Source organism: Allosalinactinospora lopnorensis, from assembly GCF_000981225.1.
Lineage (GTDB): Bacteria > Actinomycetota > Actinomycetes > Streptosporangiales > Streptosporangiaceae > Allosalinactinospora > Allosalinactinospora lopnorensis.
The window spans coordinates 1-57,671 of the sequence record NZ_LAJC01000015.1; the positions used below are offsets into that span (position 1 = coordinate 1).

General features: G+C 70.0%; 46 protein-coding genes, 7 pseudogenes and 1 riboswitch (1 of these 54 running past the window's edge). Of the genes and pseudogenes, 19 read left to right on the forward strand and 34 right to left on the reverse strand.

Features of this window, described 5'->3' with window-relative positions:
* The 6 genes and pseudogenes from VS93_RS07665 to VS93_RS07695 form a co-directional block, all read right to left on the reverse strand.
* Positions 1–975 (reverse strand): glycosyltransferase family 4 protein (locus VS93_RS07665; protein ID WP_046469305.1); only part of this gene is annotated, 975 nt, incomplete at its 3' end.
* A 15-nt stretch (positions 976–990) separates the two neighbouring features.
* On the reverse strand, positions 991–1,941 hold the full coding sequence (locus VS93_RS07670) for a phosphatidylinositol mannoside acyltransferase (RefSeq protein ID WP_082126696.1): 951 nt from the start codon (positions 1,939–1,941) through the stop codon (positions 991–993).
* Positions 1,942–2,054: 113 nt separating this feature from the next.
* Positions 2,055–2,687 (reverse strand): phosphatidylinositol phosphate synthase, encoded by a 633-nt coding sequence (pgsA, locus tag VS93_RS07675; RefSeq protein WP_046469306.1) that lies wholly within the window; start codon positions 2,685–2,687, stop codon positions 2,055–2,057.
* A gap of 130 nt (positions 2,688–2,817) precedes the next feature.
* Positions 2,818–3,336 carry a thiol-disulfide oxidoreductase DCC family protein gene (locus tag VS93_RS07680; protein WP_236700401.1) on the reverse strand — a complete coding sequence of 173 codons (519 nt, stop codon included), beginning with the start codon at positions 3,334–3,336 and terminating at the stop codon, positions 2,818–2,820.
* Positions 3,336–3,887, reverse strand: a complete 552-nt coding sequence (locus tag VS93_RS07685) for an HIT family protein (RefSeq protein ID WP_046469307.1) — start codon at positions 3,885–3,887, stop codon at positions 3,336–3,338. The genes VS93_RS07680 and VS93_RS07685 overlap by 1 nt, the downstream gene beginning before the upstream one ends.
* A 262-nt stretch (positions 3,888–4,149) precedes the next feature.
* A pseudogene (locus VS93_RS07695) lies at positions 4,150–5,804 on the reverse strand (DUF885 domain-containing protein).
* A 224-nt stretch (positions 5,805–6,028) separates the two neighbouring features.
* Here VS93_RS07695 and VS93_RS07700 point away from each other — a divergent pair.
* Positions 6,029–6,697: a cyclase family protein gene (locus tag VS93_RS07700; protein WP_046469309.1), complete on the forward strand. Its 669-nt coding sequence runs from the start codon at positions 6,029–6,031 to the stop codon at positions 6,695–6,697.
* Between the two features lie 130 nt (positions 6,698–6,827).
* Here the strand turns inward: VS93_RS07700 and VS93_RS07705 are convergent, their stop codons facing one another.
* The 6 genes from VS93_RS07705 to VS93_RS07730 form a co-directional block, all read right to left on the reverse strand.
* Positions 6,828–7,421, reverse strand: coding sequence for a GTP-binding protein (locus tag VS93_RS07705; RefSeq protein ID WP_046469358.1), 594 nt, complete (start codon positions 7,419–7,421; stop codon positions 6,828–6,830).
* A 34-nt stretch (positions 7,422–7,455) separates the two neighbouring features.
* Entirely contained in the window at positions 7,456–7,887 is a 432-nt protein-coding gene (locus tag VS93_RS31190; protein ID WP_394298801.1) for a DUF742 domain-containing protein, read from the reverse strand.
* 95 nt (positions 7,888–7,982) lie between these two features.
* Positions 7,983–8,384: a roadblock/LC7 domain-containing protein gene (locus tag VS93_RS07715; protein ID WP_046469311.1), complete on the reverse strand. Its 402-nt coding sequence runs from the start codon at positions 8,382–8,384 to the stop codon at positions 7,983–7,985.
* Between the two features lie 233 nt (positions 8,385–8,617).
* Positions 8,618–11,698, reverse strand: a complete 3,081-nt coding sequence (locus VS93_RS07720; protein WP_236700403.1) for a sensor histidine kinase — start codon at positions 11,696–11,698, stop codon at positions 8,618–8,620.
* A 685-nt stretch (positions 11,699–12,383) separates the two neighbouring features.
* Positions 12,384–13,061, reverse strand: coding sequence for a hypothetical protein (locus VS93_RS07725; RefSeq protein ID WP_046469313.1), 678 nt, complete (start codon positions 13,059–13,061; stop codon positions 12,384–12,386).
* A gap of 240 nt (positions 13,062–13,301) precedes the next feature.
* The gene (locus tag VS93_RS07730) at positions 13,302–13,538 is read right to left on the reverse strand and encodes a hypothetical protein (RefSeq protein ID WP_046469314.1); all 237 of its coding nucleotides are present in this window, start codon (positions 13,536–13,538) and stop codon (positions 13,302–13,304) included.
* A gap of 696 nt (positions 13,539–14,234) precedes the next feature.
* On the opposite strand from VS93_RS07730, the gene VS93_RS07735 reads away from it, so the two are divergent.
* The gene (locus VS93_RS07735; protein ID WP_046469315.1) at positions 14,235–15,275 is read left to right on the forward strand and encodes a coiled-coil domain-containing protein; all 1,041 of its coding nucleotides are present in this window, start codon (positions 14,235–14,237) and stop codon (positions 15,273–15,275) included.
* 53 nt (positions 15,276–15,328) lie between these two features.
* On the opposite strand, the gene VS93_RS07740 is transcribed toward VS93_RS07735, so the two are convergent.
* Positions 15,329–15,520 carry a hypothetical protein gene (locus VS93_RS07740; RefSeq protein ID WP_046469316.1) on the reverse strand — a complete coding sequence of 64 codons (192 nt, stop codon included), beginning with the start codon at positions 15,518–15,520 and terminating at the stop codon, positions 15,329–15,331.
* A 584-nt stretch (positions 15,521–16,104) separates the two neighbouring features.
* Here VS93_RS07740 and VS93_RS07745 point away from each other — a divergent pair.
* Both VS93_RS07745 and VS93_RS07750 read left to right on the forward strand, forming a co-directional pair.
* Positions 16,105–17,184: a hypothetical protein gene (locus VS93_RS07745; RefSeq protein WP_046469317.1), complete on the forward strand. Its 1,080-nt coding sequence runs from the start codon at positions 16,105–16,107 to the stop codon at positions 17,182–17,184.
* Between the two features lie 183 nt (positions 17,185–17,367).
* Positions 17,368–18,312 carry a carbohydrate kinase family protein gene (locus VS93_RS07750; protein ID WP_046469318.1) on the forward strand — a complete coding sequence of 315 codons (945 nt, stop codon included), beginning with the start codon at positions 17,368–17,370 and terminating at the stop codon, positions 18,310–18,312.
* A 54-nt stretch (positions 18,313–18,366) separates the two neighbouring features.
* On the opposite strand, the gene VS93_RS07755 is transcribed toward VS93_RS07750, so the two are convergent.
* Positions 18,367–18,789: a hypothetical protein gene (locus tag VS93_RS07755; RefSeq protein WP_046469319.1), complete on the reverse strand. Its 423-nt coding sequence runs from the start codon at positions 18,787–18,789 to the stop codon at positions 18,367–18,369.
* Positions 18,790–19,076: 287 nt separating this feature from the next.
* The gene (gene metE / locus VS93_RS07760) at positions 19,077–21,353 is read right to left on the reverse strand and encodes a 5-methyltetrahydropteroyltriglutamate--homocysteine S-methyltransferase (RefSeq protein WP_046469320.1); all 2,277 of its coding nucleotides are present in this window, start codon (positions 21,351–21,353) and stop codon (positions 19,077–19,079) included.
* 169 nt (positions 21,354–21,522) lie between these two features.
* Positions 21,523–21,748, reverse strand: a riboswitch (cobalamin riboswitch).
* Between the two features lie 729 nt (positions 21,749–22,477).
* Here metE and VS93_RS07765 point away from each other — a divergent pair.
* Both VS93_RS07765 and VS93_RS07770 read left to right on the forward strand, forming a co-directional pair.
* Complete coding sequence (locus VS93_RS07765) at positions 22,478–23,632, forward strand: polysaccharide deacetylase family protein (protein ID WP_236700404.1); 1,155 nt, start codon at positions 22,478–22,480, stop codon at positions 23,630–23,632.
* Positions 23,633–24,176: 544 nt separating this feature from the next.
* On the forward strand, positions 24,177–24,785 hold the full coding sequence (locus VS93_RS07770) for a DUF6461 domain-containing protein (RefSeq protein WP_046469321.1): 609 nt from the start codon (positions 24,177–24,179) through the stop codon (positions 24,783–24,785).
* Between the two features lie 37 nt (positions 24,786–24,822).
* On the opposite strand, the pseudogene VS93_RS07775 reads toward VS93_RS07770, so the two are convergent.
* From VS93_RS07775 to VS93_RS07825, 11 genes and pseudogenes are all read right to left on the reverse strand, one after another.
* Positions 24,823–25,982, reverse strand: a pseudogene (locus tag VS93_RS07775) (quinone-dependent dihydroorotate dehydrogenase).
* A 2-nt stretch (positions 25,983–25,984) separates the two neighbouring features.
* Positions 25,985–26,904, reverse strand: a pseudogene (locus VS93_RS07780) (proteasome assembly chaperone family protein).
* Between the two features lie 220 nt (positions 26,905–27,124).
* Positions 27,125–28,894, reverse strand: a complete 1,770-nt coding sequence (locus VS93_RS07785) for an ABC-ATPase domain-containing protein (RefSeq protein ID WP_046469322.1) — start codon at positions 28,892–28,894, stop codon at positions 27,125–27,127.
* Between the two features lie 276 nt (positions 28,895–29,170).
* Positions 29,171–30,829, reverse strand: coding sequence for a sodium/solute symporter (locus VS93_RS07790; RefSeq protein WP_046469323.1), 1,659 nt, complete (start codon positions 30,827–30,829; stop codon positions 29,171–29,173).
* On the reverse strand, positions 30,826–31,212 hold the full coding sequence (locus VS93_RS07795) for a hypothetical protein (RefSeq protein WP_046469324.1): 387 nt from the start codon (positions 31,210–31,212) through the stop codon (positions 30,826–30,828). The genes VS93_RS07790 and VS93_RS07795 overlap by 4 nt, the downstream gene beginning before the upstream one ends.
* Positions 31,209–31,970 carry a LytR/AlgR family response regulator transcription factor gene (locus VS93_RS07800; protein ID WP_046469325.1) on the reverse strand — a complete coding sequence of 254 codons (762 nt, stop codon included), beginning with the start codon at positions 31,968–31,970 and terminating at the stop codon, positions 31,209–31,211. Before VS93_RS07800 ends, VS93_RS07795 begins: the two co-directional genes overlap by 4 nt.
* A 185-nt stretch (positions 31,971–32,155) precedes the next feature.
* On the reverse strand, positions 32,156–33,163 hold the full coding sequence (locus VS93_RS07805; protein WP_046469326.1) for a sensor histidine kinase: 1,008 nt from the start codon (positions 33,161–33,163) through the stop codon (positions 32,156–32,158).
* A 308-nt stretch (positions 33,164–33,471) separates the two neighbouring features.
* Positions 33,472–35,171, reverse strand: a pseudogene (locus VS93_RS07810) (solute symporter family protein).
* Complete coding sequence (locus VS93_RS07815; RefSeq protein ID WP_046469327.1) at positions 35,168–35,593, reverse strand: DUF485 domain-containing protein; 426 nt, start codon at positions 35,591–35,593, stop codon at positions 35,168–35,170. Before VS93_RS07815 ends, VS93_RS07810 begins: the two are co-directional and overlap by 4 nt.
* A 523-nt stretch (positions 35,594–36,116) precedes the next feature.
* A complete protein-coding gene (acs, locus tag VS93_RS07820) occupies positions 36,117–38,048 on the reverse strand; it encodes an acetate--CoA ligase (protein WP_236700405.1) in 1,932 nt (643 codons plus the stop codon).
* A gap of 206 nt (positions 38,049–38,254) precedes the next feature.
* A complete protein-coding gene (locus VS93_RS07825; RefSeq protein WP_046469328.1) occupies positions 38,255–38,713 on the reverse strand; it encodes a DUF1348 family protein in 459 nt (152 codons plus the stop codon).
* 453 nt (positions 38,714–39,166) lie between these two features.
* On the opposite strand from VS93_RS07825, the gene VS93_RS32855 reads away from it, so the two are divergent.
* Both VS93_RS32855 and VS93_RS07830 read left to right on the forward strand, forming a co-directional pair.
* Positions 39,167–39,607 carry an acyltransferase family protein gene (locus VS93_RS32855; RefSeq protein ID WP_338022689.1) on the forward strand — a complete coding sequence of 147 codons (441 nt, stop codon included), beginning with the start codon at positions 39,167–39,169 and terminating at the stop codon, positions 39,605–39,607.
* 33 nt (positions 39,608–39,640) lie between these two features.
* Positions 39,641–41,290, forward strand: coding sequence for an acyltransferase family protein (locus VS93_RS07830; protein ID WP_338022690.1), 1,650 nt, complete (start codon positions 39,641–39,643; stop codon positions 41,288–41,290).
* A gap of 73 nt (positions 41,291–41,363) precedes the next feature.
* Here the strand turns inward: VS93_RS07830 and VS93_RS27765 are convergent.
* A pseudogene (locus VS93_RS27765) lies at positions 41,364–41,833 on the reverse strand (Lrp/AsnC family transcriptional regulator).
* A 133-nt stretch (positions 41,834–41,966) separates the two neighbouring features.
* Here VS93_RS27765 and VS93_RS07835 point away from each other — a divergent pair.
* The 4 genes from VS93_RS07835 (at position 41,967) to VS93_RS31200 (ending at position 45,689) form a co-directional block, all read left to right on the forward strand.
* The gene (locus VS93_RS07835; protein ID WP_046469329.1) at positions 41,967–43,112 is read left to right on the forward strand and encodes a thiamine pyrophosphate-dependent enzyme; all 1,146 of its coding nucleotides are present in this window, start codon (positions 41,967–41,969) and stop codon (positions 43,110–43,112) included.
* Positions 43,113–43,187: 75 nt separating this feature from the next.
* Positions 43,188–44,300 (forward strand): alpha-ketoacid dehydrogenase subunit beta, encoded by a 1,113-nt coding sequence (locus VS93_RS07840; protein ID WP_082126700.1) that lies wholly within the window; start codon positions 43,188–43,190, stop codon positions 44,298–44,300.
* Positions 44,279–44,674, forward strand: a complete 396-nt coding sequence (locus tag VS93_RS31195; RefSeq protein ID WP_236700406.1) for a biotin/lipoyl-containing protein — start codon at positions 44,279–44,281, stop codon at positions 44,672–44,674. Before VS93_RS07840 ends, VS93_RS31195 begins: the two co-directional genes overlap by 22 nt.
* 142 nt (positions 44,675–44,816) lie before the next feature.
* Entirely contained in the window at positions 44,817–45,689 is an 873-nt protein-coding gene (locus VS93_RS31200; protein WP_236700407.1) for a dihydrolipoamide acetyltransferase family protein, read from the forward strand.
* A gap of 42 nt (positions 45,690–45,731) precedes the next feature.
* Here VS93_RS31200 and VS93_RS30295 read toward each other — a convergent pair whose 3' ends face one another.
* The 3 genes from VS93_RS30295 to VS93_RS07860 all read right to left on the reverse strand — a co-directional run bounded on the left by VS93_RS30295 (position 45,732) and on the right by VS93_RS07860 (position 49,315).
* On the reverse strand, positions 45,732–46,505 hold the full coding sequence (locus VS93_RS30295) for a hypothetical protein (protein WP_052745586.1): 774 nt from the start codon (positions 46,503–46,505) through the stop codon (positions 45,732–45,734).
* 587 nt (positions 46,506–47,092) lie between these two features.
* Positions 47,093–48,334: a kynureninase gene (gene kynU, locus VS93_RS07855; RefSeq protein WP_046469330.1), complete on the reverse strand. Its 1,242-nt coding sequence runs from the start codon at positions 48,332–48,334 to the stop codon at positions 47,093–47,095.
* A gap of 87 nt (positions 48,335–48,421) precedes the next feature.
* A complete protein-coding gene (locus VS93_RS07860) occupies positions 48,422–49,315 on the reverse strand; it encodes a tryptophan 2,3-dioxygenase (RefSeq protein ID WP_082126701.1) in 894 nt (297 codons plus the stop codon).
* Between the two features lie 183 nt (positions 49,316–49,498).
* Here VS93_RS07860 and VS93_RS07865 point away from each other — a divergent pair, with 183 nt between their 5' ends.
* The 3 genes and pseudogenes from VS93_RS07865 to VS93_RS33290 form a co-directional block, all read left to right on the forward strand.
* Positions 49,499–49,939 (forward strand): Lrp/AsnC family transcriptional regulator, encoded by a 441-nt coding sequence (locus tag VS93_RS07865; protein WP_046469362.1) that lies wholly within the window; start codon positions 49,499–49,501, stop codon positions 49,937–49,939.
* 169 nt (positions 49,940–50,108) lie between these two features.
* A complete protein-coding gene (locus VS93_RS07870) occupies positions 50,109–51,431 on the forward strand; it encodes an MFS transporter (RefSeq protein ID WP_046469331.1) in 1,323 nt (440 codons plus the stop codon).
* Positions 51,431–51,688 (forward strand): annotated as a pseudogene (locus VS93_RS33290) (DUF4031 domain-containing protein); the annotation flags it as partial. The gene VS93_RS07870 and the pseudogene VS93_RS33290, both read left to right, overlap by 1 nt.
* Before the next feature lie 60 nt (positions 51,689–51,748).
* Here VS93_RS33290 and VS93_RS07875 read toward each other — a convergent pair.
* On the reverse strand, positions 51,749–52,411 hold the full coding sequence (locus tag VS93_RS07875) for an HD domain-containing protein (RefSeq protein WP_046469332.1): 663 nt from the start codon (positions 52,409–52,411) through the stop codon (positions 51,749–51,751).
* Positions 52,408–53,202: a PhzF family phenazine biosynthesis protein gene (locus VS93_RS07880; RefSeq protein ID WP_082126703.1), complete on the reverse strand. Its 795-nt coding sequence runs from the start codon at positions 53,200–53,202 to the stop codon at positions 52,408–52,410. The genes VS93_RS07875 and VS93_RS07880 overlap by 4 nt, the downstream gene beginning before the upstream one ends.
* Positions 53,203–53,455: 253 nt before the next feature.
* Here VS93_RS07880 and VS93_RS07885 point away from each other — a divergent pair, with 253 nt between their 5' ends.
* Positions 53,456–53,866, forward strand: a complete 411-nt coding sequence (locus VS93_RS07885; protein ID WP_046469333.1) for a VOC family protein — start codon at positions 53,456–53,458, stop codon at positions 53,864–53,866.
* Positions 53,867–53,940: 74 nt separating this feature from the next.
* Here the strand turns inward: VS93_RS07885 and VS93_RS07890 are convergent, their stop codons facing one another.
* Positions 53,941–54,711: a DeoR/GlpR family DNA-binding transcription regulator gene (locus tag VS93_RS07890; protein ID WP_046469334.1), complete on the reverse strand. Its 771-nt coding sequence runs from the start codon at positions 54,709–54,711 to the stop codon at positions 53,941–53,943.
* Positions 54,712–55,020: 309 nt separating this feature from the next.
* Between VS93_RS07890 and VS93_RS26745 the strand changes: the two genes are divergently transcribed.
* From VS93_RS26745 to VS93_RS07900, 3 genes are all read left to right on the forward strand, one after another.
* Complete coding sequence (locus tag VS93_RS26745) at positions 55,021–55,467, forward strand: glycerophosphodiester phosphodiesterase (protein ID WP_052745588.1); 447 nt, start codon at positions 55,021–55,023, stop codon at positions 55,465–55,467.
* Positions 55,452–55,784 carry a glycerophosphodiester phosphodiesterase gene (locus VS93_RS29700; RefSeq protein WP_052745589.1) on the forward strand — a complete coding sequence of 111 codons (333 nt, stop codon included), beginning with the start codon at positions 55,452–55,454 and terminating at the stop codon, positions 55,782–55,784. Before VS93_RS26745 ends, VS93_RS29700 begins: the two co-directional genes overlap by 16 nt.
* A 202-nt stretch (positions 55,785–55,986) precedes the next feature.
* Complete coding sequence (locus VS93_RS07900; protein ID WP_046469364.1) at positions 55,987–56,610, forward strand: TetR/AcrR family transcriptional regulator; 624 nt, start codon at positions 55,987–55,989, stop codon at positions 56,608–56,610.
* A gap of 32 nt (positions 56,611–56,642) precedes the next feature.
* Here VS93_RS07900 and VS93_RS33295 read toward each other — a convergent pair.
* A pseudogene (locus VS93_RS33295) lies at positions 56,643–57,671 on the reverse strand (NAD(P)(+) transhydrogenase (Re/Si-specific) subunit beta); it runs 386 nt beyond the window's last position.

Sequence of the window (57,671 nt, forward strand, 5' to 3'; positions counted from 1 at the left end):
CGGCCGCGCCGCGGGCCAGCGCACCCGCCTCGCCCGCAGGAAGAGTTCCCCCGCCGCACCGTCGCGCAGCACACGCCGGAACGCGGGGATGTCGCTCGCCAGAATGGCGGCACCGGCGGACATGGCCTCGGCCAGCACGATCCCGAAGCTCTCCCCACCGAGGTTGGGGGCGCAGAAGACGTCGACTGAATGGTAGGCCCGGACCTTGTCCGCCTCGCCGACCTTGCCGAGTATGACCATACGGTCGCGCAGGTCGGCCGGAACCTGCTCGCGCGCTTCCTCCGCATCGCCGGGGCCGGCGACGAGCAGCCGCAGCCCGGGCCGTTCCCGTCCCAGCCGGTTGAACGCCTCCAGGAGCACACCGAGCCCCTTGCGCGGCTCGTCCAGGCGCCCCAGGAACCCGATCGCGCCGCCGTCGCCCGGCCACCCGGCCAGCGGCGCGGCCTCCTCGAAGCGGGAGACCGCCACGCCGTTGGGGATGAGGACGGCGTCCCCTCCGAGGTGCTCCACGAGCGTCTTGCGGGCCGCCTCCGACACCGCGATCCGGCCGCTGATCTTCTCCAGGGCGGTGCGCAGAACGGCGGCGGAGACCGCCATGGCCCGCGACCTCGGGTTGGAGGTGTGGAAGGTGGCGACGATGGGGCCGTCGGCCACCCAGCAGGCGAGCAGCGACAGGCTGGGAGCGGCGGGTTCGTGCACGTGCAGCAGGTCGAACTCCCCTTCGCGGATCCAGCGCCGCACCCGCCCCGCGGCGCGGAACCCGAACGCCAGCCGCGCGACCGACCCGTTGTACGGCACCGGGACGGCTCCGCCGGCCGAGACGACGTGCGGCGGCGGCTCGGTCTCGGAGTCGCACGGGGCCAGCACCGACACCTCGTGGCCGAGTTCCATGAGCGCTTCGGCGAGGTCTCCGACGTGCTGCTGGACGCCTCCGGGAACCTCCCAGGTGTAGGGGCAGACGAGACCGACACGCATCCTTCACCGCCTCCCTCAGGTGCCGCGATCGCGTGGCGGGGAAGCCGGCGCGACAGAGGGCACCTCCACGGTATCCGCGGAAGGGGCGAGATCCGCGCTGAACACGCGCTGCAGCATGTGCCAGTCCTCGGGGTGCTCGGTGATCGCGCCCTCGAACACCCGCGCCAGATCCTGGGTCATGGCGCGCACCTTGGCCGCGCGGTCGCCATCGCCGGGCACCGGGATCTCCTCGTGCACCCGGATTCGCCACTCGCGCCCCTCGTACCAGAGGGAGACCGGCATCAGCGCGGCGCCGGTCCGTTCGGCCAGCGCGGCGGGACCTACCGGCAGGCGTGCGGGTTCCCCGAAGAAGGTGACCTCGACGCCCCCGACGGTGAGGTCGCGGTCGGCCAGCAGGCAGACGAGCCGCCCCTCGCGCAGCCGCCGGGCCAGCCTGCCCGCGTTGCTGCCGGCGCCGCCGGTGAGCGGGAGAACCTCCATCCCGAGTCCGGAGCGGAACGCCATGAACCGGTTGAACACGCTCTCCGGCCGCACCCGCTGGGCGACCGTGGTGAGCGGGGTGCCGCGCAACGTGATCCAGGCGCCCGCGTGGTCCCAGTTGCCCATGTGCGGCAGCGCCGCGACCACGCCCCGGCCCGCGCGGACCTGCGCCTCCAGCACCTCGATGCCCGTGCTGCGGGTGCGTTCGGTGATGGCCCGGCCCATCACGGGCAGCCGGAACATCTCGTAGAAGTACCGGAGATAGGAGCGCATCCCGGCGCGGGAGAGCGCCCGCAGTTCGTCCTCGGCTGCGTCCGGGCCGACGACCCGGCGCAGGTTGGCTTCGAGCTGCCGGACACCGCCGACACGCCGCCGCCAGGCGTAGTCCGCGATGAGCCGGAACACGCTCCGGCCGAGCCGCTCGGGGACCACCCGGATCAGCGTCCACCCCAGCGCGTAGGCCACCGCCGCCGCCCGCTCGCCCATCGTGCTCCCGTTGTCCTCTCCGGATCCGTCCCGCACCCCGCCCGCTACCCGCTCGGACGCGGTGCGTACCGGTGTGTCGCCCCCGCCCCCTGTGTTCGCTCCTCCGGTCGGCTCTACGGCGCGCCGGTGTCCCCGACCCGCCGGCGCGGGACGGTCAGCCGGTTATGCGTCTCGATCAGGCGCTGCACGATCGTCACGGCGCTGATCACAGCGAGCAGCCACAGGCCGCCCGCGAGGATGTAGGGGACACCCAGTCCGTCGAGAGCGGTGGCGACGAGGACCAGGATCAGCCGTTCGGTGCGCTCGGCGAAACCGACGTCGCAGTTGGCGCCCAGCCCTTCCGCGCGGGCCTTGATGTAGGAGACGCCGAACCCGCTGACCAAGCAGAACAGGGTGAGCCCGGCGAGCAGCCGGTCGTCGCCGTCGCCCATGAACCACAGCAGCAGCCCGGAGAGGATCGCCGCGTCCGACAGGCGGTCCAGCGTGGAATCGAGGAAGGCCCCCCAACTGCTGTCGCTCCCTGTGGCGCGGGCGACGGCTCCGTCCAGCATGTCGAACAGGGCGAAGACGGTGACGACCACCGTCCCGATGTAGAGCTCACCGCGCGGGTAGAAGAACAGGGCGCTGGCCACCACACCGGTGGTGCCGATGAGCGTGACCATATTCGGGCTGAGCCCGATACGGTGCAGCCACCGCCCCACGGGCTGCATCAGGCGGGCGATCGTCGGGCGCAGGAATCTCAGCATGGCTTCTTATGATCGTAGGACGGACAGGGCATAGGGCGTACGAAACGCCGCTTCTCCGCGCACCCGTTCGTGCGGCGGGCCGGGTGGCCGGCGTGGCCGCTGCCGCGCAGGGCGGCGTTCACGCCCGGACTCACGTCGCCGGGCCGGTCCGGCACGCGGGGACGCCGCCCGGCATCCGGTGCCGGTTCCTGGAGACCCACCGGTAGACCGCCGCACCGATCGCCCGTGCGGCGGGCAGCCGGAGCAGCCAGCCCATTGGCCACGCCCAGCGGTGCGGGCCGGCGAGCAGCAGGACCGCCACGGCATCGGCCCCGCCCCAAATCCGCCTGCCGTCGGGATGCAGCAGCAGGACCTCCTCCTCGGCCCGGGCCCGGGTCTCGTCGGTGAGGCCGCTGTTCTGCCACGGCAGAATCGCGATATCGGGAGCGAGGTAGCGCTTGGCGAGTTCGGCGGAACTGGTGCAGAAGGCGCAGTCGCCGTCGTAGATCAGTACCGGCACCTTCCAGCGGACGTCTCCGCGGCGCTCACCGCCGCCGGCTTGCCGGTCGTACCGGCCACTCGAACCGTTCCAGCCGGAACGCCCGTCGACGTCCACCGCCCCGTCGGCACGTCCAGGTCTCTCCATCACTCCGGCACCCCCTTTGGTCATCAGCTCTCCGGCCAGTGCTCGGCGAGCAGCTCGCGCGTCTGCTGCAGCATCTGCGGCAGGATCTTGGTGCGGCCGACCACGGGCATGAAGTTGGTGTCGCCTCCCCAGCGGGGAACGATGTGCTGGTGCAGGTGCGAGGCGATGCCCGCACCGGCCACCGATCCCAGGTTCATACCCACGTTGAACCCCTGGGGAGTGGCCGCCCCGCGCAACGCTGTTATGCCGTCCCGGGTGAGGGAGGAGAGTTCGGCGGCCTCGGCGTCCTCCAGCTCGGTGAAGTCGGCCACGTGCCTGTACGGGCAGACCAGCAGGTGGCCGCTGTTGTAAGGGTAGAGGTTGAGCACGGCGAACGCCGCCTTCCCCCGGGCCACGACCAGCCCCTCGTCGTCCGGGAGAGCGGGGACACGGCAGAACGGGCACCCGTCCTCGGGCGCGGAACCGCTGGGCTTGTTCTCCCCCTTGATGTAGGCCATACGGTGCGGAGTCCACAGGCGCTGGAAGCCATCGGCGTCCCCCGCTCCCTCCTGGGGTTCGCGTCCTGCGCCGCTCATCGACCACTCACCTCGTTGTCGTGCTCGTTCACCCTCTGGCTCCGTTGTCCACCGACGCCACAGTGCTTCCCTTCCCCCGCGCCTTTCCCGGCTCGCTTCCTCCCCTACCGAACCCAGCATAGAAGTCCACCTCCTCCCGCATGACCCGGTACCGCAGGAGTTCCGCACCGTCCCCGCCCGCCTCGCCGCAGCCGGAACCGTCGAAAGCGCCTTCCACAGCCTTTCCGCGGCTGCGCCGTTCACACCGGCCAGGGCCCGCCGCTCACAGGCCCAAAAGGGTGCGCAGGTGGCGCGGTGAGGGCGCCCCATGGGCGAGCAGCTCGTCGTGGACCTCCCGGATCGCCGCTCGGGGCCGCCCCCGTGACAGGTCGCGCACCAGCTCCGCGATCTCCCACTGTCCCGCGTAGTAGGTGGAGAGCTGGCCGCTGGTAAGCCTGGCGCGGCGCCACTTTCCCACCACCTCACCCTCCTCTTGGTGTCCCCGTTCGGTCAGCAGGGTCTGGGCCTCGCTTTCGGTCATGTCGTGGGTGTGCGTGCGCACGTCCAGAATCGCGTTGAGGATCGTCCGCAACCGCATCTTCAGCTGCACCAGCCGCAGCGCGAGAGTGTCTTGGATGCCGTCTTCGGTCCATCCGTGCAGGGCCAGGGCCTCCTCGGTGTAGACGGCCCAGCCCTCGACGAAGGTCCCACTCCACAGTGCGTGCCGGATCCGGGTACCGCCCGTGTACCTCGCAGCGTGCGCGCACTGCAGAGCGTGCCCGGGCAGCGCCTCGTGGACCATGAGGTTGCGCAGCATGGTGCCGTGGTACTCGCGGTAGAACGACGCCCGGCGTTCGGCACTCCACTCCTCGGGAGGCGGGGCGACCGCGATAAGCGTGGGCTCCCCCGCACGCGGGCCGAGCGGGCCGGGCGGATCGCAATAGGCGACGCTCACACCGCGCCGCGCCTCCGGCATGGAGATGATCCGGATCGGTTCCTCAGGAACGGTGACGAAATCGAGTTCCGCCACCCGGCCGTGCAGATGGGCGAGGGCCTCCTCACAGAGCGGCCGTATCGTGTCGGCCGTCGTCGCCGTCTCGGCGGCGAGCCGGTCCAGCACGTCGCGCACCTGCCCCGGGTAAGAGGGCTTGCCGTCGTACTCGGCGGCCACCTCGGCGATCTCCTCCTCGGTTCCGAGAAGATCGCTCTCGGCCCGTGTAAGCAGCGTGTCCGGCGAGATCTCGGAATCCAGCGTGTACCAGAGCTGGGCGGCGAAATCGCGCTCCCCGAGCCGCGGATCGGCACCGGCCGCCTCCACATGGGCGCGCAACCAGTCGATGTGCTCTGTCAGCGCCTCCATGGCGGAGTGCCGTGCCGGGTCGACCAGCCCGCGCAGCGACGGGTGCTGTTCGATGAGGCATCGGCCTCACCCCTCAGCATCGCCACCACCCCCCGCGCTTGGGTGATGGCCGTTTCCACGTGCGGTCGCGGCATGCCCGGCCCTCCGTCGAGGCAGGACCGCGCGGTCTCCAGGAAACCGGGAACGGCGCCGCACCGCGCCGCGAGCGCCCGCAGCCTCTCCTCAACGGGAAGGACGTCGCGGGTGAGCAGGACGTGCAATGCGTCCCTCGGAAGGTGCTCCAGCGGATCCCAGGTGTGCGGGCGCAGTTCGGTGGACCGCCACAGGTCGGCGCTGACACGGGAGCGCAGCATCTCCAGGTCCACGTGGTCCGCCGGGGGCAGCATGGTGTCGTCGATCTCGTCCAGCGCGGAGAGGGCGTCGGTGAGCGTCGCGGCACGCTGCCTGGTCGCGTCGACGGAATAGTCCGAAAGCCGGTCGGCGAACCGGTGGTCACCCAGCTCGTTCGCCCATTCGGGCGAATACTCCAGCAGAGCGTCCAGAATGCTGTCGCCGACCTCGCGGAACCGGTCGGTCATGGCGTTCGCACCGGATCCGGGCTGTTCAGGTGGAGAGCTCGAAGTCATCACCCGTCATACTGCCCGGTTCAGCAGCGTGACGCACCCCGGCATGAGGGAGCCGGGAAGCAGGAGTGCACCTGCGCGGCGGCGGCGCAGACACTGTTCGCGCCTCGATCCCGCGAGAGGCGGGGTGGAATAGGTTCGGCAGTGCCGGATAGTCCGACCCCAACACGGTGGAGCCCATGCGCCTGCAACGAATCGTCGACCTGAGCCGACCGATCGGCCCGGATACCCAGGTCTTCCCTGGTGACTCCCCGCCGCGGATCACCCGCGCGTCGACCGTCGCGACCGGTGGTTTCAACTCCGTGGAGGTGCACATGAGCTCGCATGCCGGAACCCACGCCGACGCCCCGTTCCACTTCCTGGAGCACGGAGCGCGCCTCGATGAGCTCCCCCTCGAACTGTTCACCGGGCCGGCCGTCGTCGTGGACGCGACGGGGCGCGACGACCGCTCCCCCATCAGCAGCGCCGACCTCGCACCGTGGGCGGACGAGTTCGCCCCCGGGGCCGTCGTGCTGCTGCGCACCGGCTGGTCCGCGTACTACCGGACCGAGCGCTACTTCGAGCACCCCTATCTCGACGGCGACGCGGCACGCCTCCTCGTCGACCGCGGAGTGCGCACGATCGGAATCGACACCCTGAGCCCCGACGAGACACCATACGGCGAGCACCCGGGAGACGACTGGCCGGTGCACCGCACGGTCCTCGGCGCGGGCGGCACGATCATCGAGAACCTGTGCCACCTGGAGCAGATCGACTTCCCCCACCCATGGTTCAGCGCCTTCCCCCTCCGTCTCGCCAGCGACGACGGCGCTCCTGTCCGAGCGGTCGCGCTGTCATGGGCGGGTTGAGTCCCGACCCGGGACGTCCCACGGCCGCTCTGACCGAGCACGGTACTCGGGAAACCAAGGGCGGACACGGGCCCGCCGAACCCGCATCACCGCCGGGGTACGGCGGTGAGGTCTCCGCGACCACCGGTGGTCAGCGCCAGGTGCCCTGGCCGCCGGTGGAGGTCGGCTGCCCCGCGGCGCCGCCCGGATCCCCGACCGTGATGGCGTGTTCCACGAGCGTGATCAGGGTCGACTTGGTGGACGCACGGTCACGGGCATCCACCTGGACGATCGGGATCTCCGGGCTGAGCGTCAGTGCGTCGCGCACCTCGGCCGCAGCGTGCGGGTAGTACCCGTCGAAGCCGTTGATGGCCACGACGAAGGGCAACCGCGCCTCTTCGAAGTAGTCGATCGCCGGGAAACAGTCGGCGAGCCGGCGGGTGTCGACCAGGACGACCGCCCCGATCGCACCTTTGACCAGGTCGTCCCACATGAACCAGAACCTGTGCTGGCCGGGGGTCCCGAACAGGTACAGGATCAGGTCGGAGTCCAGGGAGACCCGGCCGAAGTCCATGGCCACGGTGGTGGTCTGCTTGTCCGGCGTCTTGGCAAGGTCGTCGACGCCAACGCTCGCGCTGGTCATGACCGCTTCGGTGGTCAGCGGCACGATCTCCGAGACAGAGCCCACGAACGTCGTCTTGCCGACACCGAAGCCTCCCGCGACGACGATCTTGACCGACGTCATCGCGTTCGCCACAGCACCGCCCTCGTCGGCCGCGCTAGAGCTTGCGAAGTCCACTGAGCACCCTTTCAAGCAGGTTGACATTGGGCCGGCTGTCGGTGTTGAGCGACGTTCTGATCTGGATCAGACCCTGTTCCGACATGTCCGCCACGAGCACCCGCGCGACACCTAGCGGGATCCGCAGCAGCGCGGAGATCTCCGCCACGGAACGCCACTCCCGGCACAGATCGCTGATCGCCTGACACTCAGGGGTCAGAGTGCCGGACTCGGAACGCGCGGTCGCCGTGGCCGAGATCAACGCCTCCAGCGGTAGCTGGGACTTCGGCTTGGTGCGGCCCTTCGTGACAGCGTACGGCCGCACCAGCGAGCTCGGAGAGCTCGGAGAGTTGTCCGCCGCCGGCCGTGATTGATGGTCGACTGGTTGCTGGCTTGGTCGTGGAACATCTCCGCCGCCCGGACCGTCCCCCAGCGCCCATGGGGCGCCGGCAGCCTGTTGCCCGAACCACGAGGCGCTCCCGGCATCTCTACTGTGAGGTGCCACCACTTCCTCCTGTCGGTGGTGGATCAGTGGATTCCCGAGGTACGCGCCGCCGGAGTCAGCGCACGTCCTGCCCGTTCGACGAGCAGTGTCATCTCATAGGCGACCAGTCCGAGGTCACAGTCGGCAGCGGCGAGGACCGCCAGACAGGATCCGTCACTGATAGCCATGATAAGCAGCAGCCCCCGCTCCATCTCGACGACGGTCTGGGCGACCGCTCCGCCTTCGAAGACGTTGGCGGCTCCCTGCGTCAGACTGGACAGGCCGGAGGCGATGGCCGCCAACTGATCGGCCCGATCCGCCGGAAAACCCTCCGAGGAGGCGAGCGGGAGTCCGTCGGACGATACGACGATCGAATGCGCGACATCCGGTACGCGGTTCGCGAAGTCAGTGATCAGCCAGTTGAGCTCATTCACCTGTTGACTCATCTGCTCTCCTGTCCGTCCCAGCCTTCGCGCCGACCGTTCGCCGCTGCGGCCGCCGTCGGCCACGTGTTCTTCATTGTTGGTGACTTTATACGGGGGTGATGTCCAAGAAGTTCGGATGATGCTATTCCATCGCCCGCCCAAGTTCTACGGTCCCCCCTCGGACCACGACCAACGCCCCATTTTCTGCTTCGCGCGGGGCCGCGCCTGACCGTGCTCGCGCTGGACACTGTCTCTTATCTCTCCTCGGACGGCTGCTCATTGGTCTGGTTACGCCCCTCGCGGAGTCCCTGCTGGAATCCGGTGAAGCGGTTGCGCACCCGGTCGGCCGACCGTACCGGGATCTGCTTCACGTTCTCCGGCTGAGGGGCCGTGCCAGGAACCAGATTTGCCTTAGGAACGCGTTTTGGCAAGCCAGAACTCGTCAATCCCCCGGCGATCGGTTCAACGGCCGTCTGCGCGGCCTTCCAACCGCGGTCGGCCTCCGATCGCCATTCGTCTTCGGGACGCGGCGACTGTCCGGCCACGGCGGGCTCCGGCTGCGCCTCGATTCCCGGAGAACCTTCCTGGTCACCGTTGTCCTGCGCAGTGGAGCCATCGGGATGCCGCGCGCCGTCGTCACCGCGCGCGCCGCCGTTGAGATGTGGGAGGGGACCGCTCTCCGGGTCGGCGGAACCGGGGCCGCCCGTTCGACGCTTGAACCAATTGGATTCGATCGCGTCGAAGATCGGGAGCGTCTCCGCTCCGCCCTCCGGACTGGGCGGAACCACAGTGTTCTGGCCGGCACCGGCCCCGGCCCCGTAGCGCTTGGACAGGTAAGCAGCGGAGCCGTAACCTTCGCGGCGCTCCGTCCCGTAGCCGCGGGCGCCGGACTGCCCCGTGGAACTCCGGTCCTTCGTCCCCTGGCCGTTGCCGGATTCCGACACCAGCGATTCGCTGCGCCATGCCGTCTCCGGTCTCTCGCCAGGGGACGGAGTGACGTCGGTGCGCCACAGCGACGACTCCACAGTCGACTCATTGCGCCAGGAGGATGTGCCCGAAGTGGCGCCGCCGTGCCGCGGATAGGAGTCGGAAGCCGCTCCTGCGGGTCTCTCCTCCGCGTGCGCCGCGTTCGCGCCCGGGTGCTCCTGCGCTTCAGAGGGCGAAGCGGAGGAGGGGTTCGCGGAGGTGTTCCACCCGGTTCCCGCCCACAGGTCCTGCCCGCTCGGCGGATGCTCCTCCACCTTGTTGTCGTCGCGGTCGTCGCGCTCCCCGCTCTTGTTGTTCCCCCCGGGGGTTCGTTTCGGCAGGCTGGGGCCGTCGGCTCGCCAGTCGGGAGGCACCTGGGAGGGTTCGGCCGGGGCCGGGTTCGCGGCGAACGCCGCCGTGGCCTCAGCGAAGGTGTCGGGCACGGACGAAGCGCCGTCAAGGTCGGACGATGCCGACTCCACCGGTGTGATCAGCAGGTCCGGCGGGAAGACCGCGCACGCGATGATCCCACCGTTGTGCGCGTTCCTCAGCCGCACCCGGATACCGTGACGCGCCGCAAGGCGGCTGACCACGAACAGTCCCATACGGCGCGATACCGCGACGTCGATGACCGGCGGTTCGGCGAGCCGTTCGTTGATCGCCTCGAGCTCGTCAGGGGCCATGCCGATACCGCTGTCGGTGACCTCCACCTGCACGCCGCCGTCGGCCAGCATCTCGGCGGTGACCCCCACCTGGGTGTCGTGGGAGGAGAACGACGTGGCGTTCTCCACCAGCTCGGCCACGAGGTGGATGACGTCGTTGACCGGACGACCGAGGACGGAGATGTGCGAGGGGGCCCGGACGTTTATCCGCTCGTACTGCTCGACCTCGGAGATCGCGCCGCGCAGTACGTCGACCAGCGGCACCGGCTGCGCCCACTTGCGGGTGTTGTCCTGTCCGGAGAGAACCAGCAGGTTCTCGTTGTTCCGGCGCATACGGGTCGCGAGGTGGTCCAGCCGGAACAGGTCGGAGAGCCGGTCGGAGTCCTGCTCGGTCTGCTCCAGGCCGTCGATCAACCGAAGCTGGCGTTCCACCAGTGTCTGGCTCCGGCGTGAGAGGTTCACGAACATCGCGTTGACGTTGCTGCGCAGCGCGGCCTCGTCCGAGGCCAGCTGCAGCGCGACCCGGTGCACCTCGTCGAAGGAGCGGGCCACTTCACCGATCTCGTCGCGCGCTGTCACGCCGATCGGGGCGACGTCGACGTTCTCGGGTGCGGTGCTCATCTCCTGCACCCGGGAGATCGAGTCCGGCAGGTCCTGCTTGGCGATCCGCAGCGCACCGGCGCGCAGCGCGCGCAGCGGCCGCACGAGTGAACGCACCACCACCGAGGTGATGATGAAGACCGCGAGGATCACGGCGAGGATCAGGAGGGAGTCCAGGAGAGCCCGGTTCATGGCGCTGGACTTCAGGTCGGTGGCCTGGCCCCGGACCATGTTCGCCATCGAGCCCTCGACCTCTTGCATTCGTTCGAGGGCAGCGTCGGCGTTCTTCTGGTACTCCTCCGCGGTGTCGCCCTGGGTGATCCCGGTCAGCGACTGGCCGTCCTCGGCCCGCATCATGACCCGCAGCCGCATGGTGGACATCTGGCTGACTTCGAGACCGGTGAACGACTCGTCGTAGGTCTGGCGCTGTTCGACCGTCGCATACGTGGTGAAGTTCTGCACCTCGTTGTCGTAGCGGGCCCGGCTGCTGTCGATGGCCTCCTTGACACCGCCCGACATCGTGCCGCGCATGAGCGAGTGCAGCATCAGCGAGCTCTCGTAGGAGAGCTGCTCGCGCGACTTGCTCAGCGCGCTCAGCGCCCGAACGCTCTCGCGCAGTCCGGTGTCCTCGGTGGCCTCGGCGATGGTCTCGTTGAAGCCGGTGAGGGAGTTGATCAGCTGGCGGTATTTGGTGACGGCCGGCAGGACCGTGATGCGGGTGTCGGTGACCTCCTCCCGGATGCCGTCGAGGTGCTCCAGGTCGCTCAGCATGCCGTTGAGGCGATTGGCCGTCAGCTCGGTCCCCGGTTCACCCAGCTCGTTGACGCCGTTCACCACTTTCTGGCGTGCCTGCTGCGTCGCCTTGTACTGCTCCTGCAGCTCCGTCAGACGGTCGCCGTCGCGCTGGTCGGGAGCGGGGTCGTCGGCGATGTAGGCCGCGCTGAGCATCCGCTCCTTGCCGAGTTCGTTGGCCAGAACGACCACCGACCGCCCGAGTGATCCCATGCTCTCGATGTGATCGTGCGTGACCGTAGTCCCGACACTCTCGGCGATCCGAAGTCCACCCAGCGCCACCGCCACAACGGTGGGGATGACAATCAGCGCCACGAGCCGGGAACGCACGCGCCAGTTGCGCGGCGCCCACCAGCGGGCAGAACGCTTTGGCCGGGAGCCGCCGCCAGCGTGTTCCGCTGACTGCCCCTCCCGTGGAGCGTCAGCTCCCTCTCCTGTCGCTCGTGTCGACACGGACCCTCGCAACCTTTCGTGTCGCCGCCTCGGACGGACGCAGACCCCACGGAGGAACCCGACCGGCTGCCCGGAAACAACCCCGGACATATGCGCAGACAGGGCCAGCGGCCCGGCCGAGCCCGGCGTTCAGGAGATCCGTCCGCATTGAAGAGGGGCTTTCCGCGTCGGGAGTCGCCTCATGTGGGGTGCGAGGCGTAGTGCATCATCAATCCGAAATGATGCACGTGAAGTGCAAAGCGTACCAATCCGTCAAGAGATTACGGATCCGGCGAATATCACCGCTACGGAGGACCATCTCATGACTGTTACCCGACTATCTAGTGGGGACGTGGAGACGGGCTGACACCGCTCCAGCATGTCGAGCCCGCAATGGTAGGCACTCATATCAGTTTCATAACTTTTCGGGCAACCTCTGAAGAAGCGTCCGCTTTCCTGGGTATCCCCTTGTTCCGGTGTGCCTGGCGGTGCGCATCCCCGGAGCAGGCCCGGCAGCGGTTCGCGCGGCGCCCGGTACCGGGGTCCACGCACCGAACGGGCGGATGGGTCAGGCGCCCGCCCCCACTCGAATCTCGAACTCGCCCAGCGGACCGCCGTCGACGAAAAGCTCCTCGCCCGGTTCCAGCGGCCGGGTACCGGTGGACAAACGGGCCACGACGTCGCCCTGGAGCCCTTGGGTCCACGAGAGGTCGCCTTCGACGGTCACACTGGCCAGGTCGGTGTCCTCCGCGGTGGCGGTCACGCTCAGGGGCGAGCCGTCGAACTCCTCATGGGTCACGATCGCCGGCCCCAAGCTGAACCCCGCAGTAGCCCCTTCGGGCGTTCGCCAGAGGCAGGCCGGGGCGTAGCCGGCGTGCAGGCCGCCTCCGCCGAAGATCGCGACCAGGCCGACCGAAGCCGAAAGGCCTCTGGCGCCGGCCGGCAGCGCCGCGCCGTCGTCGGTCCCCCGCACCATGGACGGGTCGATAGTCATCCGCTCGCCGCCCACGAGCGCCGGGACCGGTGCCGTGGGACGCAGCGGGGCGCACAGACGCGCCTCGAACTCCACGATGATCTCGACAGGGGCGGCCAGCGCCCGCTGGAACGCATCGGCCAGGGCGTTCCGGCTGTCGCCGAGCAGATCCGGAACGCTCTGCTCCCCCGGATACCCGAAGACGCATCCGTCGTCCACGACTCCCGGACGCGCGTCACCTCCGCTGGGCGACAGATAGGTGACCCAACGCATGCACCCCCCTCTCCGGCATCGGTCTCGCGGACCGCGCGGCCCCGAGCGCGTATCCGCACCGGTGGCAACATATTCCCATCTGCGCTCACCTGCGGGCGGAGCCCGCCCGACGGCGGGGGAGCGTTCCGGAAGGGAACGTACCTGCGTACTGCGCCGGTTCCGGAGGGGTGCCGCCTCCACGACCGCACCGGGCGCCCGGAACCGTCGGTCCCGCAGCGGCGCCGGGTCCAACGCGCCGGCCTAACCGCCGGCCGCGCCGTTCCCGGAGGCCCGCATCAGGGGATTGTGCTCCTTGCCGGTGCCGGCGCACATGCGGCAGGGTTCGTCGACCCGGACCCAGTGGATCACCCCGCTGCTGTCCCTGCGCGGCTTCTCCGGGCGCCACCAGCCAGACCCCGAGCAGAATCGGCAGCAGAGGTCGTCGCGTTCACACCATTCGCAGTCGGTAAGGGCGCACCGTTCGCGCGTCGATGTCATGCGCACACCCCTGTCCCTCTGCAGGTATCACAGTCCTCCACACTGTCGACGAAGATGACCGTGCCATCAGCTCCCCGTTTAGGGCGCTGGTAGGTCAGCTTTCCCGTCCCATGGCAGCGACCGCACGGCGGCGGCTCCGAATTACGCGGCATCGACCCCTCCCGCCCCACCGCGAAAGCGTGCACAGCCTCGCACAGCCGGTGATCAGCCGTCCAGAGGAATGTCGCACCGAATTGACCTCTTCGTTTCCCTCTCGCAATCCGGCGCGGTCGCGCCCCGTCCGCCATTCGCCGATTGCGGCCGGGAACCAGAACAGCGTCCGAAAGCCGTCCAGGAGGCGGTCCCGGCCCCTACCGGCACGGCCACACGCCCCCCGGAAACACGTAACATTCGTCACAACCGGGCCGTACTCACCCCGGGCACACGGGGCGCACACCCCCTCTCACCGAAACCACGCCCACCACGCGTATTACGAACCTATAAACTCTGTCGGCAGCGTAACCGCCGGCACCCTTTCGCCAGACGGAGCGCACCCCTTTTAAGGTTCTCGAAGGGGCGTACGCCCCTTGTAAGGAGACACCCCCTCCCCCCAGCGGCAGACGCGCCAGGACGGCGTGCGGTCCGTCCTGGACGGGGAACCGACCGATGTTGCGCGGGTCCGCCCCCCATGGACCCGCAAGCCGAGGAGCGACTTACGTGGAGCCCTACCGACGAACCGGAGCGGACGACTTCGCCGACTTCTGGGCGCCAGACCCCGACTGCCCGCGTTGGAGGGACCGCCTCAGAGAGTTCGTCCGGTCCCGGCCGGGCACCGAGCGCGGCCGGATCGTCGTGGTCGCCGCCGCCCTTGTGGCGTCCCTGACCGCCCCCCTCCCCGCAGCCTCCGCCGGAGCCCCGCCGCCGAAGGAGTCCGAGGAGAGCCTGGAGTCCCTTACCGAACGCTCCGAGTCGCTCAGCGAGGAGTACAACGGCGAGTTGCGCGATATGGAGGCCGTCCTGGGCGACGCCAAGAGGGCCGAGGAACGGGCCGAGCAGACCCAGAAAGAGGTCGAAGCGTCGTCGGAGCAGGTTCGGCAGCTCGCCATCGCCAGCTACACCAACGGCGGCGTCGATCCCGCTTTCTCGCTGTTCGTGGACGAGGAGCCGCAGGAGCTCATCGACCGCGCCTCCCTGGTCCAGCACCTGTCCAGCGCGCACCAGGACAAGATCGACATCCTCGAGGAGGCTATCGAGCGTGACGAGAAGGCGCAGGACAACTCCAAGGAGAAGGCCGCCAAGGTGGAGGAGGACCTCGACGAGCTCGAGGGCCAGCGCGAAGAGGTCCAGGAGCTGATCGCCGATTACCCCGAACAGGAGATAGGCGGTTCGGACAACCTCACTCCGCGCACCCGGCAGATGAGGGACGTCATCACCGAGGAGTTCGGGGAGAACAAGAAACACGGCGGCGTGGGCTGCTTCCGGGAGGAGGGCGGCATCGTCGTCGGGGAGCACCCCAAGGGCCGTGCGTGCGACTTCATGGTCGCCAAGTACCGGATGCCCACGAAGGAGCAGAACGAGCGCGGCCAGGCCATCGCCGATTGGGCGCAGGACAACGCCGAACGGCTCGGCATCATGTACATCATCTGGCGCCAGCAGATCTGGGACATCCGCCGCGGCGACGATGGTTGGCGCGACATGGATGACCGCGGCAGCATCACCGAGAACCACTTCGACCACGTGCACATCTCGATGTTCTGAAGAAGCGCGCCCGGGACCGGCGGCAGCCGCGGCCCCTCCCCGCTACTGCGCGCCTACCCGCCGGTGAAGAGCGGGCCGTACACCAGCGCCATGCACCCGCCGATAACGCTCAGCATCACGCCAATGGCGAGGATGAACACGAACCAGGCGAGGAAGCCGTGCTTGGAGCCGCCGGCCGGTCCCTCATCGGGGGAGTTCGGTGTTGAGGACGACATCGCGAGCCCTTCGTGCCACGGATCCGTCATAGCGGCTCCAACGGTAACCGCTCGCCGGCTCCCCCACTCCCTCCGACAGGCCGCGGCGCTCCCCGCCTTCGCCGGTCCCGCCGCCCCCCGATTTCGATCCCGCAACGATCCATTCCCGGCCGCGATCCCGGACCCTGAGCCGGGATCCCGGATGACCGGCCACGATTCCGGACTCCCCTTGCATGGACAACCACCCGGGGTAACCGTTCCGACGAGCTTCCACCACGAATCGGCGGCGTTCCGCTGGGGTGAGCGCGATCGCGATCGACTCGGGTCCACCTCCGGAAGTTAAGATGCCGGTGTCTGGCCCTTGCCATCGGCCCGGTCGTCTGGGGCACCGGTTCCTTCGGGAGCAACAGCGACCTGGTCAATGCCGGGGGACGCAGCGGAGCCCTCATCTCCGCCCACGGTCATACCGCGGTCGCAGCCGGAACAGTCCCGGCTTCGGTGCGTATGCCCACCCTGCGCCTCGTGAATCGACGGCAGTCCGATACGCAGGCGCAAAGCATCCAGGTAGTGGAACCAAGAACGCGCCCACGCGCGTCTCACGGACCGTTCACAACGCAGCCGGCGCGAGGGGAGTCATGAGCGACAACGGACCCTATATACAGCCACCGCAATTCCCGCAGGATGGCGAGGGAAACTCCGGAGGGCAGCAGCCGCCTTACGGCGGCCCCTACGGGCAGCCCGGCCATGCCCAAGGAAGCCCGGATGCCGGCCAGTACGCGAGCGGTCCCCATCAGGCCCCCTACGGAGCACCTGGTCCGGGCACCGGCGGACAGCCCGGTTACGGTCCACAGCCGGGCCCCGGAGGCCCCCAGTTCCAGCACCCCCAGGAGCAGCAGATGTTCCAGGGCGGGGGCCAGCCTCCCTACGGGCCGGGAATGCCCGGCGGTCCGGTCGGCACTCCGGGCTACCCGCAGCCGCGCAAGAGCAACGCGGGCCTGTGGATCGTCATCGGCGGCGGCGCCGTGATCGTCGTCCTCGTGATCGCTGTGCTGGCTGTGGTGCTGCGCAACGCCAGCGGCGACGAACCGGCGGCCTCGGGCCCCGAGCCCGAGGGCGGCACCGAGGAGCAGCAGGGCAAAGAGGAGGAAGAGGGCGGAGGCGAGGAGGAGAACGCCGAGGCGGGCGCCAGCGGCGAACCGCCCTACGAACTCCCCGAGGAGCCCTGCGACGCCATCAGCGAGGACGCTCAGTCCAGCTACAACCTGGACAACCCGAACAAGAGCCTCACCGACAACCGGTCCTCCTGCTCGTGGAGCGTCGACGGTGAGGGCGACATCTACGGCACGCTGCGGGTCGAGTACGACGTCCCCTACGCCGGCTCCGACTCGGTCGAGGGCGCGAAGACGGACTTCGAACGGGCCGTCGACCTGGCCACCGACGAGGAGGACGAGTTCACCGAGCGCAAGGTCGACGAGGAACAGGACGTGGACCTGGGCGACGAAGCCAAGCTGGTCTTCGGAACGGAGAAGACCATCTACAACAACTCCGTCGCCACGATGATGATTCGTGCCGAAAACATGAACGTCAAGGTCGTGTACTCGATGACCCCCGGCCTCGGAGCCGACGAGAACGCTCCGGCCCCGCTCGAGTTCTCCGACGTGGAGGACCTGATAAATGACCTCGGTGAGCAGGCCGTCAACCACGTGGGCAGCTGAGTCACCGGCTAACCTCGTTACCCGGCCTGCACTGTCCCACCCCCGTGCGGATGTGGGAGGTCGCGTTCCCGAGGGTCCAGCGCCCTCCGCCGGTTCCCCGCGGGCCACCGGGCCCGCGGGGAACCGGTGCGTCGGGCGGGCCGCCAGTGCCCCACTCGACTCACCCGGAAACGGAGAACCCTCGTGCTGACCGTCATCGGCGAAGCGCTGATCGACCTCATCAGCGCCGAGAACGGAACCTACCGCCCGGTTCCCGGAGGCGCGCCCGCCAACACCGCCGTCGCCCTCGCCCGGCTGGGCGCCCCGGTGTCACTCCTCGCCCGGATCGGGGACGACCGGTTCGGCCGCGACCTGCGCACCTACATCGGCTCGCGCGGGGTCGATCTCCGGCACACGGTCGCCGCTCCGGAGCCCACCACCCTGGCGATCGCCGATATCGACGACACCGGACGCGCCGAATACAGCTTCTACGTCCACGGGACCGCCAACTGGCAGTGGACTCCGGAGGAGTTGCCCGACCCGCTCGGCGGCGATGTCACCGCCGTACACGCGGGTTCGCTGGCCATGGCGCTGCCGCCGGGAATGTCGGTGCTCGAGAAATGGCTGGCCGCACAGCGCGAACACGTCACGGTCAGCTACGACCCCAACATCCGTCCCGCCCTGGCCGGCCCGCGCGGAGCCGAGGTGCAGCGCATCGAGCGCCAGGGGGCCCTGGCCGACGTCATCAAGGTCAGCGACGAGGACCTCGACTGGCTCTATCCGGACCGCCCCTCTGAGGAGTCCCTTCGGCGCTGGGCCGATCTGGGCCCGTCCCTGCTGCTCCTCACTCGGGGTTCCGAGGAGACGGTGGCGGTTCGGGCGGGCGATCCCCCACTGCTGGTCCGGCGCCGTCCTCTGCGGACCGAGGTCGCCGACACCGTCGGGGCCGGTGACGCCTTCGGCGCGGGTGTCCTCGATGCGCTGTCGCAGCTCGGTGCGCTCGGTTCCGCCGCCCGCCCGCGCCTCGCCGCCCTGGACGAGGCGGCGGTCGCCGCCTGTCTGGAGCACGCGCACCTGGTCGCGGCACGCACCTGCGAACGCCCCGGCGCCGATCCGGGAGAGCTCACTCTGCCTCCGGTGCGGGTATAACGCCGGTCCGCCGCGGTTCCCGGCCGCGGGCGTCCGCCACTGCCGGTCCGGGGCTCAGAAGCCGCTGCCGGGACTCATGAGCTGCTGACCGGACAGGCCGATCGATACGCCCCAGGGGAACGCGATGATGATCGAGTATCTGGAGGCGTCGGTCCTGTTGACCACGGACTGCAGGGGCTCCCTCAGCGCCTCGGCCGCGCGCCTCACCTGGTAGGCCGTTCCGTCCCCCCAACCGGCGCTGCTGGTCCGCAGTGTGCCACCGGGTGCGTAGAACCGTGCCATCGCATAGGACAGCAGTGCCGCCCAGGCCTCGACCACGCCCAGCAGCTCGATGGGATCGTCCGCGGAGCCCTCGCGGAGAACCCCGGAGATCCTCTGCTCGATGTCCCCGAGGACCCCCGCGAGATCTTCCTCGGAACCGACGCGCTCCATTCTCCCGGCGATGTCGGCGCGGAAGCCTTCGTCCGGAGGCAACATACACAACACTCCAAGTGCCGAGACGGTCGACCCACTCAGCGCCCCAGCTCCTGGCGCGGGAAACGACGCTGAATGCAACGCTCTCGACAGCGTGTCATCGCCCGGGCGCCAGCGGCGCTAGACACGCCTACGACCTGCAGATTCGGACGTTCATAGCCGCTCGGGGCCACCTGTGGAGCGAAGCACCCGGTGCCGGGCGGGGAGCCCATCCGCTCCCCGCCCGGCACCGACTCACCTCCGGTCCGGCTCCGCGTGCTCCGGGACCGGTCCGGCATCTCGCATCCGGTTCACCCGGGCGGCTCCGCCCGGACCCGGCGCGCGGCCTCGACCATGTTGCGCAGGGCCGGTTCCACCTCCGCGTAGCCGCGGGTCTTCAGTCCGCAATCGGGGTTAACCCAGAGGCGTTCCGGTTCGACCGCTGTCAGCGCGTTGCGCAGCGCCTCCTCGATCTCCTCCACCGAGGGCACACGCGGCGAATGGATATCGTAGACGCCCGGGCCGATCCCCCGCCGGTAACCGGCGGCCTTGAGGTCCCCCACCAGCTCCATGTGGGAGCGGGCCGCCTCGACGCTGGTCACATCGGCGTCGAGCGCCTCGATCGAGCCGACGATCCGGCCGAACTCCGAGTAGCACATGTGGGTGTGGATCCGGGTGCTCGGAGCGACGCCCGAGGTCGCCAGCCGGAACGAACCGATCGCCCACTTCAGGTACTCGCCGTGCGCCTCCTCGCGCAGTGGGAGCAGTTCACGCAGCGCCGCCTCGTCGACCTGGATATGCCGGATCCCGGCGCGCTCCAGGTCGAGGATCTCGTCGCGCAGCGCGAGCGCCACCTGCCGCGCCGTGTCGCCCAGCGGCTGGTCGTCGCGGACGAAGGACCAGGCCAGCATCGTGACAGGCCCGGTCAGCATGCCCTTGACCGGCTTCTGGGTGCGCGACTGGGCGTAGGTGATCCACTCCACGGTCAGCGGCTCGGGCCGCGAGACGTCACCGTAGAGGATCGGCGGGCGGACGCACCGCGAGCCGTAGGACTGCACCCATCCGTGTTCGGTGGTGGCGAACCCGTCGAGCCGCTCGGCGAAATACTGGACCATGTCGTTGCGCTCCGGCTCGCCGTGGACCAGCACGTCCAGGCCGATGTCCTCCTGCAGCGCGATGACCCGGTCGATCTCGGCGCGCATGCGCCGCTGGTACTCCTCGGTGCTGATCCGCCCGGCCCGATGATCGGCCCGGGCCCGGCGCACATCCGAGGTCTGTGGGAACGATCCGATGGTGGTCGTCGGCAGACGGGCCGCTGAGTCCGTCGCCGCCTCACGACGCTCGTAGCCGGTACGGGAGGGCTCCTCCCCGAGCGCGTCCAGCCGGGCCCGCACGCGCCGGTTCGTGAACGACAAAGGGGTCTCGGCCGCGGCCCGTCCCTTCTCCAGCTCCGCGGTAACCCCCTCCCCGCCTTCGGACAGTGCCCGGCCGAGCAGCACCACCTCGTCGACCTTCTGCCGGGCGAAGGCCAACCGCTCCCGCAGCTCCGCGGGAAGGGCGGCCTCGGCCTCCAGATCGATCGGGACGTGCAACAGGGAGCAGGAGGTGCTGACGGCGACCTCGTGTGCCAGCCCCAGTAGCGAGCCGAGCCTCGACAGCGCGTTCCCGAGGTCGGTTCGCCACACGTTCCGGCCGTCGACGATCCCGGCGACCAGGACCTTGTCCCCCAGCCCGGAGACGCCGGCGAGCTCGCCGACCGCCTCGGGACCGCTCACCAGATCCAGCCCGACGGCCTCCACCCGGGTGCCCTTGAGGAGCTTCAGCGCTTCGGTGCCGATCGCTCCGAAGTAGGTCGAGACGAGGAGTTCCGGGCGATCATCGAGGGCGCCGAGCCGTTGATAGGCGCGCTCCAGCGAGCCGAGCGCGGCCCGTCCCTCGTCGGTCGCCAGGATGGGCTCGTCCAACTGCACCCTTCGGGCTCCCGCCGCTGAGAGCTGTCCGAGCAGGTCGGCGTAGCAGCCGAGCAGGTCATCCAGTAGCTCCAGCGGACTCCATTCCTCAGGTGCCTCAGGGGCCGCCTTGGCCAGCATCAGGAAGGTGAGCGGGCCGAGCAGGACCGGCCGGGTCTCGATGCCGAGCCCCTTGGCCTGCGTGTACTCGGACAGCGGCTTGGAGCCGGACAGGCGCAGCCGGGTCCTTGGCGAGAGCTCGGGGACCAGGTAGTGGTAGTTGGTGTCGAACCACTTCGTCATCTCCAGTGGAGGGGCGTCCTGCGCGCCCCGGGCCATGGCGAAGTAGCGTTCCAGCTCGGTCGCGTGGTCCTCCGCGGTGTTCGGGTCGTCGAAGCGTCCGGGTACCGCACCGAAGAGAACGGCGGTGTCGAGCACGTGGTCGTAGTAGGAGAACGTGTTCGACGGGATCTCGTCGAGCCCGGCGTCGCGCAGGGTCTCCCAGACCTCGCGGCGCAACCGCGCGGCGACGGCGTCGAGTTCGGCCGCGGTGCTCGCCCCGCCCCAGTAGGACTCGCTGGCCCGCTTGAGCTCGCGGGCGCCGCCGATGCGGGGGTATCCGTGGATGGTGGTCCTCATCGGACATCACCACCGTGAACCGTTGTGTCGTTCGGCATAGCTTTTCTCTCCCTCGTCGAGCAGCCGCAGGCCCGGACACCATCGGGGAGAGCGCGCGAGTCGCAGGTGGCCCCATAGCCGCCTCTCGCCCTGGCCCTCCCTCGGGGCGCACGGACCACCGCGGACGCGGGCGCGTCCGCGGGCGGTGGCAGGTCTTCGGACTCGTGGGCGCTGCGCGGTGCTCAGTACCGCGGTCTCCTACCGGCCGCCGCTTCCCGGGCGCGTGCACGCCCAGTGCTCTTGGCGGCTTTCGTTCCCACATACCGCTGCGGGGCAGTCCCGGATTCGCACCGGGGTTCCCTCTTGCGACACGCGTCGCTTTTGCGCCGCGTGTACCAACCGCAACTGCCAGTATAGGGATGTTCTTTATGCGGCACTGGGCGGCTCCTCCGCCGGTACCGTACGATGCCGGGAATGTTCTGATTACCGCGTCGCTCACCGTGTGCCGGCCGGTCGATCAGAGCCGCGTACCAGTGTGGTTCGTCTATTGCACAATCGCACCCGGACGTGTTTCCCGGACCGGTGCTCGTCGCCGACGTGCCCCACCCGGCAGCGGCCGGGCATACCGCCCGCGGTTCCGGGGCTGGGCAGTAGACCAAACCCGAATCGATATCTGCCCCACAGAACTCGATATGCGATTTCCTTCGACATAGCGGGACGGCTCGTCCCACAATCAGTTCCCGCGCCACCAGGCCTTTGAAAAACGAAAGAGACGCTGGCCGCCACATGTCACTCCGCGCCTCCGCCACCGGGGATACCGCTCCACACACACCGCGCTTTTACCCGACCGCCATCGCCGCCCTCGCGACTCTGACGCTGGGTGCCTGCAGCATCGGTGAAGGGGATCAGCCCCCGGAAGAGGAAGAGGTCAAACCCGAAGGGGACCCCGACCAGCTCACCATTGTCGATGCGGAGAACGTGGTCGGTATCGGCGAGGAGAAGAATACCGAGGACGGCGAAGTCGCGATCGAGGTCGCCTATCCCGAGGTTCCCAACGCCGATCCGTTCACCGAGCGGCTCGCCGCCATCATCGAGCGGGAGGCGAGCGATTTCAAAAACGCTATCCCGAGGCCGAGGCCTTCCACGTGGACTGGAACCTCAGCGTCGCGAGCGAGGAGATCATCGCGGTCCGGCTCACCCAGACGGAGAAGGAATCCGGGAAAGAGCGGACGCACCACGCCACGTACTGGTATGACGCAACGGACGCGAACACCGCCTACTCCACTGAGCTGCTCGACGGCCAAGAGGAACTCGTCACCCTGAACGAACTGGTCAAAGAGGCCTTAGCGGATGAGGAGCACGTCCGCGCCTCGGCACTGCACCCCATCGTGCGGCTCTACGACTCGATCGGTTTCAACCCTGACGGCGACCTCGTCGTGGAGTTCGACCAGGGGCAGGTCGCCCCGGAGGACGAGGGGCGGATCAGCGTGGTCATCGACAAGCAGGAGGCCGCGCCGCTGCTGTCGGAGTTCGGCGAGCGAGCGCAGACCGCCGCGGCAACCGTCGCATCGGACGTGCAGCTCGCCGACGCCCCTCAGGAGTCCCAGAAGGACAGCGCCGAGAAACCGGCTCCCGGCGCGATACCGGTGGTACAGGACGGCGACCCCGACTGCTCCACGGCCGAAAGCAAGTGCATCGCGCTGACCTTCGATGACGGCCCTGGTAAGCGGACCTCCGAACTCCTCGACGCGCTCGACGAGTACGAGGCGAAGGCCACCTTCTTCGTCACCGGAGAGGAGCCGCTGCGGGAATATCCCGAAGTCGTGCAGCGCGAGTACGCCGAGGGGCACGAACTCGCCAACCACACCATGGTGCATCCCGATCTCACCACGGTGAGCCGCGCCGAGGTCAAGAACGAGCTCACCACCCTGAACGCCCTTGTCCGCCGGGACACCGGCTACACGATGAACCTGATGCGCCCGCCTTACGGCGCCAGCGACGACACCGTCTCCGAAGTGTCCGAGGAGATGGGGTTGGCCCAGATCATGTGGAGCATCGACACCTACGACTGGCGGGACCGCGATCCCGACAAGGTCGCCAAGCGTGTCATGAAGGACGCCGAGCCCGGATCGATCGTGCTGATGCACGACATCCACGGCAGCACCATCGACGCGGTTCCCACCATCCTGGAGAAGCTCGACGAGAAGGGCTACACGATGGTCACGGTGAGCCAGCTGCTCGGCGAGACCGAACCGGGTGAGTCCTACCGCGACGGGCACCCGGACTCGGACGAGAAGTGACGGCGAGGAGAATCGGCTCCCGGGGCGCGCGCCGGCAGGGAGCCCTCCCGTGGCCGCTCGCGACGCCGCCCGTCCCGCCTCCTGGGAACCTCCTTGACAGGGGGTTCCCGGCTTGTGGTGGCATAGGATGGATGTGACGGTATGCGGACTGCACCGCCGGCGATAACAGTGTACCCACGCGCACACGAGCAGGTGCCGCGGCCGTACTCGGCGCCCACTATGCTTCGGCCGGGGCGGACCTCTGGTTATCCGCAAGGGACCGTCCGCGCACGGGCCGCAGCGCCGCGGCCCGTATCCTGTCGTCATCGGCGGTGGCCCCGCCTCCGCGGGCACCCGTTCGCTCCAGGGGTTACCCGCCGTCCCACCCTCAAATCACCACACACTGTCCTGAAGTGGCCGGTTCCCCGGCCTCTTACCGGGAACGCGTTCAATAAACCCGCTCGTCACCGCGAAGACGAGATCGCCGTCGCACAGTGGTCCGCGACACCGCCCCTTGGCAGGCCCGATCACCACTGTGGCCCGTGGAATCGGAAGGGATGGGCCCATGGCCGCTGCGTGCGCCCGCGACTACGCATGGCTCCAGGAGAGCCAGCCGGATCTGGCCGAGGCGTACTGCCTGTCCTACGTTCGGGGGCTGAGCAAGACCGAGGCGCTGCGGCGTCTCGGTGCCGCCGAACGTCAGCTGCGCAGCCTGCCGATCGTCGAGGCCGTGGAGGCAGGCCTCTGCGCCGAGGGGCACCCGCCGCTCACCGCCCACGCTCTGTCGGTGCACGGCTGGGCGGTCATCATCGAACCCACCGGGTGCAGGGCGACCCGCCCGGAGACCTACCGCGCACTGTCGGCCGAGACCGAACTGGTCTCGGTACGCGTACTTCTGGACCACCGGTACGAGTTCCGCTGGGTGGTCGACGGCGTACTGCAGACCTTCCTCGACACCCGCTGGCCCTATGTCCGGCGGGGAACCCGCCCCGACGCGCTCGCAGACGACATGCGGGAGATCGAGCTGACCGACGGCGCCGGGGTGAGCGATCCGGGGGCGGCCGCTCTGGCCCTGGCCGAACGCGTTACCCGCGTCCGGATCCGCCCCGCCCATCTGACGGGTCCGCTTCTCGGCGCGGAACTGGGCCCGGCCCACCCGCTGGCAGCGGGATGAGGACCGCCGGTCGGACCGGTCGGCACCGCCCGCGGCCTCAGCCGTCGCCGGCGTCCGCGGGTGCGCCATCGGCGCCGGCGTCCGCACCCACGGCTTGGCCGATCGAGCTGTAGCCGGCGGCGCGGACCAGCCGGGCCAGCCCTTTGTGCATGCGGCGCGGCCACAGCGGGCCTCCATAGACGAGACCGGTGTAGCCCTGGACCAGGGTCGCGCCGGCCCGGATCCGCTCCCATGCGTCCATCGGGGTCTCGATGCCGCCCGCGGCGATGAGCACGAGCCGGTCGCCCACCCGGGAGCGCAACCGCTGCAACACCTCGAGCGAGCGCCGTTTCAGCGGCGCCCCGGACAGGCCGCCGGCCCCGACCGCCTCCGGATCGCCGCGCAGTCCTTCGCGCGAGATCGTGGTGTTGGTGGCGATGATGCCGTCGAGCCCGAGCTCCAGCGCCAGGTCGGCCACGGCGTCCACGTCGGCGTCCGCAAGGTCCGGGGCGATCTTGACCAGCAGCGGCAGGGTGCGGTGGCCTTCGGAGTCGAGGGTGGAGCGGACTTCGTTCAGCAGCGGGCGCAGCTGCTCCACCGCCTGCAGATCGCGCAGACCAGGGGTGTTCGGCGAACTGACGTTGACCACGAGGTAATCGGCGAAACCCGCGAGGCGCCTGGCACTGGTGGCGTAGTCCGCCGCGGCCTGCGACCCCGGCGCCGCCTTGGTCTTACCGATGTTGACGCCGATTATGGGGCCCCGGTACCGCCGTGGCGCGGAGGGTCCCCCTGGTCCCTGAGGCGCCGTTCGAACAACCGGTCGGCGACGGCCGCCGAACCGTCATTGTTGAACCCCATCCGATTGACGATGGCGCGGTCGGTCACCAACCGGAACAACCGCGGCCGGGGATTGCCCGGCTGCGGATGGGCGGTCACCGTGCCGACCTCCACGTACCCGAACCCGAGCGCGACGAGCCCCCCGGTTCCCTCGGCGTTCTTGTCGAAACCGGCGGCCAGGCCGAGCGGCCCGGGGAACTCCCGGCCGAACGCCCGCACCGTGAGTTCCGGCTCGCGGGGTCCGAGCACGCGGCTCAGGGCACCGGCGGCACCGGGAACGGCCGACACCCCGCGCAGCGCGGCGAAGCTCAGCCGGTGCACCGCCTCGGCGTCGGCGTGCCGCAGGACGGCGTGAAAGAGCAGTTGGTAGAGCACGGCCACCGTTATCCTTCTCCGCCACGCTCGCGCTCGGCGAGGTAGCGCTCCAGTTCGTCGCCGAGCTCGTCGGCGGTGGGCAACTCCGACTCGTCACCGGCCAGCAGGGCCTCAGCACCCTCGTCCGACTGGCGCGCGGACATGATGTCGTCGTACTGCCGTTCCAGGTTTCCCACGACACGCTGCACCTCGTCGGAGGCCGCCACCTGCTCCTCGATCTCGGCGTCGGCTCCCTCGGCGTTCTCCTCCAACTTGCCCGTGGGCAGGGCCAGGCCGGTGGCGCCGCCGACGTACTCCAGCGCGGCGATCGCGGCCCGCGGATACTCCGACTGGGCCAGGTAACTGGCACATGGACGGCGTACCCGATGAAGTCGTGGCCGGCTTCGCCCATCCGCAGCTCGACCAGGGAGGCGGCGCTCGCCGGCACCTGGACCCGGCCGATCCACGGGGTGAACCCCGAGACCAGCTCGAGACGCGTCGCGTGCGCGGTCACCGTGCTGGGGCGGGTGTGCGGGACGGCCATGGGGATGCCGTGGAAGCTCACGGTCAGGCTCACCGAGAACCGCTCGATGAGGCTGCGTACGGCGGCCGCGAACGCCTCCCATTCGTGGTCCGGCTCCGGGCCGTGCAGCAGCAGGAAGGGGGTGCCATCGGCGTCGTGCATCAGGTAGAGGGCGAGCTTGGGCGCGTCGTAGTCGGTCCAGGTGTTCTCGACGAACGTCATCACCGGGCGCCGGGACCGGTAATCCAGCAGCCGGTCGACGTCGAAGGTCGCGATCTCCTCGGCGTCGAACTCGTCGAACAGTGCTTCCGCGGCCTGGCTGCCGACCGAGCCGGCGTCCATGAACCCGTCGAGGACAACCAGCATGACGGGTCCGGCGAGGTCGTAACCGGGGCGGAGCTCATAGAGGTCAGCGGGGTCACGCACCTTGGCGGGTCTCCATTCTTGCTGGGCTTTCTCACTGGCGGGGCGGATGAGCGGTCGAGCACACGGAGCTGTGGGAGTACAGGTCCGTGAAAGAGGGGGCTTAGCACCCCGAACAGGGGCGCGCAACGGTTCCGGATCTAGCCTCCAGGATACTGATCTGTGGCGACATACCCGGTAAACACCGCTGCGCCCCCACTCCTTCCTTACGTCCGCCGCCTCCTTACGGCCGGCGCAGCCGCTGCACCCGCAGCGTGCGCAACCGGTTCAGCGCAGCGGCGGTCTCGAACCGCCGGGGCAGCGCGTAGTCGCCGGCGAACCCCTGGCCGAGGGCCACCACACCGTCCTCGGCGAGGCGTCCGTCAAGGGCGTCGAGGGCCTCGGCGATGGTGCGGCCCTCGCCCAGCAGGCCGTCTTCGGAGAGCATCCGCAGCGCCAGTCCCACGCCGATGATCTGGCCGGGGTCGACCAGTTGAGCGAGGTGGCGGACGTCGATGTCGCTCTCGCCGAACGTCAGCACGTCCATGTCGCGCCGCTTGATCTTGGAGCGTCCGCGCACGCTGGCGTTGACCGAACGCTGATCGATCACCCGGTGCTCCGGGGCGTGGAACGCCGCGCCGGTGCGCTCGGAGGCGAGTTCGCGCGCGCGTTCGGTGACGTCGTAGGGTCGGTAGCCGTCGAGCATCACGACGTTATCGGCGACGTCGAAGTAATCGCCGCTGCCGCCCATGACGAGCACCGTGGACACCCCGTGCACCCGGTGCAGCGGGCGCACCAGATCGACGAAGGGGGTCAGCGGCTCGCGGTCGCCGTGCACGAGGGCCTGCATCCGGGTGTCGCGGATCATCAGGTTGGTGGCGGTGGTGTCCTCGTCCACCAGCAGGGTGGAGGCTCCCACCTCCAGCGACTCGCTGATGTTCGCCGCCTGCGACGTGGAACCGGAGGCGTTGTCGGTGGAGAAGTCGCCGGTGTCGGCCCCCGTGGGCAGGTTCCGCACGAACGCGCTGACGTCGGTGCGCTCGACTCGACGGCCCTCCTCCGCGCGGATCTTCACCGCGTCGGGACGGGTCACGACGAGTTCGCGCCCGTCACCGGGCACGTGGTCGTAGACCCCTCGTTCCAGTGCGTGCAGCAGCGTGGACTTGCCGTGGAAGCCGCCGCCGACGATGAGCGTGATGCCTTCGGGGATGCCGAGGCCGCTGACCTCTCCCCGGTGGGGGAGCTTGACCGCCACCCTCAGCGTCTCGGGCGAGACGAACGGGACGACGGCCGAGCCGTCCATGGGAAGGTCGCTGACGCCGCTGCGGCGCGGCAGGACGGAGCCGTCGGCCACGAACGCCACCAGCCCCAGTGAGGACAGCTGGTCGCGCAGCGCGACGGTGTCCTCGACCGTGTCGGCGAACGCGACGGCGTCGTCGGCGTCAATCTCCTCCCAACGCAGCGCCTCGACCATGGCGGGAAGCCGCTCGCACAGTTCGCTCTCCGCGGTGCGCGCGTCGATCCGGCGGCCGTGCCCCGGCAGCTCGATGCCCAGCCGCAGCAGGATGTCGCCGTCCTCGATCCGACCCGAGGCGCGCTCGATGACCTCCTGCCCTCCGGTGTCGATGCGCAGCCGCGCCCCCTTGAGCGCCCGGTAGGCACGGCGGACCAGGTAGTCCGCGGTTGCGCGGCGACGTACAGGAGAGCGCCAGGCGCGCTCCGGCATCCCCGCCACGGAGGCCGGGACCCGCACCGAGATGCGGGACGGCGGCGCGAACGGGTCGGACTGCACGCGGTCGATACTCAGCGTGAAGTCGTCGAACTCCCATTCGCCCCGAAGCGACTTGTAGCGCCCGTAGGACGCGCCGGACATGCGCCGCAGCTCCTCGCCGAGCCGGGCGGCATCGCGCCTGCCGCGGATCTCGGGCTGCTCGGGCCGTTCGGACCGACCGCGCCGTTGGGGATCCGGGCGTCCCCCGTGCCGACGGTCCTTACCGCCGTACCGTCCGGACATGGACCTGCTCCTCCTTGACCGTTGTGTTCTCGGCTGCCTGTCGTTTCGGTGTGCGCTGTTTCGGGCGCCGCCCCGTCCGGGACCTCCGCTGATCTCCTGCCCGCAGCGGCCGCTGTTCATCGGGCCTGCTGATCGTTTCCGACCCTTTCAGGTGCTCTGCTGTACGCAACCGGCGGCTGCCCCGGGCCTCCTGCCCTCTGCCGAAGGATGCCATGCGTCCGCCTTCCTCGGGGCGTCCGCGGCAGCGCTGCCTGTGCGCGCCGGCCGGTGATCGCCTCAGGGGGCGTGCAGCCGGAGCAGTGCGTGCTCCGCCCAGTCGGGTTCGTTGCCGAGGAGGGAGATCACGATCATGGTGGCGAAGGCGAGCGGCACCGTCCAGGCGGCGGGTTGGGCGAGCAGTATGGTGACCCAACCGGGCTCCAGGTCGGCCACGGCCGAGAGCGCGACCGCCCCCGTCGAGGTGACCGCGCCGATCGTCAGGCCGGTGGCCGCTCCGGCGAGCGTGAGCCGCCGCCACCAGATGCCGAGTACCAGCAGCGGGCAGAACGTCGATGCCGCCACCGCGAAAGCCCAACCGACCAGGACGTTGATGTCGAGCCGGAAGGCCGGGAGGGCGATCAGGACCGCCACCATCGTGCCCGCGGCGACGGCGAAACGCAGCCGGGGCACGCTCCCGCTGAACAGGTCGTGGGACAGCCCTCCGGCGAGAGCCAGCAGGAGCCCGGAGGAGGTGGAGAGGAAAGCACCGAACGCGCCGGCCGCCACGAGCGCGGTGAGGACGGTGCCCGGAGCCCCTGGGACCACCTCCGCGGGCAGCACCACGGTCACCGTGTCGCTCGCCTCGCCAAGCGCCAGCCGGGGGGTGAACACGCGGCCGAGCAGCCCGTAGACGGCCGGGAACAGGTAGAAGACCCCGAGAAGCGCGATGACGCCGACAGCGACGCGGCGGGCGGTCCGGGCGGTGGGGCTGGTATGGAACCGCATGAGGACGTGCGGCAGGCCCATCGCGCCGAGCGTGATCGCCAGCAGGGTGGACCAGGTCCCGAACAGTGGACTGCCGGCCTCCCCGGTGTCGAGCAGCGGGCGGCTCCACTCCTCCCCGCCGAGCTCCGGGACGCCGGCCGGCCGGGGGACGGACGCGCCCGCCGGGAACGTCAGCTTCTCACCCGCCGCCACATCGTGCACGCCGGCGCCGAGGGGCACGGATTCCCCTCCCGTCGCCGCGACGGTCGTCGGCTCCGGGATCTCCAGCCGGGTGCCGACGTTGAACTCCACAACGGTGTCCTCCCGGAACACCGCCCCCCGATCCGGTTCCAGGGCCTGGGCCCGCGCATCGGCACCGGCGTGCACGATCAGGTAAACAGCGGGAACCGCGAGGAACGCGAGCTTGACGACGTAGTGGAAGGCCTGGACATAGGTCGCGGACCGCATTCCCCCCGCCGCGATGGACACGCTCACGACCATGCCGGCGAGCAGCACCCCCACCCAGTAGGGCGCACCGCTCACCAGGTGGAGCACCAGCCCGGCGCCCTTGAACTGGGGAACCAGGTACAGCAGCATGATCACCAGGACGATGCATCCGGACAGCTTGCGGAGCCGCGGCGAGCCCAGCCGGTACTCGGCGAAGTCGGGCACGGTGAACGCCCCTGAGCGCCGCATGGGGCCGGCGACGAGCGCGACCACCGCTACATAGCCGGCGGTGAAGCCCACCGCGTACCACAGCGTCCCGAGACCGTTCTTCAGCACCAGGCCGGCCAGCCCGAGCACCGAGGCCGCCGAGAGGTACTCGCCGGCGATCGCCATCGAGTTCCAGCCCGGTGCGACCTTCCGGGAGGCGATCAGAAAGTCCGAGGTGGTGCGGGCGGCCCGGACGCCGTAGATGCCGATGACCAGGCTCGCCGCCAGGACGAGTCCGATCGCGAGAAAGCTCGTCATCCGTGCCGCAGCCGATCGTTCGCCGGTGGCGCGCCGTCACCCTGCTCCGCGCGCTCGGCCCGCCACACGTGCACTATGGCGAGCGCCAGCAGCAGGGGGTAGAGGGCGACCCCGACCACCAGCCACGAGGCCGGGACACCCGCCACCTGCAGCCGGTCCAGCGCCGGGAGCGCGGCGACCAGGCCGCTCGTCCCGAACACCAGGCAGGCGAGTCCGGCCATGGTCGCCAGGGCGATCCTGCGCTGCCTGCGGAACGCCGCACGTGCGCCGGTGATGTCGGCGGGCGCCGGCATCGGCAGCAGGTGCTGGCCCGGGCGGTGGCGGCGGGCCAGCGCGATACGGGTCTGGGGGCTGGTGACCCGGACTCGGCGGTTCGGTTTCACCTGGTGGCCCGCCCCAGCTGGTCATTCCGCGCGGCCTCCAGCAACTGCTCCTTGAGCATCCGGGAATGTCGCCGGCTGACGGGTACATCACCGGCCGGAGTGCTGGCCACCAGGCCCGCCGAGGAGGTCACGCGCAGGTCGCGCACCCAGGACACCGCGACGAGATAGCCGCGGTGGACCCGGACGAACCCCGCGGGCGCCCAGATGTCCTCCAGGTAGGACAGCGGCAGCCGGATCAGGTGGGTGTCACCGGCGGTGTGCAGCCGGACGTAGTCGCCGTGCGCCTCCGCGAACTGGACGTCGTCCCGCCGGACGAAGACCGTGCGCCCGGCGAACTCGACCTGCACGACGTCGAGCTCGTCCTCCGCCACCGGCGTGTCCCGCCCCTGCCGCTGCCGGGCGATCCGGCCGACGGCCTCGGCGAGCCGTTCCGGCCTGATCGGCTTCAGCAGGTAGTCGATCGCCCCGATACCGAACGCCTCGATCGCGTGGTCCTCCGACGCGGTGACGAACACGATGGCGGGGGGTGACGACAGCGCCCCCAGCACGCGCGCCACCTCCATGCCGTCCAGTCCCGGCATCAGGATGTCCACGAACGCCGCGTCGAACCCGGTCGTTCCGAGCAGTTTGACGACACCGGCACCGTCCTCCACCGCCGTCACCTCGGCGACCTCCGGCATGCTCCGCAGGAAGGACGCCAGTTCCTCGCGTGTGGAGGCCTCGTCCTCAACGACGAGGACCCGAAGCGATCCGCTCATCGTCGTCGCGGCGTTGCGGCCCCGGCCTCCACCGCCGGGGGAACGCCGCTCACCTCCTTACAAAGAGTCACGGTAAAGGGCGCGGCGGCGACGCGGACGGTGCGGGCGTGCTCCGGCACCGTTCTCCCCCGCCCAGGAGCGGCCCGGGGGCGGGAGTTCCCGACCGCCGAGTACCGGGAGTAACGTCAATCGGCCACCACTCCCCGCATGAACCGGGGGGTCCGGATCACTACCTTTGTACCGTTTCCCGGAGCGGTTTCGATGACGAGGCCGTACTCCGGTCCGTACACCGTTCGCAGTCGCCGGTCCACGTTGGCGAGCCCCACCCCGTTCGCGGGAGGGCCGGTGCCGGCGAGGACGGCCCGCGCGAACTCCGGGTCCATACCGACACCGTCGTCCTCGATCTCGATGACGCACAGCGGCCCCTCTCCGACTCCGGAGACGCTGATCTGGCCCTCGCCGCCGGGTTTCTGCTCCAGCCCGTGCCGGACGGCGTTCTCCACGATCGGCTGTACGACGAGAAAGGGGATGGCGACGGGAAGGACCTCGGGCGCGATCCGCACGGTGACGTGGAAGCGGTCCCGGAACCGGGCGCGCTGCAGTTCCAGGTAGGTCTGCGTGGCCTGCAGCTCTGTCGCCACGGTCGCGTAATCGCCCGCCGAGGAGAAGCTGTACCGCAGGTAGTCCGCGAAATCGGACAGCAGCTCCCGCGCGCGGTCGGGTTCGGCGTGGATCAGCGCGGCGATGGCGGCGAGTGCGTTGTGCACGAAATGCGGCGAGATCTGCGCCCGAAGGCTGCGCAGGTCCGCCGCGGCGATGCGCTCGCGGGACCGGCGCAGCTCGGCATGGTCCAAGGAGTCCGAGGCCAGGCCGGCCACCTCGCTGAGTTCGTCCTGAGCGATGTCGCCGCCGACCACGAGGCAGCCGGCCAGCTCCTCGGCGACGAACAAAGGCGCGGCGAAGAGAGGGGGCTGGCGGATCACCCCGCCGCGGCCGTAGACCTGGGCGAGCAGCGCCCCCACATCGGTGTCCGGCGGGAGCGTTCCGTACTCGGCGACGGGGCCGTCGAGGCCGGCCAGCACAACGGCGTCAGCGCCCAGCAGCCGGGCCAGACGCCGGGCCGCGCTTGGGGTCCCCCTTCCGTGCAGCCCGTCCTGGAGATCGCCGTCGAGCTTCCTGGCCTCTTTGAGCACCGCGACCGCGGACCGCCGATCCGCCTGAACCGCTGGACGCCCGTCTTGGAAGAGGCGGCGGGTCCTGCCCAACCAGCCGGTTACCACCGGGTCAGTGTAACGTGGACCACCACTGGCGGCGGGTCCCCGGTCCGGTGCCGCTGCCGCTCGCATGCGGGGCCCTCCCCTGCTCATGTCCTCGCGCTTCCACCACCCCGTCCGAACGGGCGGCCGTACCGGCTGCTCCGGCACGCCGGCCCGGGGCGCCTCCCGCACGGCCGGTGCTTCGCGGGAGCCGCTCCGGGCCGCATTCCGCCACGCTGCCGGGCTCAGTACTGCTTGGAGCCCTCCGCTCCGGCGCCGGTGAGCGCCCGGACCTCCAGGAGCGCGTGCCGCTCGGGGTCGTGCTCCCTGGACAGGTACGTACCGATGACGGCGCACGCGAAGCCGAGCGGGATGGAGACCAGGCCGGGGTTCTCCAGCGGGAACCAGGAGAAGTCCACACCGGCGGGGAACAGCGACAGGCTCTCCCCTGTTTCGGGGTCGACCTTGCCCGAGACCACCGGCGAGAAGAACACCAGCCCCACCGCGGAGACGAGGCCGCCGTAGATCCCCGCGACCGTGCCGGCGGTGTTGAACCGCTTCCAGAACAGCGAGAGCAGCAGCGTCGGGAGGTTCGCCGAGGCCGCGACCGCGAAGGCGAGCGCCACCAGGAACGCGACGTTGAGGTTCTGCGCGAAGATCGCCAGCCCGATCGCCGCCGCGCCGATTCCCATCGCCGCGAGCCGCGCCACCCGCATCTGCTCCCTCGCCGACGCCTGGCCCCTGCGCAGGACGCTGAAGTAGAAGTCGTGCGCCAGCGAAGAGGAGGAGGCCAGCGTCAGACCCGCCACGGTGGAGAGAATCGCCGCGAAGGCCGCCGCCGCGATCAGCGCGAGGAGCACCGCTCCCAGCATCCCGCCGCCGATCTGCTGGCCGATCGCTTCGGCCACCTGCGGTGCCGCGGTGTTGCCGGCCGGATCCTGGGCGGCGATGGCGTCGCGCCCGACGATGGCCGCCGCGCCGAAGCCCAGCACCAGGGTCAGCAGGTAGAACGCCCCGATCAGACCGATCGCCCAGTTCACCGACGTGCGGGCCGCCTTGGCGTTGGGCACGGTGTAGAAGCGGATCAGGATGTGCGGCAGCCCTGCCGTGCCCAGCACCAGTGCCAGGCCGAGGCTGATCAGATCCAGCTTGCTCCACAGCGTGGCCAGCGGATCACCCGCCACCTCCACGCCGTAGCGCAGCCCCGGCTCCAGGAACGCGCGTCCTTCCCCGCTGGCGGCCGCGGCGTCGTTCATCAGGCGCCGAAGTTGAACCCGTAAGCCGCGAGCACCAGCACGGACAGCAGGGCCGCCCCGGACATCAGCACGCCGGCCTTGATGATCTGCACCCAGGTGGTGCCCTTCATCCCGCCCAGCGAGACGTAGACGATCATTAGGACGCCCACGACGACGATCCCCACGATCTTGGCCTGCGCGGCGTCCATGCCGAGGAAGGTCTCCCCGGGCTGGATACCCAGGAGCAGCGCGATGAGCGCGCCCGCACCGACCATCTGGGCCAGCAGGTAGAAGATCGACACGGTGATGGTGGAGAACGCCGCGGCGGTGCGGACCGGGCGCTGGCGCATCCGGTAGGAGAGGACGTCGGCCATGGTGAAACGGCCGGAGTTGCGCAGCAGCTCGGCCACGAGCAGCAGTGCCACCAGCCAGGCCACCAAAAAGCCGATGGAGTAGAGGAAGCCGTCGTAGCCGAACAGCGCGATCATTCCCGCGATGCCCAGGAACGAGGCGGCCGACATGTAGTCGCTGCCGATCGCCATGCCGTTCTGCAGTCCCGAGAAACCGCGGCCCCCGGCGTAGAAGTCCGCGGCCGACCGGGTGCGCCGGCTGGCCACAACGGTGATGTACAGCGTCGCCGCGACCATCACCAGGAACAGGAGCATCGTCACACCGCGGCTGCCGGCCGCGGCTTCGGCTGCGAGGTTCACGATTGCCCGCCCTTCTTGCCGGCCGTCCCGCCGCTCGCCGCCGGTTTCCGGCCGTGCGATGCCGCGCCCGGGCCGCTGAGTTCGGCGAGAAGCTCGTTGGCCAGCGGGTCGAGGCGCCTGTCGGCGTAGCGCGAGTACAGGATCGCGATTCCGAAGGTGCTGAGGAACTGCAGCACCCCGAAGACGAGAGCGACGTTGACCGGACCGAACAGCACCGTCGCCATTGCGTCGCGCGCGTAGGCCGACATCACGACATACAGCAGGTACCAGGCCATGAACGCGGCGCTCATGGGGAAGACGAAGACGCGCAGCCGCCGCTTCAACTCGTTGAAACGCGGATCGCTGTGCATCGCTATCGAGCGCGCGCTGAGGCCGTCCTCGGTAGCACCCTGCTCGGGTGATCCTCGGGATGTCGAAACCATTCGGCGGACCTTTCTGAGGGGATTACACCGCTGTGACATGGATTACGTGGCACTGTAAGGAGGGACACCCGCAGGTGGGGCGGTTCGGCGCCGGGCGCGCGGTAAGCGAGGGCTTCGCTCGACGAACGGCCGATCTCCGTGCGGTGAGCGGTCCACAATTGCGCCGAGTGGTCCCGGGCGGCGATCCGCGACACGGCGGAACCGGACGACCACGGCTTTTCGCGCCCCGGGTCCGCTTCCGGCCCGGCTCCCGCCGGTTTCCCGGACCGGCACGAGTGGCGCACCTGCGCTCGGCGGCCGGTGCACCACTCGGGAAAGCCGCGCGGCCGCCCGGACGGCGGCCGCGCATGGCGGCGGGGCTTCTTCGAATCCGGGGACCGCGGCCGACTCCCCGAATCCGAAACGGCACGGCCCCGCGATCCGCTCCGCGGGGAGCGCCGCCTCTCCGTGCCGGGGCCGGATCAGTCGTCCGAACCCGCGCGGGCGACACGGGCGCGCAGTGCCGTCATCACGCTCGGGTCGTTCAGTGTCGTGACGTCGCCCAGTTCGCGATCCTGCACGGCGTCCCGGAGCAGCCGGCGCATGATCTTGCCGCTCCGGGTCTTCGGCAGTTCGTCGGCCAGATGATCCGGGACGGCCTGGCGAGTTTCCCGATCCGCGCGCTCACGTGCTCCCGGATGTCCGCCTCGGTTTCCGGACCGCCCTCGGCACCGCCGCGCAGCGTCACGAACGCCACGATGGCCTCACCGGTGAGCTCGTCGGGTTCGGAGACCACCGCCGCCTCGGCGACCTTCTCGTGGGCGACGATCGCGGATTCGACCTCCCCGCTGGAGAGCCGGTGCCCGGAGACGTTGAGCACGTCGTCCACGCGTCCGAGCACCCAGTAGTAACCGTCGGTGTCCCGGCGCGCCGAGTCGCCGACGGCATAGGTGCCCGGGCCGAATTCCGAGAAATAGGCCTCTACGTAGCGCTCCTCCTCGCCGTAGAGCGTTCGCAGCATGCTCGGCCACGGCTCGGTGAGCACCAGCAGCCCCGTGCCCTCGGGGACGGTCCGGCCGGACCCGTCGACCAGGTTGGCGCACACGCCCGGCAGCGGATGCGTCGCCGAGCCCGGTCTGGTGGCGGTGGCGCCGGGCAGCGGCGCGATCATGATCGAGCCCGTCTCCGTCTGCCACCAGGTGTCCACGATCGGGCAGCGTTCTCGGCCGATCACAGTGTGGTACCACACCCAGGCCTTGGGGTTGATCGGTTCGCCGACGCTGCCCAGCAGCCGCAGCGAGGACAGGTCGTGGCCGGCCGGGTACTCCGACCCCCAGCGCATGCAGGCGCGGATGGCGGTCGGCGCCGTGTAGAAGATGCTGACGCCGTACCGCTCGACGATCTCCCACCAGATCCCCGGATCCGGGTAGTCGGGCGCCCCTTCGAACATCACGCTGGTCGTGCCGTTGGCCAGCGGCCCGTAGACGGCGTAGCTGTGTCCGGTGATCCAGCCGACGTCCGCGGTGCACCAGAACACGTCGCGTTCCGCGTCGAGGTCGAACACCACCCGGTGGGTGTAGGAAACGCCGGTCAGGTAGCCGCCCGTGCTGTGCACGATCCCTTTGGGCTTACCGGTCGAACCGGAGGAGTAGAGGATGAACAGGGGATGCTCGGCCTCCATGGGTTCCGCAGGGCAGGTGTCGGCGGCGGAGGCGAGCACGTCGTCGTAGTACACGTCGCGCCTGGTACGCATGGGACAGGGCTCCCCGCGGCCCGCGCCGGCTCCCCCTCCGCCGACCCGGACGACCACCACGTGGCGCAGGTCGGCGAGCTCGTCCAGCGCAGCGTCGAGGGCGCCTTTGACCTCGGCCGCCCTGCCTTTGCGGCGGGCGCGATCGGCGGTGACGAGGACCTTCGCCCGGGAGACCGCCATCCGTTCGCGCACCGCCTCGGCGGAGAACCCGCCGAACACCACGTTGTGCACCGCCCCGATGCGCGCGCAGGCGAGCATCGCGACGGCGGCCTCGGGCACCATCGGCAGGTAGATACCGACCACATCGCCCTTGCGCACACCCAGGTCCTTCAGGGCGTTCGCGAACTTCTGGACCTCGTGGAGCAGGCCGGAGTATGTGATCGCGCGCTCCTCGCCCTCTTCCCCGCGCCAGTGGTAGGCGACCCGGTCACCGAGCCCGGCGGCCACGTGCCGGTCCAGGCAGTTGTACGAAGCGTTCAGCCTCCCGTCCTCGAACCAGCGGTAGAAGGGCGCCCTGGAATCGTCGAGGACCGTGCTGAAGGGCGTATCCCAGTCCAGTTCCCGGGCCTGCTCGGCCCAGAAGGCGAGGCGGTCCTGGTCGGCCTTCTCATACAGCGACGCGTCGGCCACACGCGCCTTCTCCCGGAATGCCGCCGGCGGTTCGAAACTCTGGACGGCGACCAGCTCTTCCACTCGCTGGTCCAGGCAGGGGCCCTCACTCATCGAACAACTCCTTCGGCTGGCGTTCCCCGGTGGACGCGAGCGTGACGCGCGCCACCGGCCCTCCCAGAAGGGTGGTGCCGTGTGAACGCGCGGACAACGCCGTCAGCGACGGGCGGTAGCAGGAGGCGACGAGCGGTCGGTGGAAGGGGTGAACGACAGAGGCGTAACCGCGGCGGCCCCCGAAGCCCGCCCGCCGCGACCGGCGCCTAGTGGAGCGGGATCGTCCGACCGTGCTCCGAGTCGGGGCGGGGACCGTGGATGCGCCGCCCCTCGGAATGGATCTCGACGTCGTTCAGGCTGGCCTCGCGCCGGCTCATCAGTCCGTGGCCGTCGAATTCCCACATCTCATTGCCGTAGCTGCGCCATGTGCGCCCCGCTTCGTCGTTCCATTCATACTGGAAACGAACGGCGATCCGGTTGCCGCGGAAGTTCCACAGGTCCGCGCGCAGCGCGTAATCGAGCTCCTTTTTCCATTTGAGAGCCAGGAAGTCGATGACCACGTTCCGCCCGGTGATGAATTCGTCCCGGTCGCGCCACGCGCAGGCGGACGTGCAGGCGAGGGCGACGCGTTCGGGTTCCCTGGTGTTCCAGGCATCCTCGACGGCCTGGACCTTGCGCTGCGCGGAAACCTCGTCGAACGGCGGCAGAGGCGGACGAGCGACCACTGTGCGATCTCCAAACAACGAACCTTTTCGTCCTGTTTCACGAAGAGGAAGAGCGGGAACCGTGCCGCGCTGGCTGCGCGCCCCGCGAACTCCGTCTCCGCGCTATAGCCGACGGTGAAAAGCGCACGGGAAAACGGCTATTCTCCATTCCTTCGCCAGATTAGAGAACCACCGTTCTCGAGCGCAAGCACGCTCCGCCGGCGCGGGTACGGCCCCGAGATCCGGTAGCTGGAGCCGGAACAGCTCCGAGAACGCGCGCCGGCGGGCTGTTTCGGAACCGGTGACCTCCGGCGCCGGAGCTCCGCCCCGCGCGAGGCCGGGATCCGGCGAGCCGGTTGCGCGGTCGGCCACCGGCCTCGGTAGCGTGCGGACCTCAGGGGCGGCGCCCCGTCCCCATATGCAGTTCGCCATGCGGCCCACGCCGCGCTCCGCTTCCATTCTGCAGGCCCAGCCTTGTCCTTCTTCACCCGCGCCCTTGACGGTCAGGCCACCGCCTCCACGCGCGCCCCTCTGCACCGGACCGCTCCTCCCGTTGCCCGGGAGGGCCACCGGCCCGAAGTCCAGGGGCTGCGGGCAGTCGCGGTGCCCCTGGTAGCCGCCCACCACATCTGGTTCGGCCGGGTTTCCGGCGGCGTGGACGTCTTCCTGCTGCTTACCGGGTTCCTGATCACCGGCTCCCTGGTGCGTACGGCGGAGCGCGAGGGCCGGGTCGATCTCGCGGCGTTCTGGACCCGACTGGTGAAACGCCTCTCCCCCATGGCCGGCTGGTGCTGCTGGCGGTGCTGGCCGCGACGTTCCTCCTGCTCCCACGGCCTGCGTGGCGCGACACGATCTGGGAGGTCCTCGCCTCCGCCCTCTACCTCCAGAACTGGGTTCTCGCCGTCAACTCGGTGAACTACCTGGGGGGGCACCGGTGCGGCCAGCCCGGTGCAGCACTTCTGGTCGCTGGCGGTCCAGGGCCAGTTCTACCTGCTGGCGCCCCTCCTGGTGGCGGCCGCCGTGCTGCTGGCCCGACGCGCGGGGCCGGCCGGGCGCCCGGGGGTGCGAGGCGTCCTGCTCACCGCGCTCACCGCGGCGTTCCTGGTTTCGCTGTGCTACTCGGTCCTGACCACCGCGTCGGATCAGCGCTGGGCCTATTTCGACACTGGTGCGCGGCTGTGGGAGCCCGCGCTCGGCGGGGTGCTCGCCCTCATCCTGCCCCACCTGCGGATCCCGCGCCTCGCGCGGGTGGCTCTGGGATGGATCGGCCTCGCGGCGCTCGTGCTGTGTGGGGTGCTGATCGAGGTCTCCACGTTGTTCCCCGGCTATGTCGCACTCTGGCCCACGTGCGCCGCCGCGCTGGTGATCATCGCCGGAACGACGGGCAGCAGACTGGGCGCCGACCGCCTCCTGGGCTGGCGCCCACTGGGCCACATCGGTGACCTCGCCTACCCTCTCTATCTCTGGCACTGGCCGGTACTGGTGTTCTACCTGGAGGTCACCGGGCGCCACACGCCGGGCCTGCTCGGCGGGTGCTCCGTACTCGGCCTCTCCTTCGCACTGACCGTCGCGAGCCGCCGGCTGGTCGACAACGGCGTGCGCCGGATCAGCCGCGGCCGGGCCGGGCCGCGGCCGTCGCTGGCGGTCGGCGCGGCGTTCCTGCTCCCGGTTCTCCTCACGGTCGGCGGCTCGGTGGTACTCCTGGACAAGCGGCAGGAAGCCAGCCAGGAGCTCGCCTCGGACCGTACGAAGTACCCGGGAGCTGAGGTCATCGCCGAACCCGCTCTGGTCAAGGACCTTCCCGAGGTCCCCGTCTATCCGGACCTGACAGCCCCCGAGGACAAATGGCTGCTCCACACCAACGGGTGCAACGTTGAACTCCGCGGGCAGGAGCCGGTCACCTGCGAGTTCGGGTCGGCGGCGAGCGAACACACCATCGCGCTGGTGGGGAACTCCCACGCCGGGCACTGGTTCCCGCCCCTGCTGGAGATCGCCGAGGCCAACGACTGGCGGCTGGTCACCATGACGAAGAACGGCTGCCAGTTCAGCAGCGACACCCAGCACTGGGGCGGGAAGGTCTTCACCGACTGCGAGGCGTGGAAGGAGGGGGCCATGGCCGAGCTGGCGGAGCTCAGGCCCGACGCGGTCTTCACGACGTCCACGCGGGCCGAGCCGGCGGGCAACGGGGCTGGGAACGTCACCGCGGGCGCCCCCGGCGTCTCGGGTGAGCGGCTCCCCGGCGGCTATGTCGAACGCTGGCAGGAACTCGAGGCTCTCGGGATCGATGTCGTGGCGATCCGGGACACCCCTCGACTCCGCTTCGACGCCCCGGAGTGCGTGGACCGGTACGGAGCGGACGCCTGCGTCGAGGAGCTGAGCTACTCGATGAACGAGGAGTCCCCCGCCGAGGAGCTGGAGAAGGTGCCGGGCAACGTCGCCTTCATCGACCTGACCGACTATTTCTGCCCGGGCGGCACATGCCCGGTGGTGGTCGGGAACGTGCTGGTGATGTCCGACGACAACCACCTGACCGCGACCTTCTCCCGTTCTTTGGCCCCCATGCTGCGTTCCGAGCTCAAGACCGCAACGGGCTGGTGACCGGGTACTCCCGGCACCGCGGTCCCGTAAGAGCGGTCCGTGGCGGAGGGGCCGGCCGCCGCGCCCCGCTCCTTCACTCGGATGCGGCGGATCCGGCCCTGGCCCCGCCGAGGTGGGGCTCGTCCAGGATGAACATGGTCTGGGTGCTGCGCACCTCGGGTAGCGCTGCAGCCGCTCCAGGACGAAGGTCCGCAGGTCCGCCGCGTCGGCGACGCGCACCAGCAGCAGCAGGTCGACGTCGCCCGAGACGAGCGCCGCGTGGTCGACCTCGGGGATGTCGCGCAGGTAGTCGCGGAACTTCTCCCACGAATGCTGCTCGATCCGCACCGAGACGTAGGCCGCCAGTCCTGTTCCGTACTTCTCGGGATCGATGACGGCGGTGAACCCCTTGATCACCCCCTGTTTGCGCAGGCGGTCCAGCCGCGCGTAGGCGTTCGCGCGGGAGATGTGGGCCTTCTCGGCGACCGCGCGGATCGACATTCGGCCGTCCGCCCGCAACAGGTCGATGATGTGGCGGTCCACCGCGTCAAGATCGGCGGCCATGCGTCTCACCCCATAGCGTCCACATGCTGGACATCGCGGACAGATTGCGACCGAACGCCTCTCAGCGAGCCATATGTCTACGGTCATCGCTGAGATATGGACACTATTGGGTGATTCAGCTCATATTCAAGACATGAAGCGCATTGACGACCGGGCTGAACCGGCGCCGGCTCCCACGCTCCCCTCAACGGAGCCGATACGCCTGGTGGACCGCAAGGGCCACCGGGTCGTCGACTCCGCCTATCCCACTCCCGACCACGGCACCCTGCTGACGCTGCTGCGGTCGATGGTCATCGGCAGGCGCTTCGACCGCCAGGCCGGCGCGCTCGCCCGCCAGGGACGCCTCGCTGTCTACCCCTCCTCCTACGGACAAGAGGCCTGCCAGATCGGAGGCGTGCTGGCACTGGCGGAACACGACTGGCTCTTTCCCACCTACCGCGACTGCGTCGCCCTGGTCACCCGGGGCATCGACCCGGTGGACACGCTCACGCTGATGCGCGGCGACTGGCACAACGGCTACGACCCCGGCCGGTACCGCTGCGCGCCGCAGTGCACCCCCTTGGCCACCAACGCCTCGCACGCCGTCGGCCTGACCTACGCCGCACGCCGCAAGGGCGAGGACGTCGCGGCGCTGGTACTCATGGGAGACGGCGCCACCAGCGAGGGCGACGCCCACGAGGCGTACAACTTCGCCGCCGTGTGGAACACCCCTGTCGTCTTCCTGATCCAGAACAACCACTGGGCGATCAGCGTCCCGGTACGCAAGCAGTCCGCGGCCCCCACCCTGGCGCACAAGGCCATCGGGTACGGCATGCGGGGGTACCACGTCGACGGCAACGACGCCGCGGCCGTGTACTCCGTTGTCTCGCACGCCCTCGGCGAGGCGCGCGCCGGCGGCGGCCCCGCCATCATCGAGGCCCAGACCTACCGTCTGGACCCGCACACCAATTCCGACGCTCCGCAGCGCTACCGCGACGAATCCGAGGTGGAGTACTGGAAGGAGCGCGACCCGGTGGCCCGCCTGGAGGCGCTCCTGCGCGCCGAGGGCCGCCTCGACGACGCGGAGCTGGACCGCGTGGCGGCCGAGGCGGAACGGCTCGCCACCGATCTGCGCGAGCGGCTCTCCGGTGAGCGCTCCCCTCGGGGGACTCGGGACGCCGGCCGCAGAGGCGGTCCCGCGCTCTCCCCCGACGACCTGTTCACGCACGTCTACGCCGCAGCGCCGCCGATGCTCGCGCAGCAGCGCCAGGCGCTCCTCGACGAGCTGCGGGGGGTGTGAGCCGATGGCCGGCGACCCGCGGTTCAAGCGGAGCCCAGCACCCGCGCCATCCCCACGAGCACTGCCGGGACTGTCATGACCGAGACCACCATGGCGCAGGCCCTCAACCGCGCCCTGCGAGACGCACTGGCCGCGGACCCCGATGTCCTCGTCTACGGCGAGGACGTCGGCCCGCTCGGCGGCGTGTTCCGGGTCACCGACGGGCTGGCCGCCGAGTTCGGCGCGGAGCGCTGCTTCGACTCCCCGCTCGCCGAGGCAGGCATCGTGGGCACCGCCGTGGGCATGGCCATGCACGGAGGGCGCCCGGTCGTGGAGATGCAGTTCGACTCGTTCGCCTACCCGGCGTTCGAGCAGCTCGTCTCGCATGTGGCGAAGATGCGCAACCGCACCCAGGGCGCCGTGGAGCTGCCGATGGTCGTCCGCATCCCCTACGGGGGCGGCATCGGCGGTGTGGAGCACCACAGCGACTCCTCGGAGGCCTACTACGCTCACACCCCCGGTCTGCGTGTCGTCACGCCAGGTAATCCGGCCGACGGTTACTCGATGCTGCGCGAGGCGATCGACTGCCCCGACCCGGTCGTCTTCCTGGAGCCGAAACGCCGCTACTGGGACCGGGCCGACCTGGAACTTCCGGTCCGCACCGAGTCGATGGACCGGGCCGTCGTCCGCAGCAGCGGCACCGATGTCACGCTGATCGCCTACGGCCCCATGGTCGCCACCGCGCTGGAGACCGCCGAAGCCGCGCGCGAGGAGGGCATCGACGTCGAGGTGGTCGACCTGCGCAGCCTGTCGCCCTTCGACGACGCGACCGTGGCGGAGTCGGTGCGCCGGACCGGGCGCGCGGTAGTGGTGCACGAGGCGCCGATGTTCGGCGGGTACGGAGCCGAGGTCGCGGCCCGCGTCACCGAGCAGTGCTTCCACTACCTGGAGGCCCCGGTGCTGCGGGTCGGCGGGCTGGACATCCCCTACCCCCCACCCAAGCTGGAGGAGTACTACCTGCCGAGCGTGGACCGGATCCTGGATGCCATGGACCGGCTGCAGTGGGAGGCGGACTGGTTTCCCGAGGCCCCTCCGCGGCCCCGCGCGGACGCCGTACCGCTCCCCTGCAACGACTCCGCGGGGGCCTCCGCCGGCGGTTCGGACCGGAGCCGTTCGGAGGTGAGCGCGTGGGCACCGTCGCGACCGTGAAGGAGTTCGCGCTGCCCGATCTCGGTGAAGGGCTCACCGAGGCGGAGATCCTGGACTGGCGGGTGAACGTCGGTGACACGGTGACCGTGGACCAGGCGGTGGCCGAGGTCGAGACGGCGAAGGCCGCCGTTGAAGTGCCCTGCCCCTACAGCGGGACCGTGACCGCGCTGCACGGTGCCCCCGGAGAGGCGATCGCCGTGGCGCCCCGCTCATCAGTATCGATACCGCGGCGCCGGGAACGACCGCCGGTTCCGGCGGGCCCGGTGCGTCGTGCCAGAAGCCCGGGGACCGGCGGGGAACGGCCGCGGCGGCAACGGCGCCGCCGCGGGGACGTCCGGGTCCGGCGCGGTCCTCGTGGGATACGGCACGAGTGAGGGGCGGCGGCGCGATCGCGGCCGGCGACGCACCCTCGCGGCGGGCGGGCCTGAGACAACGGCGTCTGAGGCTCCGCCCCCGCCACCCGTTTCCGCGCGTGGACAGCGACGCACGGCTGTGGTTTCACCGCTGGTCCGGCGGATGGCCCGAGAGCACGGCATCGATGTCGCGGCGCTGAACGGCAGCGGCGAAGGCGGGCTGGTGCTGCGGCGCGACGTGCAGGCCGCGGTCGCCGCGGGGGGCACCGCGGACGCGGCGCCCGCCACCGGGGCACCGCGGACCGGACCGGCGCCGGCCTCGTCCTCCTCCGCCGAGCTGTCGGGGGTCGAACGCATCCCGCTGCGCGGCCCGCAGCGGGCGATGGCCGAGCGGTTGGCCCGCTCGCGCCGCGAGATCCCCGAGGCGACCGTGTGGGTGGACGCCGATGCCACCGGCCTGCTCGATCTGCGTTCGACACTGAACGAGGCCGATCCGGACCGGCCGGTGAGCGTGCTCGCGCTGCTCGCGAAGTTCTGCCTGCTGGGACTGCGGCGCTTCCCCGCGCTGAACTCCCGGATCGACACCGAACGGTCCGAGCTGCTCCGCTTCTCGCAGGTCAACCTGGGGATCGCCGCTCAGACGGCGCGCGGCCTGGCGGTGCCGGTGGTGCGCGATGCCCACGCCATGACAACGCGGGAGCTAGCGGCGAACCTCGACGAACTCACGACCGCGGCACGGGCCGGGACACTGACACCGGACCGGCTCACCGGCGGCACCTTCACCGTCAACAACTACGGGGTCTTCGGCGTCGACGGCTCCGCGGCGATCATCAATCACCCCGAAGCCGCGATCCTCGGTATGGGCCGGATCGTCAAACGCCCTTGGGTGGCCGGCGACGAGCTGGTGGTCCGGCCGGTCACCGAACTGACGCTGGCGTTCGACCACCGAGTCTGCGACGGCGAGGAGGCGGGCGGCTTCCTGCGCTTCGTCGCCGACTGCGTCGAGCGCCCCGGCGTGCTGCTCGGCGACGTCTGAGGTGGCGGGGCCGTCCCGACCGCTCCGCCGGGGCCGCGCGGCCTATTCCCCGGTCCGGGAGCGGTGCCGGCGCAGGACACCCGCCGGTGCGGGGGCCGGCTTGCGGTGCCGGCCCACGCTCCGCCCGCCGAAGGCCGGGTGCTCCACCGGGAAGCGCCGTCTGGTGAAAAGCACGGCGGCGATGAGCGCGGGCAGGAGCGCAAGAGTGAGCGCTCCGGTGGCGATCGGTGTCTCGCCGGCGGCCAGCTCGATTCCCGGGTCCTGGTTGACGGCGATCTCGGGCCGCGTCTCCTGCTGCCCGGCTTCGGCGGTCCGCCCCTGCTGCCCGGTGCCTGTTGCGGTTCCGTTCTGCGCGCCGTCCTCCTCCTGCGCGGGAGGCTCGGAGACCGCCTCCTCGCAGCGGTTGTCCTCGTCGCCCATGGCGTGGGGGGCGCCTTCGTTGCCGTTGCCGTCGCCCCACTCGGTGATGTGGTACTCGACGTCGATGTGACCGTTGCCTCCGCTGACAGCCAGGGCGTCCTGGTCGAAGGTCTCGCCGGTCAGCTCGGCGAACGTCTTGCCGTCGAGGTCCAGGAGGACGTCGCAGTTCTCGGCGGGATGCCCTGGACCGCGGTCGCCGATGAAGAAACCGGCCCTCTGGCCGTTGTACTCCACGTAGCCCTCGGTGCCGAGGGGCCAGCTCGGGCTCGCGAAGAGCCCTTTCTGCATGGGTTCGCCGGACGCGGGGAGACCGGTGTCGCCGTTCCTCCCGGATCCGTCGTCCCAGAAGTAGGACGCTTTGACCTGGCCGTACTGGATCGAATCTGCAGGACTCATAGCACACAGAGCGGGTCGGGGGTCGGGGCCGCAGCAAGACGCGACATATCGCCGCAAATCGGCACAGAGGTGTCCACGGACGCGCCGGAGCGCGCATGCCGCAGTGGGCGGTATGTCGTGATGGGGACGTCGAGGCTGGTTCGCCATTCCGCGCGGGCGGACCACCGGCGCAGGCGGCGGCCGGCGGATGGGCGCGAGCGCACGCGCCACGGCCCGCTTGGGTCTTGTTCCCCGGGACGGAAAGTCCGGGGGCGGCATCGGCAGTGACACGGATAAGCCACATCCGGATCACGAACCGATCACGACGGACTCTAGTCCATAAAACGGCAAAAGACGCGCGGAATCCGCGCAAAACTTCGCGAGACAGGGGGGCGATCGCGGGAACTATGCGGTCACTCGGCGGCGAGAAGAGAGTTTGCCGAGGTCAGCGGACACAGGGGAGGCTCATCACAGCCAGGCGTGGCCTTCGTCTCAGTGAGGGCGGGCGACCGCGGGGACGCTGGAGCGGCCCACCGGCCGCGAGCGGCGGGCGCGCAGCGCGCCCCGCGGAAGCGGCGGCACCGTATCCCCCGCCAGAGGCGCGCACCTCAGGTGACCCAGGAGCGCCTCGCGAACTCGGGGGCACGCCACTCGCCGGAGCGCACCACCTCGACGAGCGCCGTCGCCGCATCGTAGACGTCGACATAGCGCAGGTAGAGCGGGGTGAAGCCGAACCGCAGAACATCGGGCGCACGGAAGTCACCGATGACACCGCGCGCGATCAGGGCCTGCACTATCGCATAGCCCGTGTTCCCATCATCGTGGCGCAGCGAGACCTGGCTGCCGCGCCGCTCCGCCCGCCGCGGCGTGACCAGCGTCAGTCCCGCCCCCGCTGTCAGCTCGATGAACAGCTCGGTCATGGCGAGGCTCTTCGCGCGCACCTGGTCCATGGCGACCCGGCCCCACAACTCCAGGCTCGCCTCCAGCGCGGCGTCGGCGATCAGCGGCTGGGATCCGCTGAGGAAGCGGCTGGCGCTGTCAGCGGGAACGTAGTCGCCGGAGAAGTCGAACGGGCGGGCATGACCGTGCCAGCCGGTGATGGGCTGCCGCGCGTTGCGGTGATGGCGCTCGGCCAGGTAGCTGAACGCGGGGGCGCCCGGGCCGGCGTTGAGGTACTTGTACGTGCAGCCCACCGCGAAGTCGACGGCGCACTCGCCGAGCTCGACGGGAACCGCGCCCACGCTGTGGCAGAGGTCCCAGATCATCAGCGCACCGTGTTCCCGCACGAGACGCGTTGTCCCGGCCATGTCGCGCAGCGCACCGGTGCGGTAGTCGACATGGCTGAGCAGCACGACCGCGACGTCCCCCGCGGCCAGTGCCTCGCCCAGCTCCGGGCCGTCAGGGTCGACGCGGCGCTCGTCGGCCCCCAGCAGTTCCACCACCCCCTGGGTGATGTAGAGGTCGGTGGGGAAGTTGCCGGACTCCCCCACGACCACCCGCCGGCCCGGGTTCAGCCGGAGGGCGGCGACCAGCACCTTGAACAGGTTGGCCGAGGTCCCGTCCCCGACCACGACCTCGTGCGGCTGGGCGCCTACCAGTGGGGCGATCCCGGCGCCGAGCGTGCGCGGCTTGTCCCACCAGCCGGCGTCACTCCAGCTTTTGACCAGGCCCCTCCCCCATTCCCGCTCGACCACCTGTGCCACGCGCCCCGGCGTCGCCTTGGGCAGCGCGCCCAGCGAGTTGCCGTCGAGGTAGACCACGCCTTCCGGAAGCGAGAACTCGTCCCGGAAGCGGGCCAGGGGGTCCTCGGCGTCCAGCTTCGCGCAGTCCTCTCGGGTAAGGGCTGTCATCGCGCACCGTCTCCTTCTGCTTCACTCGCCCGCTGTCAGTCCTCCCGGCAGCGGCCGGGCGCGGGCCGGGCTGCGCCCGGTCGCCGTTCAGATACTCGTGCGCAGCGTCCACAGCTCCGGGAACACGTCCTGCCCCGCGTTCTTGCCCAACCACTCCAGGCCGCTGGAACCTCCCGTACCCGGTTTGGCGCCCATCCCCCGCTTGACCGCCATGAGATGGCGGTGCCGCCACCGGGTCACCCGCTCCGCGGTGTCCACCAGCGCCTCGGCCAGGGCGAACAGTTCGTTGCCGGGCCGGTCGTCGGCGTACACCTCGGCCCAGGCCTGTTCGACACCGGGGTGCGGGGCGTAGGGCCGGGTCCAGTCGCGGTCCACCCGCTCGCGCGGGACCGGAAGGCCGCGCCGATGCAGCAGCCGCAGCGCCGCGTCGTACAGTCCGGGCTCGGCCAGCGCACCTTCCAGGTCGGCGCGTACCTCCGGCGCGGACCGGTGCGGCCGCACCATGGCCGCGGACTTGTTGCCGAGCAGGAACTCCAGGTGGCGGTATGCGTAGGACTGGAATCCCGACGCCTCGCCGAGCGACTCGCGGAACCGGCCGAACTCTGGCGGGGTGAGCGTCGCCAGCAGATCCCAGGACTTCACCAGCACGTCCTGGACGTGGGTTGCGCGCCGCAGCGCCGCGAGGGCCTCTGGGAGATCGTCCGCCTCCAGCGCGTCGCGGGCCTCTTCCCAGCGCTGCCGCAGGAGCTTGAAGAGCAGCTCCATCACCTGCGTGGTGATGATGAACGAGGGCTCGGCCGGCTCGTTGGTGCGGGGACGCTGCAGCTCCAGCAGCGTGTCGAGCTCGCCGTACCGCACGTAGGGGTTGGTCTGCTCGAACGTGAGCGTGGGCCCTTCCCGTGCCGGAACGGTCCGCTCGGCGCGGCCGGTCGTCCCGCCCGGGTGTCCGGGTTCCCTCGGCGCCTGCGAAGCACAGACCATCGGCAGTCCCTCCTTGTATTCCCTGACCGCGGCCCCTGGCCCCGGCGAGATCGGCGAGGAGCGCGGCACTCTTTCAGCATGTGACATCCGTCCCGCACGGAGAATGGACAGCACCGACCGTTCAGCCGCATCGGCTTAGTATTCGTAAGGGATTAACGAGATGGACCTTCACGATTGGAAATCATGCTGGAGAACGTCGACTGGCGGATCATCACCGAACTGCAGGCCGACGGGCGGCTGTCCTTCAACGAGCTGTCCCGGCGGGTCAACCTCTCCGCCCCGGCCGTGGCCGAGCGGGTGCGCCGGCTCCAGGACCGCGGCGTGATAACCGGCTACCACGCCCACGTGGACCCGCAGGCCGCCGGGCTCGCGGTGACCGCGCTGGTGCGCATGGAGTGCTTCGGCGCCCTTTGCCTGCTGCGCGACAAGACGGCGATGCACCGCCCGGAGATCCTGCAACTGCACCGCGTCACCGGTGACGCCTGCTGCGTCCTGCTCATCGCGGTAGCGTCCATGACCCGCTTCGAGGAGGTCATCGACCGCCTGGCGGAGCACGGCCGCCCGTCGAGCACCATGGTGCTGTCCAGTCCGGTGCCGTGGCGCGAGGTGAGCCGCCCGGACTGAAGCCGGCACACGCGGCCGGCGCTTCCTCTGCCCTTCTCGCCCCCGTCCCGCGGCACCGGCCGGCCGGGGCGGCGCCGGTTCGCGCTGGGCGCGGTGGCATAGTGGACCCTCGCCGGCCCCGACACGCGAAGGGACGACCACGACGGCTGGGAGCACACCGCGGCGCCTAGTGGCGGGAGTAGTCCTCGGGACGCTGCTCAACGCGTTGAACTCGTCGATGATCGCGCTCGCCCTGGTGCCCATCGAACGGCACTACGGCACCGGGATGGCGACCGCCACCTGGCTCGTCTCCGCGTTCTACCTCGCGGCCACCGTCAGCATGCCCGTCATGGGCCGCCTCGCCGACCGGTTCGGGGCGCGCAGGGTGTTCGTCTGCGGACTGGTACTGGTCTGCCTGACGTCCGCGTTCGCCCCACTCGCCCCCAACATCTGGTGGCTGGTCGCCGCGCGGGTCCTGCTCGCCGTGGGCACGTCCGTCGCTTTCCCCTCGGCCATGGCGGTCTTCCGGTCCGCGCTGCCCGCAGGGCCGCCGCAGACCGCGATGGCGATGGTGGCCACCGTCAACTCCGCCAGCGCCGCCTTCGGCCCCGTGCTGGGCGGGATCCTGGTCCAGGTATGGGGATGGCAGGCGATCTGGCTGGTCAACGTTCCGGTCACGACGCTTGGGGTGGTTCTCGCACTCCTCCTTCTGCCGCCCGTGGCACCACGCGCGCAGCCGCGAAGGCGCTCCTCGACCGTCCTCGCCGAACTCGACCTGCCCGGCATCGGGGCGTTCATACTGGCCATGGGCGGCATGGTCGGTTTTCTGCTCTCGGCCTCGGACGAGCCGCGGTGGCTGCTGCTCCCACTCGCCGCGGTCGCCGCCGCGGCGCTGCTGCTGCGCGAACTGCGCACCGCTACGCCGTTCCTGGACCTGCGCATGCTCGGCGCGAACCGGCGGCTGCTCTCGGTCTTCGCACGGAACACCGCCATCAATGTGGTGTTCTACCTCGGCTTTCTCGGAATACCCCAGTGGTTGCAGAGTGCGCGGGAGGTGAGCGCGGGACTGGCCGGGATGGTCGTCCTCCCCATCGCCGGAATCAGCGTGTTCGCGCTCCCCCTGGTGACCCGGTTGCTGCGCCGCTTCGACGAGCGGTTCGTGCTCATCACGGGCGGCCTACTGCTCCTCTGCGGCTCGGCCGGGCTGCTGTTGGCCGACGGCTCCACCCCACTGTGGGCGCTGATCCTGCTGACCGCGCTACTCGGCCTGCCCAACGCCTTCAACAACCTCGGGCTGCAGTCGTCGATGTACCGTGCGGCACCCGGCGACCACATCGGGGTCGCGTCAGGGCTGTTCCAGACCTTCCGTTTCATCGGCTCGATAACGGCCTCGGTGATCCTCGGTGTGGTGTTCGCCCACGGGATCACCGACGCCGGACTGAAGGCCATGGCCTGCGTCATGGTCGCTGTCTCCGCGATCGTGGTGGCGACCGGCCTTCGACGGACCCCCTGATGAGCACGGCGCGGGGAGCCCGGCCGCGGCGCGGTTCACTCTGCGGGAGTGCCCGCCTCCGGCGGTCGCCTAGAGTCGGGGCCGTGAGCGTCCTCATCGATCCCCCCGTTTGGCCCGGTCCGCGCGATCTGTACTGGTCGCATCTGGTCAGCGACGCCAGTCACGACGAGTTGCACGATTTCGCTCGCCGGCTCGGCGTGCCCGCCCGGGCCTTCGACCGGGACCACTACGACGTTCCCGAGACGGCCTACAATCGGGCGATCGAGTTGGGCGCGCTGCCGGTACCGGGTCGGGAACTGGTCGCCCGACTGGTCGCCTCAGGACTGCGGCGACGCAAGTCCGGGCGCGGTGTTCTCCAGTCGGACCAGCTCCGCGCGGATGTTGACCCGCGCCCGATCCTCCCAGCGGACGCGGGCGAGCGGCGTGTGGAACAGCTGAGGCGTTCGGAGTAACTCCCGCAGGATCGCGGCCCGGCCCCGCCGGAAGTCGGTGTCGGGAACGTGGGAGTACTCCTCGCGCACCGCGGCGGTGTAGGCCAGGTACTCGCCGGGGGTGCCACCCAGTACGGACAGGTCGGCGTCGCAGAGCACCCGGCCGTCGGGGTCGCCGACCGCAGGGCGGTGCGCGGCGGTGAGCCGGACCAGCCGGGCCACCTCGGCCACGCGCGCGCCGTCCACTCCGCAGGCCGGAAGCGTCTGCTCGGCGAGGCGGGCGCTCTGCTCCTCGTCCTCGCCCGGCATTCCCGCATAGACCGCGTCGTGGAACCAGGCGGCATAGCGCACGGCCGCGATATCGGCGGCCTGACCGGCCAGTTCGTCAACGGCGGCGAGCACCGCTCGCAAATGGTCGAGGGTGTGGTAGCGCCGGTGCGGCTCGGACCAGCGTTCGAGCAGGTCGGCCCGAACGGCCTCGGCCTCGGGTCCGGAGCCCGCGAGCTCCCGCCAGGCCGCGGAGAGCTCAGGCCCGATCGGCGTCGTCATCGGCTCCTCGGTGGCCTCCCGTCGTTGTCTCGGCCGCCTCTCGCGCAGCCGTCATTCCCACGCGCCTCGTCGGGTAACACGGTGGCCGCCGTGGTCCAGGGGATCCGGTAGCCGCGCGTTTCCACCAGGGCGCAACGGCCGCCGACCTCAACGGTGCCGTCGGGGCCGGGGCGCACCTCGATCCGGGAACCCATGCCCTGGCGGATGGTGAGCGGGCGCCCGAGCAGCGCCCCTAGGCGCAGGGCCGCCGCCCCCGTCGCCTCATCCTCGTCGATGCCCATCCCGCTCGGGAAGACACGTACCCGGACCCGGCCCGCGGCCTCGTCCTCCCACGACCAGATGTGCAGGTCCGCGCCGGGCTCGGCGCCCGCCCACGCGTCGACGTCGGCGGGGGACGGCATCTGGCGGGTATCGAACTCCGGGGCCGACTCGGGAGCGGCGCGTATCCAGGTGAGATCCCCCTCGGCCCAGGTCGGCACCGGCCCCGCCGGCGGGTTCAGCACCTGCACGCCGGTGCCGCCGCGGCGCAGCAGCCAGGAGGTCCCCACCAAGGGGTGCCCGGCGAGCGGCAGTTCCTTGGCCGGTGTGTGGATGTGCAGCCGTCCGGTCGCCGGGTCCTCGAGGAACACCGTCTCGGCGAACCCAAGATCCGCCGCCACGTGCTGGCGGGTCCGCTCCGGAAGGCCCTGGGTGTCGAGGAAGAGGCCGAGTTCGTTCCCGCCGGTGTCGCCCCCGCCGCCGAAATCGCCGAGGAACACCGTCACCACGTACAACGTGCTCGTTTCGCCCATGGCGCCACCCTAACCCCGGACATCAGCAAAGCATTGCTTACTTTTTACCTGGTCGATGCGTTAGCCGCCCTTGGTCAAGTGGCGCCCTCCCAGCGGCTGTAGAGCGTTAATCGGCGCTGATGTGGATCGGCGGCGTTAAGCACGCGTTAATAGCCCTCCATGGATCCGGGATCGGGACGTAAGCTCAGAAAACGTGCTTGACCTTTTCCCTCCCCGCAAACTTCGGCCGCCTCGCCGCCGGAGAGAGGTATCAGTGCCCCGCTTTTCCGGTATCGCCCACATCACGCTTTCCGTGCGTGACCGCGACGCCAGCGTCGAGTTCTACCGCTCCGTCCTCGGCTTCCGGGAGTTCCGGACTCGTGACGACGGTCAGACGCTGCACACCGACTGCAGCCACGAGTCGGGTATGGTCCTCGGGTTCACCCAGCACAAGGACCACTTCAAGGGGCTGTTCGACTGCCGGCACGCCGGTGTCGACCACATCGCCCTCAGGATCGGCCACCTGGGTGATCTGGAGGCGTGGGAGGAGCGTCTGACCGACATGGACATCGACCACACGCCGATCGTCCATTCCGCGTGGGGTTCGGCTCTCAACTTCAACGACCCGGACGGTTTCCAGCTCGAACTGTTCTGCCCGGCCGAACCGGACAGCGGCGAAGACTAGAAGGACGGCGTGCTACCCGCCGGACGGAAGGTCCGGCGGGTAGCCGAAGCGGTCTGCCGGACGGCCCCACGGGACTACTCGGATGCGACCAGGTGCAGGCGCATGTCCCGGGACCGCATCTCATCGACGGCCGACCGGGGGAGCCGATCGTCGCTGACGATCAGGTCGAACTCCTCCAGCCGGGCCACCCGGAACGTGCCGAACTTGCCGTACTTCGTGCTGTCCACGGTGAGGACGCTCTTGGAGGCGATGTTCAGCAGCTGCTGCTTTGCCACGACCTTGGGTTCCGATGGGGTGGTCGAACCGCGGTCGATGTCCCAGGAGCTGCTGGCGATGAACGCCAGGTCGACGTTGACCTTGCTGAGGAAGTCCGCGGTGAACTGCCCGACCGAGGAGTGGTCGGCGTGCGAGACGACGCCTCCGGTGTGGATCAGCTCGATGTTGGGGTACTCCATGAGGTGGCCCACGACGTTGAAGTCGTTCGTGACGACGGTCAGCCCCCGCTTGCCGGTGAGCATCGGCACCATCTGCAGCGTGGTCGTCCCGGCGTCCAGGAAGATGGTGAAGTTCTCCCGCACCAGCTCCGCCGCGGCCCGCGTGATGGCGCGCTTGGCCGGCACCTCCAGTTGGGCCTTGGCCAGGTAGGAGGGTTCGCTCTTGAGCCGGGCCGCCAGGCGCACCCCACCGGTGACCGACAGCACCTTGCCCTCGTTCTCCAGCGTCTGGATGTCCCGCCGCACCGTCATGTGCGATACGGACAGCATCGACGTGAGCTCGTTGATGCTCAGAACGTGGCGTTCCTGCAAGAGCTTAAGGATGTGCTCGCGTCGCTGGTCGGGGATCATCGTTCGCCTCAAGACCTCGGTTGTGGGAAGTGCGTGTGCCACTGTTGCAGACGCACGGTCTGCCCTAGAAGTTTCCCAGGTCAGGCGCGACCGGCACCGCACGGGCCCGGCCCGTGTCCCCTCGTATGCCCGCTGTCCTGGTCTTTTTCCTGGTTTTTCCCGGTACCCCCTTCGCCGGTGTCGGGTTTTTGGCAATCTGGGGGGCACGACTCTTGCAGGCCTGGAAAACAGCAGCAGCGGCGGCCCGCCCTCGCCGCGCCGATGTCGACCCGGCCGCGCATCGGATCGAAGATGTCCAGGAGATGCCTCATGACGCTGGCGATCGCCCATCGCGGTGACCCCATCCAGTTCCGGGAGAACACACTGCCGGCCATTCGGGCCGCCGCCGCGGCGGGGGCCGACATGGTGGAGATCGACCTCAAGCTCACCAGCGACGCCCAGGTGGTTCTGCTCCACGACGCCACCATGGAACGCCTCTGGGGCTTCTCCCGGCCGGTGACCGGACTGAGCCTGGCCGAGCTGGCCGCGTTCAACGGCGAGGCGGACCAGCGTGTCCCGACCCTGCTGGAGGTTCTGGCGGAGTTCGGCCGGCCGCACCCGCTCCAGTTCATGCTGAACGTGACGTCGGTCGACACCGCCCTGGCCACCGACGCCTGGTGCAGGAGCTCGGTCTGGCCGAAAAGGTGCTCTACACCGGTTCGATCGAGGCGATACGCGCGGTCCGGTCGCACCGTCCCGGCGTGGAGCTGGCGCTGACCTGGGACCGCGAGGATCCGCCCGCGGCCGACCTGTGGCAGGCGGTGCGCCCGCGCTTCTACAACGTCTATTATCCGCTCATCACCCGCGAACTGGTGGCGGAGGTGCATCGACACGGCTGCGAGGTCTCAGCGTGGACGGTCAACGACTTCACGGAGATGGCACGGCTTCTCGGCATGGGGGTCGACGCGGTCGTGACCGACCACCCCGCCGAACTCGCCCAGCTGGCCGGTGGACAGCGTGAGCACACGAGCGCCCACCAGGACCGGGCCGCCCGGCCCGCCGCGGAGCCGCCGCATCAGCGCCGCGGCTGGTAGAGAGATCCCTGCGCCGCGGGCGTTTCCGAGCCCTTCCAAGCTGAGCGCGGAGATCCGGACCCCGAAATCCGCGGTCGGCATCCGTGTTTCCCGTGAATCGGAACGCCTGCACGACTATCATCGAAACCGGTTCGTAACCGGATCCGCTGACATCAACCCCCTCGATCGTGTCGCCTGTCGGCGGCGCACTCAAGAGATGATCATGACGGCCGACCTCTCGCCACACGATGCCCGAGTCACCGAACACACCCTTGACGCCGCGAGACGGCTGTTCTCCCAACACGGAGTACGCGGTATCGACATGGCCACGCTCATCCGGGAGATCACCCGGGAGACCGGGATCAACTTCCTGGAGTTCCGCCGTGCCTTCCCCACCCGGATGGACCTGGTCTACGCGGTCGTCCTCCGTTCCACTCGCACGCTCGTCACGGGGCAGATCGCCGACTCCGGGGCACCCGAACCCCCGGTGGACCGCCTTGCCGCGCTCATCCGCAGGCACATCGATTTCTGCTGGGAGCACTGGACGGAGGAAGGGCTGCGGCGCGATCTGATGCCCACGCTCCGCGCCATCCACCCCACGCGCTACCGGGAACTGTACGACCTCATGCGCTCCTACCAGGAGCACATCCGCGACATGATCGCAGAGGGCAACAGTGCGGGACTCTTCACCGCCCCCCAGCCCGGTGCCGCGGCCGACACCGTCCTGGAGACCCTGGACTCCATCCTGAACTGGTACGAGCCCGAGGGCGGGCTGACTCTGCCGCAGCTGGGCGATGTCTACGTCGATCTGATCATCCACCACCAGATGGGCTGTCCTCGCGAGTAGCGCCGGTGGTTCGCCGCGCTGGAGGCGGAACCTCACCGCACGAGGGTCTTGACGGCCGTTGTCAGCGTTCCGAGCGCGGACTTCGCGTCGGCCAGGAACATGCGGGTCCCGGGTTCGGTGTAGAGCTCGTTGTCGATGCCGGCGTAGCCGTGGCCCATCGACCGTTTGACCACGATGACGGTTTCGGCCCGGTCCACGTCGAGGATCGGCATGCCGGATATCGGCGTCCCCGGGCGCCGGGCGGCCGGGTTCGTGACATCGTTGGCCCCGATGACCAGCGCGACATCCGCCCGCGGGAACTCCGGGTTGATCTCCTCCATCTCCTTCATCTGGGAGTAGGGCACCTTCGCCTCGGCGAGCAGTACGTTCATGTGTCCGGGCATCCGGCCGGCCACCGGGTGGATCGCGTAGTCCACCCGCACCCCTCTGCTCTCCAGCAGCTCGGTGAGCTCGTGGAGCTCGTGCTGAGCCTGGGCCGCTGCCAGCCCGTACCCCGGGACGACGATGACACGTCCGGCATAGGCGAGCCGGATCGCGGCGTCGTCCGCGTCGATCGTCCGGATCCCCTCAGCGGCGCCGACGGCCCCCGGCGCCGCACCGTCGCCCGTCCCGAACCCGCCGATGAGGATGCTGCCGAGGGAGCGGTTCATGGCGTCGGCCATGAGCTTGGTGAGGATGCCACCGGAGGCGCCCACCAGGCGCCCGCGATGATGAGCATGGTGTTCTCGATGACGAAACCCGCCATCGCGACCGCCACCCCCGTGGCCGCGTTCAGCAGCGAAACGACGACGGGCATATCCGCGCCGCCGATCGCCAGCACCATCAGCACACCGAGAAGGAGCGAGGCGAGCACGAGGACGGCCAGGGCCGGAACCCCGATGAGGCCGGCGATCAGCAGGCCGGCCGCCACGGCGATGACCGCGATCAGCACGGCGTTCAGTGCCCCGCGCCCGGGGAGGAGCACAGGGCTCCCGGACACCCATCCCTGGAGTTTCCCCGAGGCGATGAGCGAGCCGGAGAAGGCGACCGTGCCGATGAGGACGTCGAGTGTGACCGCGATC

Coding starts and splice junctions, on each gene's coding strand:
- VS93_RS07730 (WP_046469314.1), bottom strand. CDS start 13,538: ATGACATCGACGCGCGAACGGTGCGCCCTTACCGACTGCGAATGGTGT.
- VS93_RS07725 (WP_046469313.1), bottom strand. CDS start 13,061: ATGCGTTGGGTCACCTATCTGTCGCCCAGCGGAGGTGACGCGCGTCCG.
- VS93_RS07745 (WP_046469317.1), top strand. CDS start 16,105: ATGAGCGACAACGGACCCTATATACAGCCACCGCAATTCCCGCAGGAT.
- VS93_RS07680 (WP_236700401.1), bottom strand. CDS start 3,336: ATGACCAAAGGGGGTGCCGGAGTGATGGAGAGACCTGGACGTGCCGAC.
- VS93_RS07865 (WP_046469362.1), top strand. CDS start 49,499: ATGCTGGAGAACGTCGACTGGCGGATCATCACCGAACTGCAGGCCGAC.
- VS93_RS30295 (WP_052745586.1), bottom strand. CDS start 46,505: ATGAGTCCTGCAGATTCGATCCAGTACGGCCAGGTCAAAGCGTCCTAC.
- VS93_RS07875 (WP_046469332.1), bottom strand. CDS start 52,411: ATGACGACGCCGATCGGGCCTGAGCTCTCCGCGGCCTGGCGGGAGCTC.
- VS93_RS07715 (WP_046469311.1), bottom strand. CDS start 8,384: ATGAGTCAACAGGTGAATGAGCTCAACTGGCTGATCACTGACTTCGCG.
- VS93_RS07835 (WP_046469329.1), top strand. CDS start 41,967: ATGAAGCGCATTGACGACCGGGCTGAACCGGCGCCGGCTCCCACGCTC.
- kynU (WP_046469330.1), bottom strand. CDS start 48,334: ATGACAGCCCTTACCCGAGAGGACTGCGCGAAGCTGGACGCCGAGGAC.
- VS93_RS07840 (WP_082126700.1), top strand. CDS start 43,188: ATGACCGAGACCACCATGGCGCAGGCCCTCAACCGCGCCCTGCGAGAC.
- VS93_RS07790 (WP_046469323.1), bottom strand. CDS start 30,829: ATGACGAGCTTTCTCGCGATCGGACTCGTCCTGGCGGCGAGCCTGGTC.
- VS93_RS07740 (WP_046469316.1), bottom strand. CDS start 15,520: ATGACGGATCCGTGGCACGAAGGGCTCGCGATGTCGTCCTCAACACCG.
- VS93_RS07860 (WP_082126701.1), bottom strand. CDS start 49,315: ATGGTCTGTGCTTCGCAGGCGCCGAGGGAACCCGGACACCCGGGCGGG.
- VS93_RS31200 (WP_236700407.1), top strand. CDS start 44,817: ATGGCCCGAGAGCACGGCATCGATGTCGCGGCGCTGAACGGCAGCGGC.
- VS93_RS26745 (WP_052745588.1), top strand. CDS start 55,021: ATGACGCTGGCGATCGCCCATCGCGGTGACCCCATCCAGTTCCGGGAG.
- metE (WP_046469320.1), bottom strand. CDS start 21,353: ATGAGGACCACCATCCACGGATACCCCCGCATCGGCGGCGCCCGCGAG.
- VS93_RS07685 (WP_046469307.1), bottom strand. CDS start 3,887: ATGAGCGGCGCAGGACGCGAACCCCAGGAGGGAGCGGGGGACGCCGAT.
- VS93_RS07700 (WP_046469309.1), top strand. CDS start 6,029: ATGCGCCTGCAACGAATCGTCGACCTGAGCCGACCGATCGGCCCGGAT.
- acs (WP_236700405.1), bottom strand. CDS start 38,048: ATGAGTGAGGGCCCCTGCCTGGACCAGCGAGTGGAAGAGCTGGTCGCC.
- VS93_RS07880 (WP_082126703.1), bottom strand. CDS start 53,202: ATGGGCGAAACGAGCACGTTGTACGTGGTGACGGTGTTCCTCGGCGAT.
- pgsA (WP_046469306.1), bottom strand. CDS start 2,687: ATGCTGAGATTCCTGCGCCCGACGATCGCCCGCCTGATGCAGCCCGTG.
- VS93_RS07900 (WP_046469364.1), top strand. CDS start 55,987: ATGACGGCCGACCTCTCGCCACACGATGCCCGAGTCACCGAACACACC.
- VS93_RS07815 (WP_046469327.1), bottom strand. CDS start 35,593: ATGGTTTCGACATCCCGAGGATCACCCGAGCAGGGTGCTACCGAGGAC.
- VS93_RS07800 (WP_046469325.1), bottom strand. CDS start 31,970: ATGAGCGGATCGCTTCGGGTCCTCGTCGTTGAGGACGAGGCCTCCACA.
- VS93_RS07705 (WP_046469358.1), bottom strand. CDS start 7,421: ATGACGTCGGTCAAGATCGTCGTCGCGGGAGGCTTCGGTGTCGGCAAG.
- VS93_RS07785 (WP_046469322.1), bottom strand. CDS start 28,894: ATGTCCGGACGGTACGGCGGTAAGGACCGTCGGCACGGGGGACGCCCG.
- VS93_RS07890 (WP_046469334.1), bottom strand. CDS start 54,711: ATGATCCCCGACCAGCGACGCGAGCACATCCTTAAGCTCTTGCAGGAA.
- VS93_RS07670 (WP_082126696.1), bottom strand. CDS start 1,941: ATGGGCGAGCGGGCGGCGGCGGTGGCCTACGCGCTGGGGTGGACGCTG.
- VS93_RS07755 (WP_046469319.1), bottom strand. CDS start 18,789: ATGTTGCCTCCGGACGAAGGCTTCCGCGCCGACATCGCCGGGAGAATG.
- VS93_RS07770 (WP_046469321.1), top strand. CDS start 24,177: ATGGCCGCTGCGTGCGCCCGCGACTACGCATGGCTCCAGGAGAGCCAG.